At 72.3% G+C, this 57,671-nt stretch carries 49 protein-coding genes and 2 tRNA genes (1 of these 51 running past the window's edge); 10 read left to right on the top strand and 41 right to left on the bottom strand.

The window, feature by feature from the left end:
* The 4 genes from ACWEK3_RS23965 to era form a co-directional block, all read left to right on the top strand.
* Positions 1-1,303, top strand: partial view of a hemolysin family protein gene (locus ACWEK3_RS23965; protein WP_384430040.1) — the 3' portion only. The gene continues 8 nt to the left of window position 1, outside the view; only the last 1,303 of its 1,311 coding nucleotides appear in the window; the start codon falls outside the window, past its left edge; the stop codon is at positions 1,301-1,303.
* The gene (locus tag ACWEK3_RS23960; protein WP_453250557.1) at positions 1,300-1,659 is read left to right on the top strand and encodes an MmcQ/YjbR family DNA-binding protein; all 360 of its coding nucleotides are present in this window, start codon (positions 1,300-1,302) and stop codon (positions 1,657-1,659) included. Before ACWEK3_RS23965 ends, ACWEK3_RS23960 begins: the two co-directional genes overlap by 4 nt.
* A 66-nt stretch (positions 1,660-1,725) precedes the next feature.
* Entirely contained in the window at positions 1,726-2,088 is a 363-nt protein-coding gene (locus ACWEK3_RS23955; protein WP_390723974.1) for a cytidine deaminase, read from the top strand.
* Between the two features lie 104 nt (positions 2,089-2,192).
* Positions 2,193-3,146 (top strand): GTPase Era, encoded by a 954-nt coding sequence (era, locus tag ACWEK3_RS23950; RefSeq protein ID WP_450543003.1) that lies wholly within the window; start codon positions 2,193-2,195, stop codon positions 3,144-3,146.
* Positions 3,147-3,252: 106 nt separating this feature from the next.
* Here era and ACWEK3_RS23945 read toward each other — a convergent pair whose 3' ends face one another.
* The 13 genes from ACWEK3_RS23945 to hrcA form a co-directional block, all read right to left on the bottom strand.
* Entirely contained in the window at positions 3,253-5,358 is a 2,106-nt protein-coding gene (locus tag ACWEK3_RS23945) for a glycoside hydrolase family 31 protein (RefSeq protein WP_450543001.1), read from the bottom strand.
* Between the two features lie 208 nt (positions 5,359-5,566).
* Positions 5,567-6,688 carry a carbohydrate kinase family protein gene (locus ACWEK3_RS23940; protein WP_450543022.1) on the bottom strand — a complete coding sequence of 374 codons (1,122 nt, stop codon included), beginning with the start codon at positions 6,686-6,688 and terminating at the stop codon, positions 5,567-5,569.
* 178 nt (positions 6,689-6,866) lie between these two features.
* Positions 6,867-8,156 carry a glucarate dehydratase family protein gene (locus ACWEK3_RS23935; RefSeq protein ID WP_450542999.1) on the bottom strand — a complete coding sequence of 430 codons (1,290 nt, stop codon included), beginning with the start codon at positions 8,154-8,156 and terminating at the stop codon, positions 6,867-6,869.
* Positions 8,153-9,118 carry a 5-dehydro-4-deoxyglucarate dehydratase gene (locus tag ACWEK3_RS23930; RefSeq protein WP_450542997.1) on the bottom strand — a complete coding sequence of 322 codons (966 nt, stop codon included), beginning with the start codon at positions 9,116-9,118 and terminating at the stop codon, positions 8,153-8,155. The genes ACWEK3_RS23935 and ACWEK3_RS23930 overlap by 4 nt, the downstream gene beginning before the upstream one ends.
* A 177-nt stretch (positions 9,119-9,295) precedes the next feature.
* Positions 9,296-10,288: an adenosine deaminase gene (locus tag ACWEK3_RS23925; protein WP_450542995.1), complete on the bottom strand. Its 993-nt coding sequence runs from the start codon at positions 10,286-10,288 to the stop codon at positions 9,296-9,298.
* Between the two features lie 20 nt (positions 10,289-10,308).
* On the bottom strand, positions 10,309-11,217 hold the full coding sequence (locus ACWEK3_RS23920) for a ribonuclease Z (RefSeq protein ID WP_453250556.1): 909 nt from the start codon (positions 11,215-11,217) through the stop codon (positions 10,309-10,311).
* A 6-nt stretch (positions 11,218-11,223) separates the two neighbouring features.
* A complete protein-coding gene (locus ACWEK3_RS23915; RefSeq protein WP_361408630.1) occupies positions 11,224-11,577 on the bottom strand; it encodes a histidine triad nucleotide-binding protein in 354 nt (117 codons plus the stop codon).
* Positions 11,578-11,671: 94 nt separating this feature from the next.
* Positions 11,672-14,875: a S41 family peptidase gene (locus ACWEK3_RS23910; protein WP_453250571.1), complete on the bottom strand. Its 3,204-nt coding sequence runs from the start codon at positions 14,873-14,875 to the stop codon at positions 11,672-11,674.
* A 111-nt stretch (positions 14,876-14,986) separates the two neighbouring features.
* Positions 14,987-15,517, bottom strand: coding sequence for a hypothetical protein (locus ACWEK3_RS23905; RefSeq protein ID WP_453250555.1), 531 nt, complete (start codon positions 15,515-15,517; stop codon positions 14,987-14,989).
* A 146-nt stretch (positions 15,518-15,663) separates the two neighbouring features.
* The gene (locus ACWEK3_RS23900) at positions 15,664-16,404 is read right to left on the bottom strand and encodes a 16S rRNA (uracil(1498)-N(3))-methyltransferase (protein ID WP_450542989.1); all 741 of its coding nucleotides are present in this window, start codon (positions 16,402-16,404) and stop codon (positions 15,664-15,666) included.
* Positions 16,401-17,489, bottom strand: a complete 1,089-nt coding sequence (locus tag ACWEK3_RS23895; RefSeq protein WP_453250554.1) for a nitronate monooxygenase — start codon at positions 17,487-17,489, stop codon at positions 16,401-16,403. The genes ACWEK3_RS23900 and ACWEK3_RS23895 overlap by 4 nt, the downstream gene beginning before the upstream one ends.
* A gap of 155 nt (positions 17,490-17,644) precedes the next feature.
* Entirely contained in the window at positions 17,645-18,781 is a 1,137-nt protein-coding gene (dnaJ, locus tag ACWEK3_RS23890; RefSeq protein WP_453250553.1) for a molecular chaperone DnaJ, read from the bottom strand.
* Positions 18,782-19,798, bottom strand: a complete 1,017-nt coding sequence (gene hrcA / locus ACWEK3_RS23885) for a heat-inducible transcriptional repressor HrcA (protein ID WP_384173293.1) — start codon at positions 19,796-19,798, stop codon at positions 18,782-18,784.
* 318 nt (positions 19,799-20,116) lie between these two features.
* On the opposite strand from hrcA, the gene ACWEK3_RS23880 reads away from it, so the two are divergent.
* Both ACWEK3_RS23880 and ACWEK3_RS23875 read left to right on the top strand, forming a co-directional pair.
* Positions 20,117-20,773 (top strand): MBL fold metallo-hydrolase, encoded by a 657-nt coding sequence (locus tag ACWEK3_RS23880; protein WP_450542985.1) that lies wholly within the window; start codon positions 20,117-20,119, stop codon positions 20,771-20,773.
* Between the two features lie 32 nt (positions 20,774-20,805).
* A complete protein-coding gene (locus ACWEK3_RS23875) occupies positions 20,806-21,612 on the top strand; it encodes a DUF3097 domain-containing protein (protein WP_383056973.1) in 807 nt (268 codons plus the stop codon).
* 34 nt (positions 21,613-21,646) lie between these two features.
* On the opposite strand, the gene hemW is transcribed toward ACWEK3_RS23875, so the two are convergent.
* The 4 genes from hemW to lepA form a co-directional block, all read right to left on the bottom strand.
* Positions 21,647-22,879 (bottom strand): radical SAM family heme chaperone HemW, encoded by a 1,233-nt coding sequence (gene hemW / locus ACWEK3_RS23870; RefSeq protein ID WP_450542984.1) that lies wholly within the window; start codon positions 22,877-22,879, stop codon positions 21,647-21,649.
* Positions 22,880-22,960: 81 nt separating this feature from the next.
* Positions 22,961-24,907, bottom strand: coding sequence for a SpoIIE family protein phosphatase (locus ACWEK3_RS23865; RefSeq protein WP_453250552.1), 1,947 nt, complete (start codon positions 24,905-24,907; stop codon positions 22,961-22,963).
* Between the two features lie 229 nt (positions 24,908-25,136).
* Positions 25,137-27,011 carry an AMP-dependent synthetase/ligase gene (locus ACWEK3_RS23860; RefSeq protein WP_450542981.1) on the bottom strand — a complete coding sequence of 625 codons (1,875 nt, stop codon included), beginning with the start codon at positions 27,009-27,011 and terminating at the stop codon, positions 25,137-25,139.
* Between the two features lie 270 nt (positions 27,012-27,281).
* On the bottom strand, positions 27,282-29,150 hold the full coding sequence (lepA, locus tag ACWEK3_RS23855; protein WP_390723959.1) for a translation elongation factor 4: 1,869 nt from the start codon (positions 29,148-29,150) through the stop codon (positions 27,282-27,284).
* Positions 29,151-29,370: 220 nt separating this feature from the next.
* Here lepA and rpsT point away from each other — a divergent pair, with 220 nt between their 5' ends.
* Complete coding sequence (rpsT, locus tag ACWEK3_RS23850) at positions 29,371-29,637, top strand: 30S ribosomal protein S20 (RefSeq protein ID WP_141361020.1); 267 nt, start codon at positions 29,371-29,373, stop codon at positions 29,635-29,637.
* Between the two features lie 259 nt (positions 29,638-29,896).
* Here rpsT and holA read toward each other — a convergent pair whose 3' ends face one another.
* The 8 genes from holA to leuS form a co-directional block, all read right to left on the bottom strand.
* Entirely contained in the window at positions 29,897-30,886 is a 990-nt protein-coding gene (gene holA / locus ACWEK3_RS23845; protein ID WP_450542979.1) for a DNA polymerase III subunit delta, read from the bottom strand.
* A gap of 108 nt (positions 30,887-30,994) precedes the next feature.
* A complete protein-coding gene (locus ACWEK3_RS23840; protein ID WP_450542977.1) occupies positions 30,995-31,240 on the bottom strand; it encodes a hypothetical protein in 246 nt (81 codons plus the stop codon).
* A 68-nt stretch (positions 31,241-31,308) separates the two neighbouring features.
* Positions 31,309-32,190 carry a YceI family protein gene (locus ACWEK3_RS23835; protein WP_453250551.1) on the bottom strand — a complete coding sequence of 294 codons (882 nt, stop codon included), beginning with the start codon at positions 32,188-32,190 and terminating at the stop codon, positions 31,309-31,311.
* 207 nt (positions 32,191-32,397) lie between these two features.
* Entirely contained in the window at positions 32,398-34,992 is a 2,595-nt protein-coding gene (locus ACWEK3_RS23830) for a ComEC/Rec2 family competence protein (RefSeq protein WP_453250570.1), read from the bottom strand.
* 110 nt (positions 34,993-35,102) lie between these two features.
* The gene (locus tag ACWEK3_RS23825; protein ID WP_450542973.1) at positions 35,103-35,978 is read right to left on the bottom strand and encodes a helix-hairpin-helix domain-containing protein; all 876 of its coding nucleotides are present in this window, start codon (positions 35,976-35,978) and stop codon (positions 35,103-35,105) included.
* A gap of 1,173 nt (positions 35,979-37,151) precedes the next feature.
* A complete protein-coding gene (locus ACWEK3_RS23820; protein ID WP_390723955.1) occupies positions 37,152-37,997 on the bottom strand; it encodes a DegV family protein in 846 nt (281 codons plus the stop codon).
* Between the two features lie 82 nt (positions 37,998-38,079).
* Positions 38,080-38,823, bottom strand: coding sequence for a hypothetical protein (locus ACWEK3_RS23815; RefSeq protein ID WP_450542971.1), 744 nt, complete (start codon positions 38,821-38,823; stop codon positions 38,080-38,082).
* Positions 38,824-39,021: 198 nt separating this feature from the next.
* Positions 39,022-41,904 (bottom strand): leucine--tRNA ligase, encoded by a 2,883-nt coding sequence (gene leuS / locus ACWEK3_RS23810; RefSeq protein WP_450542970.1) that lies wholly within the window; start codon positions 41,902-41,904, stop codon positions 39,022-39,024.
* Positions 41,905-42,350: 446 nt separating this feature from the next.
* On the opposite strand from leuS, the gene ACWEK3_RS23805 reads away from it, so the two are divergent.
* Complete coding sequence (locus tag ACWEK3_RS23805) at positions 42,351-43,676, top strand: cytochrome b/b6 domain-containing protein (protein WP_453250550.1); 1,326 nt, start codon at positions 42,351-42,353, stop codon at positions 43,674-43,676.
* Positions 43,673-45,283, top strand: a complete 1,611-nt coding sequence (locus tag ACWEK3_RS23800; protein ID WP_365422287.1) for an NADH-ubiquinone oxidoreductase-F iron-sulfur binding region domain-containing protein — start codon at positions 43,673-43,675, stop codon at positions 45,281-45,283. Before ACWEK3_RS23805 ends, ACWEK3_RS23800 begins: the two co-directional genes overlap by 4 nt.
* Positions 45,284-45,415: 132 nt before the next feature.
* Here ACWEK3_RS23800 and ACWEK3_RS23795 read toward each other — a convergent pair.
* The 10 genes from ACWEK3_RS23795 to ACWEK3_RS23750 all read right to left on the bottom strand — a co-directional run bounded on the left by ACWEK3_RS23795 (position 45,416) and on the right by ACWEK3_RS23750 (position 50,741).
* Positions 45,416-45,488, bottom strand: a tRNA-Ala gene (locus tag ACWEK3_RS23795).
* 140 nt (positions 45,489-45,628) lie between these two features.
* Positions 45,629-45,862 (bottom strand): hypothetical protein, encoded by a 234-nt coding sequence (locus ACWEK3_RS23790; protein WP_100566877.1) that lies wholly within the window; start codon positions 45,860-45,862, stop codon positions 45,629-45,631.
* A gap of 3 nt (positions 45,863-45,865) precedes the next feature.
* On the bottom strand, positions 45,866-46,039 hold the full coding sequence (locus tag ACWEK3_RS23785) for a hypothetical protein (protein WP_361408565.1): 174 nt from the start codon (positions 46,037-46,039) through the stop codon (positions 45,866-45,868).
* 281 nt (positions 46,040-46,320) lie between these two features.
* Positions 46,321-46,393: transfer RNA gene (locus ACWEK3_RS23780), tRNA-Ala, on the bottom strand.
* Between the two features lie 118 nt (positions 46,394-46,511).
* The gene (locus ACWEK3_RS23775) at positions 46,512-47,189 is read right to left on the bottom strand and encodes a histidine phosphatase family protein (RefSeq protein ID WP_453250549.1); all 678 of its coding nucleotides are present in this window, start codon (positions 47,187-47,189) and stop codon (positions 46,512-46,514) included.
* Positions 47,180-47,626, bottom strand: coding sequence for a ribosome silencing factor (gene rsfS / locus ACWEK3_RS23770; protein ID WP_361408559.1), 447 nt, complete (start codon positions 47,624-47,626; stop codon positions 47,180-47,182). The genes ACWEK3_RS23775 and rsfS overlap by 10 nt, the downstream gene beginning before the upstream one ends.
* A gap of 77 nt (positions 47,627-47,703) precedes the next feature.
* Entirely contained in the window at positions 47,704-49,473 is a 1,770-nt protein-coding gene (locus ACWEK3_RS23765) for an LCP family protein (protein WP_453250548.1), read from the bottom strand.
* A gap of 16 nt (positions 49,474-49,489) precedes the next feature.
* Positions 49,490-50,164 (bottom strand): nicotinate-nucleotide adenylyltransferase, encoded by a 675-nt coding sequence (gene nadD / locus ACWEK3_RS23760; protein ID WP_390723946.1) that lies wholly within the window; start codon positions 50,162-50,164, stop codon positions 49,490-49,492.
* A 70-nt stretch (positions 50,165-50,234) separates the two neighbouring features.
* Positions 50,235-50,390 (bottom strand): hypothetical protein, encoded by a 156-nt coding sequence (locus tag ACWEK3_RS23755; RefSeq protein WP_390723945.1) that lies wholly within the window; start codon positions 50,388-50,390, stop codon positions 50,235-50,237.
* Positions 50,391-50,576: 186 nt separating this feature from the next.
* A complete protein-coding gene (locus ACWEK3_RS23750) occupies positions 50,577-50,741 on the bottom strand; it encodes a hypothetical protein (protein ID WP_361408548.1) in 165 nt (54 codons plus the stop codon).
* Between the two features lie 89 nt (positions 50,742-50,830).
* On the opposite strand from ACWEK3_RS23750, the gene ACWEK3_RS23745 reads away from it, so the two are divergent.
* Complete coding sequence (locus ACWEK3_RS23745) at positions 50,831-51,952, top strand: M48 family metallopeptidase (RefSeq protein WP_390875988.1); 1,122 nt, start codon at positions 50,831-50,833, stop codon at positions 51,950-51,952.
* A 51-nt stretch (positions 51,953-52,003) separates the two neighbouring features.
* On the opposite strand, the gene ACWEK3_RS23740 is transcribed toward ACWEK3_RS23745, so the two are convergent.
* From ACWEK3_RS23740 to ACWEK3_RS23715, 6 genes are all read right to left on the bottom strand, one after another.
* Positions 52,004-53,074: an SCO2583 family membrane protein gene (locus tag ACWEK3_RS23740; protein ID WP_453250547.1), complete on the bottom strand. Its 1,071-nt coding sequence runs from the start codon at positions 53,072-53,074 to the stop codon at positions 52,004-52,006.
* A gap of 89 nt (positions 53,075-53,163) precedes the next feature.
* Positions 53,164-53,727 (bottom strand): SCO2584 family spore wall biosynthesis protein, encoded by a 564-nt coding sequence (locus ACWEK3_RS23735; protein WP_450547185.1) that lies wholly within the window; start codon positions 53,725-53,727, stop codon positions 53,164-53,166.
* A gap of 91 nt (positions 53,728-53,818) precedes the next feature.
* Complete coding sequence (locus ACWEK3_RS23730; RefSeq protein WP_361408536.1) at positions 53,819-55,105, bottom strand: glutamate-5-semialdehyde dehydrogenase; 1,287 nt, start codon at positions 55,103-55,105, stop codon at positions 53,819-53,821.
* A gap of 60 nt (positions 55,106-55,165) precedes the next feature.
* Entirely contained in the window at positions 55,166-55,585 is a 420-nt protein-coding gene (locus ACWEK3_RS23725) for a hypothetical protein (protein ID WP_376404612.1), read from the bottom strand.
* A gap of 183 nt (positions 55,586-55,768) precedes the next feature.
* Positions 55,769-56,947, bottom strand: coding sequence for a glutamate 5-kinase (proB, locus tag ACWEK3_RS23720; RefSeq protein WP_390875991.1), 1,179 nt, complete (start codon positions 56,945-56,947; stop codon positions 55,769-55,771).
* 114 nt (positions 56,948-57,061) lie between these two features.
* Positions 57,062-57,671: stealth conserved region 3 domain-containing protein (locus ACWEK3_RS23715; protein ID WP_450547187.1), on the bottom strand; the 610-nt coding region annotated here is incomplete at its 5' end.

Below are 57,671 nucleotides of genomic sequence, written 5' to 3'. Positions count from 1 at the left end.
TCAGATCGTCGTCGGCGCGATCGCGCTCGTCGTCGTCGCCTGGCTCGCCGCCTGCGCGGAGGCGGGCCTCGCACGGGTGTCCAGCTTCCGTGCCGAGGAGGCCGTGAAGTCGGGCCGCCGCGGCAGCGCCAAGCTGGCCCAGGTCGCCGCCGACCCGACCCGCTACCTCAACCTGGCCCTGCTGGTCCGCGTGACCTGCGAGATGGCGGCGGCGGCCCTGGTCACCTACGCGTGTCTGGAGGCGTTCTCCGGCACGGCCCAGGCACTGGTGGTCGCCATCGCGGTCATGGTGCTCGTCTCGTACGTGGCCGTCGGGGTCTCCCCGCGCACCATCGGCCGCCAGCACCCACTGAACACGGCGACCGTCGCGGCGTACGTGCTGGTGCCGCTCGCGCGGGTGCTGGGCCCGATCCCGTCGCTGCTGATCCTCATCGGCAACGCGCTGACCCCCGGCAAGGGGTTCCGGCGCGGCCCGTTCGCCTCCGAGGCGGAGCTGCGCGCCCTGGTCGACCTGGCCGAGCAGGAGTCGCTCATCGAGGACGAGGAGCGGCGCATGGTGCACTCGGTCTTCCAGTTGGGCGACACCCTCGTACGCGAGGTCATGGTGCCGCGCACCGACCTGGTGGTGATCGAGCGGTACAAGACCATCCGCCAGGCCCTCACGCTGGCGCTGCGCTCCGGCTTCTCGCGGATCCCGGTCACCGGCGAGAACGAGGACGACATCGTCGGGATCGTCTATCTGAAGGACCTGGCCCGCAAGACGCACATCAACCGGGACGCCGAGAGCGAACTGGTGTCGACGGCGATGCGTCCGGCCGTCTTCGTGCCGGACACGAAGAACGCCGACGACCTGCTGCGCGAGATGCAGAAGGAACGCAACCACGTCGCCGTCGTCATCGACGAGTACGGCGGCACGGCCGGCATCGTCACCATCGAGGACATCCTCGAGGAGATCGTCGGCGAGATCACCGACGAGTACGACCGCGAGCTGCCGCCGGTGGAGCCGCTCGGCGACGACCGCTACCGCGTCACCGCGCGCCTGGACATCACGGACCTGGGCGAGCTGTACGGCCTGGAGGAGTACGACGACGAGGACGTGGAGACGGTCGGCGGGCTGCTCGCCAAGGCCCTGGGCCGGGTTCCCATCGCGGGCGCGTCGTCGGTCGTGGAGCTGCCCGACGGCCGGGAGCTGCGGCTGACCGCGGAGGCCTCGGCCGGCCGCCGGAACAAGATCGTGACCGTGCTCGCGGAGCCGGTGGGCCCGGTGGCGCCCACCGGGGACGGGGAGGGGAAGCCGGAATGAGCCCGGAGGAGCTGCGTTCCTTCTGCCTGTCGTTCAACGCGGTGGTGGAGGACTTCCCCTTCAACCCGGAGACCTCGGTCTTCAAGGTCCAGGGCAAGCTGTTCGCGCTGTCGGCCCTGGACTCGCTGCCGCTGAAGGTCAACCTCAAGTGCGACCCGGAGGACGCGATCCGGCTGCGCGCCGAGTACGAGGGCCTGATCGTCCCCGGCTGGCACATGCACAAGCGCCACTGGAACACCGTCACGGTCGGCGCCGGGCTCCCGGACCGCCTGGTCCGCGAGCTCGTCGAGGACTCCTACGACCTGGTCGTGGCGGGGCTGCCGCGTGCGGACCGGCTCCGACTCGACCGGGCCTGAGCACCCGGACTCCGCGGCCGCCGGGGTGATCTCGGCGGCCGCCGGGGCGGCTCTTATGCTCGGGGCATGACCGAGACCAACGCGCTTGATCCCGAGGACCTCAAGATCGTCACCCTGGCCCGTTCGGCCCGGGCCCGCAACGGTGTGCCGGAGGGCGCGGCCGTACGGGACGAGACGGGGCGTACGTATGTCGCCGGATCGGTGCACCTCACCTCCCTGAAGCTGAGCGCCCTCCGGACGGCGGTGGCGATGGCCGTGGCGTCCGGGGCGACGTCCCTGGAGGCGGCGGCGGTGGTCAGCGAGGCGGACGAGATCGCCCCGGAGGACCGGGCCGCCGTACGGGACCTGGGCGGCGCCGGCACCCCGGTCCTGCTGGCCGGTCCGGACGGCACCGTGCGGCTCACCCTGCCGGCGGGCGAGGACGGCTGAGGCCCGCTGCGCCGGCAGGCGCCGCGTACGCCTCTCCGCCCGCCGGAGCCGCGCTCGCCCGTCCGTGTGCAGCCGGGGTTCGTGGATCAGGGACAATGGGCGCCATGAGCGTTCGCACCCAGTCATCCGAGCAGTCCGTCGAGGCTGCCCACCGGGCGGGCTTCGCCTGCTTCGTGGGCCGCCCCAACGCGGGCAAGTCCACCCTCACGAACGCTCTGGTCGGGCAGAAGGTGGCGATCACCTCGAACCGGCCGCAGACGACGCGGCACACCGTGCGGGGCATCGTCCACCGCCCGGACGCGCAGCTGATCCTGGTGGACACTCCGGGGCTGCACAAGCCGCGCACGCTGCTGGGGGAACGGCTGAACGACGTCGTACGGACCACCTGGGCCGAGGTCGACGTGATCGGCTTCTGCCTGCCGGCCGACGAGAGGATCGGTCCCGGTGACCGGTTCATCGCGAAGGAACTGGCCGGGATCAGGAAGACGCCCAAGGTCGCCATCGTCACGAAGACGGACCTGGTGGACTCCAAGACGCTCGCCGAGCAGCTGATCGCGATCGACCGGCTGGGCGAGGAGCTGGGAATCACCTGGGCCGAGATCGTGCCGGTGTCGGCGACGGCGAACAAGCAGGTGGACCTGCTGGCCGATCTGCTGGTCCCGCTGCTGCCCGAGGGTCCCGCGCTCTACCCCGAGGGCGACCTCACGGACGAGCCCGAGCAGGTCATGGTCGCCGAGCTGATCCGGGAGGCGGCGCTGGAGGGTGTGCGGGACGAACTGCCCCACTCCATCGCGGTGGTGGTGGAGGAGATGCTGCCCCGCGAGGACCGGCCGGCGGACAAGCCGCTGCTCGACATCCACGCCAACGTGTTCATCGAGCGGCCGAGCCAGAAGGGCATCATCATCGGGCCCAAGGGCAAGCGGCTGAAGGAGGTCGGGATCAAGTCCCGCAAGCACATCGAGGCGCTGCTGGGGACGCCGGTGTTCCTCGACCTTCATGTGAAGGTCGCCAAGGACTGGCAGCGCGACCCCAAGCAGCTCCGCCGCCTCGGCTTCTGAGAGCCCGGTGACCTGGGGCTCCCTCCCTGGGGCTCCGCCCCGGACCCCGGCAAGGAGCTCCGCCCCCTGCACCCCGCTTTCCCACCTCCCACCGACTCGTCGGGTGTCAGCGCAGGGCCTTTACGGCCTCCTTCGCTTCCTTTGCGTTCAGGTTGACGAAGACCGGGGCGGCGTTCAGCGGGGTCGTGTAGGCCGGGATGGTCCGGGGGCCGTGCAGGGTGCGGGCGTGGGTGACGTCGTACCAGGTGCCCGGGGGAAGGTGGACGGGACGGGCGGGCGCGTCGGTCAGTTGGGGGGCCGCCAGGATCGCGGGACCCAGCATCCACTCGTCGGTGATCGTGTACGCCTGCTCGTCGTGCGGGAAGTCGAAGAAGAGCGGGCGCATGATCGGGTCGCCGGTGCGCAGCGTGTGCCGGACCTGGTCGCGGATGTAGGGGGCGAGGCGGCCGTGGCGGGCGATGGCCTCGCGGTAGAGGACTGCGGTCCGCGCGTCGTACACCACCTTCCTGCCGGTCGTGACGTCGACGGTGTCGACGGGGGACGTGGAGGAGTACATGAGCGGCATCAACGACGCGGCCTGGGCCCAGCGGACCAGGACCTGCTGGGTGGGGGCGGGCTGACCGCTGGAGCCGCCGATCATGTCGGTGGTGACGAACGGGTAGCCGATGGTGGAGATGGCGAGGTTCTGCGTGACGGCGGCCCGCAGGGAGTTCCAGCCGGTGCCCTTGTCCAGCTGACGGGTGACGAACCCGGCCCGGTGGGCGGTGGTGTTCCAGTGGACGCGGATGCCGACGCCCTGGAGGTCGAACTCGTCGGCGAGTTGAGCGCCCAGGCGCTGGTAGTCGGTGGGTTCGTAGCCCGCGCGGGGAACGCACCTCTCGTCGAAGAAGCGGGTGTCGAACTTCAGCCCGTCGACGCCGTAGGTGCTCATCAGGCCGCGTAGCCGGCCCGCGTACCAGGCCCTGGCCTTCGGGTTGGCGAGGTCGACGATGCCGGCGGTGCCGTTCCACCAGGTGACCCGGCACGGCTCGGCGGGATCAGTGTTGGCGCCGAGGAGATAGCCGTGGTCGGCGGCGTACCGGTACTGGTCGGAGTCCAGGTTGATCCACAGCGTCACCCAGAGGCCGAAGTCGAAGCCGAGGTCGTGGATCCGGCGGGACATCGCCCCGGGGTCCGGGTAGGCCTTCGCGTCGAAGGTCATGTTCCCGTAGTCGGACTCCCACTTGTCGTCGAGCTGGAGCGTGTGCCCGGTGATCCCGTGGTCGTGCAGGTCCTGGGCGTACCCGACGAGCTTGGCCTGGTCGACGTGGGTGTAGAACTGCGCCCAGGAGTTCCACACCGGCTCGGCGTACTGCCGGTGGGTGGCGTCGCTCTTGTCCGGCTTGCCCACGACGCCGACGTAGTCGCGGTAGACCTCCAGCGGCGTGGACTCGACGAAGACCGTGGCCCGGTAGGGGTCGGCGGACTCGATGTCGAAGCGGCCGAGCCCGTCCTCGTCCTGGTTGACCGCCACGTTCATGACGTGCCCGGTGTCCACGTGCAGTCCGGCCGCCGAGGACGTGTACCAGAACGGGTCGACCATGTAGTAGGAGGCGGGCCCGAAGGCCGGGTCGGCGACCTGCCCGCTGTCGAGCGGCCAGGGCTGGTCGGTGGCGGGGCCGCCGTGCGGGGTCCGGGTCTCGCCGTGGCCGTACCAGTGGCCGGCGGACGGCAGGTCGTAGGCGAGGCCGAGGCGTTTCGGGGCGGTTCCCACGACCTGCCAGTCGAGCCGGTAGCGGTCGGCGGACGGAGTGACCAGGGCCCGTACGGTGGCACCGGGCGTCGTCGTGGCGGCGGTGAGGGTGAGCGTGCCGTTCCGCCAGGTCCAGTCGGTGACTCGGGTGGCGTGCTGCCATCTGCCGGCGGTCTGGAAGCGCAGCGCGCCGGTGTCGCCGCCCGCGGTGGCCAGAACCGTGCCGCCCGAACGGCTCGTCGTCAAAGAGAGTTGATTCTTCGTCACCCGTAATGCGTAACCGGGGGTGTTGCGGCCCGCCGGTACGGTCAGGGTGAGTTGACCCGCGGAGTCGGTGAACCGGGGCGCTTGGCCGTCGGGGACGGCCCCGGTCCGCGGCCGCGCCTGGGCCGGTTCCGGCGTGGTCAACGCGACGGGCAGCGCGAGGACGAGGGCGGAAACGGCGAGGAGCACTCCGGGTCTGCGTGATGGTCTGCGCACGACGCGTGTCCTTCGACGGAGGGAGTCAGGAGGCCGGAGGCTGCTTGCCTCATCGTGCTCGGTCGCGCCGATGATCGGACGGCGGACGCCACCTGTCAACGACGTTCCCGGCCTTGGAGTCGTGTCGGAAACCGCCGAATCCGCCGAATCCGCGGAACCCGCCGTCGCGGGCGGCCCGGCGCGCGGTCGCGGCGCCGCGCGGCACCGGTCACGCCGGCCGGCGGAACCCGATGGTCGGTACGGCCCGGCGCCGCGGCCACGGCTCGACGCTCGCCTCCGGAACCAGGTCCTCCAGGAACGCGTACCGCCGCAGGGCCGCCGGGTCCTGGCCCTCGACCGACTGCACCCGGCGCCACCAGGCGGCGATCTCGGACCAGCCGGGGGCCGACAGGGAGCCGCCGAACTCCTGCACGGACAGGGCGGCGGTGAGGCCGGCGAAGGCGAGGCGGTCGGCCAGCGGCCAGCCGGCCAGGGTGCCGGTGACGAAGCCGGCCACGAAGACGTCGCCCGCGCCGGTCGGGTCCAGCGCCTCCACCGCGATGGCGGGCACCTCGGCGCTCTCCCCCGTGCGCCGGTCGACCGCGTAGGCGCCCTCGGAGCCGAGGGTGACCACCGCGAGCGGGACGAACGCGGTGAGCGCGTGCGCGGCGGCGCGCGGGCAGTCGGTGCCCGTGTAGCGCATCGCCTCCTCGGCGTTGGGCAGGAACGCCTCGCAGTGCTCCAGGTCGGACAGGCCCGCCAGGTCCCAGGCGCCGGTGTCGTCCCAGCCGACGTCCCCGAAGATGCGCGTGCCCTCGGCCGCGGCCTGGGCGATCCACGGGGAGCGCCGGCCCGGCGTCAGGGAGGCCACGGCGGCACGCGCGCGGGGTCGGCACTCCGGGACGCCCTCCTGGAGGAACACGGCCTCCGGGGGCGGCTCGTGGCCGTGCGAGACCATGGTGCGCTCGCCCTCGTACGCCATCGAGACGGTGACCGGCGAGTGCCAGCCGGGCACGGTGCCGGACGGGGACAGGTCGATGCCCTCGCCCTGTTCCAGCGCGTCCCAGCAGTAGTCGCCGTAGTGGTCGTCGCCGAAGGCCGCCGCCAGGGACGTCCGCAGTCCCAGCCGGGCCAGCGCGGTCGCCATGTTGGCCACCCCGCCGGGGCTCGACCCCATCCCGCGCGCCCAGGACTCGGTCCCGCGCACCGGGGCGGAGCCGAGTCCGGTGAAGATGATGTCGAGGAAGACGGTGCCCGTGAGGTACACGTCCCAGGGCGGATCGTCCGCCGAGCGCAGCCCGGCCAGCGGGTCGACCTGGGCATCGGCGTGGGCGTGCGGTGCCCCGACGATGTACTCCCGGTCCTCCCGGTCCGCGAGGTCTTCCCGGTCCTCCGGGTACTCCGGTCCCGCTCCGGCGGACGTGTTGGACGCGGTCACGGTGCGCTCCCTGACGTGGTGCTGGTCCGGCCAGTGTGCACCAGAGCGCCGACGGCGCGTCGGCGCTCACGCCCGGGAGCGCGGGCCGCGTCTACCAGCGGGGGGTCGGCGGGGCGGTCCAGCCCGGCTCGGCGACGCGCATCGCCGCCGCGTCGTCCCGGTCCCGCAGGCGGCCGTCGTCCTCGGCCCAGCGGCGGTGCAGGAAGGCCAGCCTGTCCCGGTCGAGTTCGACGCCGAGACCGGGGCCGTCGGGGACGGCGACCCGGCCGCCGTCGAAGGTGAGCCGCTCGGTCAGGACGTCCTCCGACTGCCAGGGGTAGTGGGTGTCGCAGGCGTGGTGGAGGCCGGGCACGGTGGACGCCACATGGGTCATCGCGGCCAGGCTGATCCCCAGATGGGTGTTGGAGTGCATCGACACGCCCACACCGAAGGCGGCGCACAGGGCCGCCAGGTGCTGGGTGTTGCGCAGGCCGCCCCAGTAGTGGTGGTCGGAGAGCAGCACCTGGACCGCGTTCGAGGTGAACGCCTCCTTGATCTCGGCGAAGGTCGTCACGCACATGTTGGTGGCCAGCGGCACGCCGGTCCGGGCGGCCACCTCGGCCATGGCGGGCGTGCCGAGGGCGGGGTCCTCCAGGTACTCCAGGACGTCTCCGAGCTGCCGGGCCACCTCCACGGAGGTCTCCACCGACCAGGCCCCGTTGGGGTCCAGCCGCAGCGGGTGTCCCGGAAAGGCCTCGGCCAGGGCCCGTACGGCGGCGATCTCCTCCTGGGGCGGGAAGACGCCGCCCTTGAGCTTGAAGGAGGTGAAGCCGTGGCGCTCGGTGAACCGGCGCGCCTGCTCCACCACTCCCGCCGGGTCGAGGGCGGCGCCCCAGTCGTCCTTCTCGCAGTCGACGCCCTCCGGATGCCCGGCCCACTTGTAGAAGAGGTAGGCGCTGTACTCGACGGAGTCGCGCACCTTGCCGCCGAGCAGCGCGTGCACGGGCAGGCCGAGCGCCTTGCCGAGGGCGTCCAGGCAGGCGACCTCGAAGCCGGACAGGACGGACAGGCGCAGTTTGTCGGCGGTCTGGACGCCGCGCAGCCCGCCGACGTCGACGGCGTTCTCCACCCGGGAGGCGTCCACCGCGAGTTCGAGGCCGAACAGGCCGTTCAGGTCGGTGATCCGGCGCCCCGTCAGCCGGTCGGCGAGGGGGCGGGCCAGCTCCAGGTACTTGGTGTCGCCGTAGGTCTCGCCGTATCCGGTGATCCCGTCGGCCGTCACCACCTCCACGATCAGGCGGGGGGTGTACGGCTGGTGGACGCCCTGGGTGTTCAGCAGCGGCGGGTCGGCGATCAGGATCGGGGTCAGCCGTACCTCGGTGACGGTGAGGTCGCGGGTCACAGGGCGGCTCCCACCATGTCGAGTCCCGCGGCCAGCAGTTCCCTCAGGTCGGCCAGGTCGGCGGGCGAGGGGTCGGTGAGCGGGGCCCGTACGGGTCCGACCTGGCGCCCGCGCAGCCGGGCGGCCGCCTTCACCAGGGACACGGAGTATCCGGGCACCCGGTCGCGCAGTTCGACGAAGGGGACGTAGAAGTCGCGCAGCAGCTTGTCGGCGGAGCCGCCGTCGCCGGACCGCAGCGCGGCGAAGAAGGCGTTCGCGATCTCCGGGGCGAAGGCGTGCACGGCGGAGGAGTAGGCGGGGACGCCGACGGCGGCGTAGGCGCGGGCCTGCATCTCGGCGGTGGGGGCTCCGTTGAAGAACAGGAACCCTTCGGGGGCGGCGAGGGTGAGCCGCTGGAGGCCGTCGAGGTCGCTGCGGCCGTCCTTGAGGCCGATGACCGAGGGGATCCGCGCGATGCGCCGGAACGCCTCCAGGCCGTAGACCGCCTGGCCGCGCTGGTAGGCGATGAGCGGGAGCCGGGTGCGGGCCGCGAGCTGTTCGAGCTGGGCGGCCAGTCCGTCCTGCGGGGCGGCGACGAGGTAGTGCGGCAGGACGAGGAGCGCGTCGGCGCCGGCCTCCTCGGCGACGCGCGCGAACCGTGCGGCCTGCGCCCAGCCGTATCCGGCGCCCGCCACCACGGGCACCCGGCCCGCCGCCTCCTCGACGGCGATCGAGACGACCTGGCGGTACTCGTCCTCGTCCAGGGAGAAGAACTCGCCGGTGCCGCAGGCCGGGAAGACGGCGCCGGGCGCGGTGGCGAGCTGGGCGGCCAGGTACGCGCGGCAGCCGTCGGGGTCGAGCGAGCCGTCGTCGTGGAACGCCGTCAGCGGGAAGGACAGCACACCGCCCGCCATCCCGTCCCGCAGTCTGCGCACCACACCGGACGGAATCGCGGTGTTCGTCTCCGGACTCACCCTGGCCATCTCCCCACACGGACGTCATCCACGTATGAGAACGGAGTTTAGAAACGCGAACATGCTCCGTCAACGGGCCTGCGGGGCTTGCGTCGTCGGCCGCCCGAAACCCGTAGACGTCCGAAAACCCGCATGCGCCGGGCGCACAGGGCGCCCGGCGCATGCGGGAAGCGGGTTCGGCGGGGCTTACGGGAACTCGTACGCCTCGACCTCGGCGAGGTACCGCCGGCGCAGTTCCTCGTCGTGCTCCAGGAAGGAGGCGAGGAAGGAGTTGCGGGCCAGTTCGCGCAGCCGGTCCTTGCCCAGGCCCAGGGTGTCGCGCACGGCGTGGAAGTTGTCGCCCACGTAGCCGCCGAAGTAGGCCGGGTCGTCGGAGTTGAGCGTGCACAGGAGGCCGGCGTCCAGCATGGCGGGCAGCGGGTGGTCGGCCAGCGTGTCGACCGCGCGGAGGCGGACGTTCGACAGGGGGCACAGGGTCAGCGGGATCCGGTCGCGCACCAGGCGGGCGACCAGCTCCGGGTCCTCCATGCAGCGCAGCCCGTGGTCGACGCGCTCGACGCCGAGCACGTCGAGTGCCTGCGTGATGTACTCCGGCGGGCCCTCCTCGCCGGCGTGCGCCACGCGCCGCAGCCCGAGGGCGGCGGCGGCCTCGTACACCTCGCGGAACTTCGCCGGCGGGTGGCCCGCCTCGGCCGAGTCCAGTCCGATCCCCGCGATCCGGTCGAGGTACGGCTTGGCGGCCTCCAGCGTCTCCATGGCCGACTCGGCGGACTCGTCGCGCAGGAAGCACATGATCAGCCGGGTCGAGACGCCGTGCTTCTCCTGGCTGCGGCCCAGCGCCCGCCAGAGCCCGTCGACGACCGTGCCCATGCCGACGCCCCGGGCGAGGTGGGCCTGCGGGTCGAAGAAGATCTCCGCGTGCCGCACGCCCTGCGCGGCGGCCCGCGCGAGATAGGCGTCGGCCAGGTCCTCGAAGTCCCGCTCGGTGCGCAGGACGGCCATGAGCTCGTAGTACAGGTTCAGGAAGGTCTGGAGGTCCTCGAACCGGTAGGCCTCGCGGAGCGCGTCGGTGTCCGCGTACGGCAGCTCGACGTCGTTGCGCGCGGCCAGCTCGAAAGCGAGCTCGGGCTCCAGGGTGCCTTCGATGTGCAGATGCAGTTCGGCTTTCGGCAGCGGCATCGGAACATCGTACGGCCTGGTCAGCGACGTTTCGGAACCGCCACCCTGAGCAGGTCGCGCGCCACGGTCAGCTCGCCGTCGAACCCGGCCGCCCGCGCCTGCCGCTCGAACTCTCCTGCGAGGTCGGTGTACCGCTGGCTGAAGTGGGTGAGGACCAGATGCCGCACGCCGGCGTCCCGCGCCACCCGTGCGGCCTGACTTGCCGTCAGGTGGCCGTACTCGACGGCCAGTTGCTCGTCCTCGTCGAGGAAGGTCGCTTCGATGACCAGCATGTCGCAGCCCTCGGCGAGCGCGTGCACGCCCTCGCACAGCCTGGTGTCCATGACGAACGCGAACCGCTGTCCGCGCCGCACCTCGCTGACGGCCTCCAGCGGCACCCCGTCCAGGGAGCCCTCACGCTGGACGCGGCCCACGTCCGGGCCCTTGATCCCGTGCGCGGCGAGCCGCTCGGGCAGCATGCGGCGCCCGTCCGGCTCGACGAGCCGGTAGCCGAAGGACTCCACCGGGTGGGAGAGCCGACGGGCTTCGAGGGTGTACGCCGGGGTCGTCGCGAGGACGCCGTCGGCGTCGACCGGGGCCTCGGTCAGCTCGACCGTCTCGCGGTAGGCGGTGGCGTAGCGCAGGCGCTCGAAGAAGCGCCGGCCCGAACGCGGGTAGTGGGCGGTGATCTCGCGCGGCACCCGGTCGAGGTTGATCCGCTGGATCACCCCGGCCAGGCCGAGGCTGTGGTCACCGTGGAAGTGGGTGACGCAGATCCGGTTCAGGTCGTGCGCGGCGACCCCGGCGCGCAGCATCTGGCGCTGGGTGCCCTCGCCGGGGTCGAACAGGATGCCCTCGCCGTCCCAGCGCAGCAGATAGCCGTTGTGGTTGCGGTGCCGGGTGGGCACCTGGCTGGCGGTGCCGAGGACGACCAGTTCGCGTACGGACACGACGGCCTACCCGGGGGGCCACTCGAGGCCGCGGCCGCCGAGGACGTGCGCGTGGGCGTGCCAGACGGTCTGGCCGGCGCCGGAACCGGTGTTGAACACGATGCGGTAGCTGTCCAGCTTGTCCTCGTCGGCGATCGCCTGCGTCTCGCGCAGGATGTCCGCGGCGAGTTGCGGGGCCTCGGTGGCGAGGACCGCGGCGTCCTTGTAGTGCGCCTTGGGGATCACCAGGACGTGGGTGGGCGCCTGGGGGTTGATGTCCCGGAAGGCGACGGTCGTCTCCGTCTCACGGACGATCGTGGCCGGGACCTGTCCCGCGACGATCTTGCAGAACAGGCAGTCGCCCTGGGGTTCCCCTGCCATGCGGTGCTCCTCACGCCGGGTTGATCGGGTACGGGGGCATGGTATCCAGGGCGCGCGGATCCGGCCGGGTCCGGGGGCCGCGGCCCCCGGACGGTCACGGCAGGGACGGCGGCGTCTTCGCGGGCGTCTCCTGGAGCGCCTGGAGCGCGAGGCGGATCGCCTCGTCGAGTTGGACGTCGTGGCCCGCCGCGTGGTCCTGCGGGCGTTGCGCGACCTCGACGTCCGGATCCACCCCGTGGTTCTCCACGCCCCACTCGTAACCCTCCAGCCAGAAGGCGTACTTGGGCTGGGTGATCAGCGTGCCGTCGACCAGGCGGTAGCGGCTGTCGATGCCGATCACGCCGCCCCAGGTGCGGGTGCCGACGACCGGCCCGATGCCCAGCGCCTTGATCGCCGCGTTGACGATGTCGCCGTCGGAGCCGGAGAACTCGTTGGCGACGGCGACGACCGGGCCGCGGGGCGCGTCCAGCGGGTAGCTCTCCGGCCGCATGCCGCGCGGCAGGTCCCAGCCGACGATCCGCCGGGCCAGCTTCTCCACCACGAGTTGGGAGGTGTGGCCGCCGCGGTTCTCGCGGACGTCGACGACGAGTCCTTCGCGGGCGACCTCCACGCGCAGGTCGCGGTGGATCTGCGCCCAGCCGGGGGCCTGCATGTCCGGTACGTGCAGGTAGCCGAGGCGGCCGCCGGACCGCTCGTGGACGTAGGCCCGGCGGTCGGCCACCCACGCGTGGTAGCGCAGGGGCTCCTCGTCGGCGACGGGGACCACGACCGCGTGCCGCGGGTCGCCCCCGTCGGCCGGCAGGACGGTCAGTTCGACCGGCTTGTCCGCCGTGCCGACCAGCAGCGGGCCGGGGCCGGCCACCGGGTCGACCGGGCGGCCGCCGACCGCGACGATCGCGTCCCCGGCGCGCACCGCGACGCCGGGAGCGGCGAGCGGACTGCGCGCGTCCGGGTCGGAGGTCTCCGAGGGCAGGATCCGGTCGATCCGCCAACTCCCGTCCTCGTGCCGGGAGATGTCCGCGCCGAGCAGCCCCTGCCGGGTGCCGTGCCCGAAGCCGCCGGGCGGCATCACGTAGGCGTGCGAGGTGCCCAGCTCGCCGTGCACCTCCCAGAGCAGGTCGACCAGGTCGTCGTGGGTGGCGATCCGGTCCAGGACGGGCCGGTAGCGGTCGAGGACGCCGTCCCAGTCGACGCCGCCCATGTCCGGCCGCCAGAAGTGGTCCCGCATGATGCGGCCGGTCTCCTCGTACATCTGCCGCCACTCGGCGGCCGGGTCGACGGTCTGCCGGACCCGGCCGAGGTCGACGGTGATGTTGGAGTCGCTGTCCTCGTCGCCGGAGGCGCGCCGGTCGCTGGGCACGACCTTGAGCTTGCCGTCCGTCCACAGCAGGACCCGCTTGCCGTCGCCGCTGACCGCGAAGTGGTCGGCGTCGGCGGCGAGGTGCTCGATGCGCTGCTGGAGGAGGTCGTAGCGCTCCAGCTCGGTCTTCGGATCGGGGTCGTCGGCCGTGGCGCGGGAGGCGCCGAGAACACCGCGCACCGGGTGCCTGAGCCAGAGCACGCCGTCCTTGGCGGCGCGCAGGTTGGAGTAGCGGGCGGCCTCGACCGGGAACGGCACGATGCGGTCGGCCAGGCCCTCCAGGTCGATCCGGGTCGCCGGGATGCCCTCGCTGTCCGGGGTCTCCTCCTTGTCGGGCGCCTCGAAGGGCCGGCCGTGCCGCTGCGGGCCGAACGGCGAGGGGGTCGCCGCGGCGAGCGTGATCAGGTGCGGGCGGGAGCTCTCGACGAACGCCAGGTCGAAGACGTGCTCGTCGTAGACCGGGTCGAAGGAGCGGTGGGAGAGGAAGGCGAGGTGCTTGCCGTCGAGGGTGAACGCGGGCGCGTGGTCCCGGAAGCGCAGCGGGGTCGCCTCGGTGACCGACAGGTCGGTGGTGTTGGCGAGGCGGAGCTGGCTGAGAGGGCGCGGGCCGGGGTGCGACCAGGCCAGCCAGGCGGAGTCGGGCGAGAAGGCGAGGTCGCCGACGTCCCCGTGCTCGCTGCGGTCGACCTCGCGCACCTCGCCGCTCTCGCGTTCGACGAGCAGCAGCCGGCCGTCGTGCGAGGCGACGGCGACACGGCTGCCGTCGGGGGCGGTGGCGAGTTCCAGGACGCGGCCGAGCTGCCCGGCGCCCAGCCGGCGCGGGGTCGCGCCGGGCGCCAGGCCGGTGGCGGGCGCGAACTCCAGGGCGTCGTCGCCCTCGGCGTCCGTCACCCACACCACCCACTCCTCGCCCTCGGCGCGGAAGGTGCGCGGCAGCCGGGTGCGTACGCCGGGCTCGGCGGCGAGCGCGCGGGCGGGACCGGAGCGGTGGGTGACCCAGTGGACGGCGCCGCGTACGGCGACCGCGCTGCCGCGCGCGGTGTGGTCGGAGGCCGCCGAGCCGAACCAGTGGGAGGCGTTCACCGGATACGGCTGGAGGTCGACGCGCGGCCCGCCGAGCCGGACGTCGATCCGGCGCGGCTCGGCGCCGTCCAGGTCGTCGAGGAGCCACAGTTCACCGGCGCTGGAGTAGACGACCCGAGTGCCGTCGGTGGCGGCGTGCCGGGCGTAGAAGCCGTCCAACGGGGTGTGCCGGCGCAGGTCGGAGCCGTCGGCGAGAGAGGAGTACAGCGCGCCGGTGCCCTCGTGGTCGGAGAGGAACGCGATCCTCTCCCCCACCCACAGCGGGTATTCGAGGTTGCCGTCCAGGTCCTCGTGCAGCCGGACGAACTCCCCGGTGTCCTCACGGTCGATCCACAGCTTGCCCGCGGTGCCGCCCCGGTACCGCTTCCACCAGGCCGCCTCGCGGCCCATCGGCGCGGACAGCAGGACGGTGTGCGGGCCGTGGGCGACGTCGCCGACGGGCCCGTACGGCAGGGTGGTGGCCGGTCCGCCGTCGAGCGGGACGGCGCGCGCCCAGGTGCGGCGCAGGCTGGCCTGGCCCTGGGTGCTGATCGCGAGGACCTCGCCGGCCGGGGTCCAGCCGCGCACCTGGGTCTTCGAACTCCCCCAGTACGTCAGGCGCTTGGCGGGACCGCCGGCGACGGGGGCGATGTGCGCCTCGGGAGCGCCGTCACGGGTGGAGGTCCAGGCGACGAAGGTGCCGTCGGGCGAGATACGGGGGTGGTTCGCCGGCACGTTGTCGGCACTGACCCGCCAGGCCCTGCCGCCGTCCAGCGGCGCGAGCCACACGTCGTCCTCGGCAGTGAAGGCGACCAACTCGCCACGCAGATGCGGAAACCGGAGATACGCGGAGGAGGCGGACGATACGGACGACACGGGCGACGGAGACGATGCGGGCTGAGTCACGTGATCACCCTACGCAGGGGCGACGGCGACGGACAGGGGTCGGATGGCTCCCCCCGCACGCGAACCGGCGGCGGTGCGGCCTCACTTGCCCCGGACGGGCCAGCAGGTGGGATCACCCTGGCACCAGATAGTCCGTGTGACGGTCACCGTGACCCCCGGCTCCGGCTGACCGCGGGTCGGCCGGTAGGTGACGGGCGGCCGGTACGTCGGCGCGGTCGTGGCGCCGCAGTTGCCGAGGCCGCCCACGTGGAACAAGACCCTGCCGCCCACCTTGGCGGTCAGGTCCCCGCGCACACAGGCTCCGTCGACGGCCCGGGTGACCTTCCCGGTGACGGAGATCTTCCGGCCGTCCTTCGCCTCCCCCTGGCAGTCCACGGTGACCACGGTGGTCTCGGACGCCGACGGTGACTGGTTCCCCGGGTTTCCCGCCGTGCGCGTCCGTCCGCCGTCGTCGTCCCTGCCTATGCAGCTGAGCCAACTCACCGACGTGTGACGCCGGTTCAGCTCTGCCGTCGCCGTCACGTCGGTCGTGGACGCCGCCGACGCGGCGTTGAGCCCGCCGGGTACACATGCGACGGCCCCGCCCGCGGCGACCACCGCGAGCACCGCCACGGCCCTCACCCGCCGCCCGCGCGGCAGGTGCCGAATCCGCCTCAATGCCCCCATGTACGGCAGCCTGCCACCGCCACGCCCGGCGCGGTAGAGCGCATACGGCCACACGCGCGCCGCGCGCGCCCGCGCTCATGCGGCCCTTCCGGTCAGGACCAGCGGCCGGTACGGCCCAGCAGCAGGGCGGCGGCCGCCGTGCCGGCGGTGGAGGTGCGCAGCACGGTCGGGCCGAGCACGTACGCCTTCGCCCCCGCGTCCCGGAACTGCGCCAACTCCTCCGGCGACACCCCGCCTTCGGGGCCGACGACCAGCACGATGTCGCCCAGGGCGGGGAGTTCGACGGTGGCCAGGCGTTCCTCGCCGCTCTCGTGGAGCACGGCGGCGAAGTCCGCTTCGGCCAGAAGTGCGGCAACCTGTTTGGTCGTCGCCGCGTCCGCGACCTCCGGGAAGCGCACCCGTCGGGACTGCTTGCCGGCCTCGCGGGCGGTCGCGCGCCACTTGCCGAGCGCCTTCAGACCCCGGTCGCCCTTCCACTGCGTGATGCAGCGGGAGGCGGCCCACGGCACGATCGCGTCCACGCCGACCTCGGTCATGGTCTCCACGGCGAGTTCGCCGCGGTCGCCCTTGGGCAGGGCCTGGACGACGGTGATACGGGGGGACTCCGGCGGTTCCTCGACGAGGGACGCCAAGTCCGAGACCACCAGCCGGTCCTTGCCCTCGGCGGCCTTGACCACGCCCTCGATCCAGCGCCCGCGGCCGTCGGTGAGCACCACGTCCTCGCCCGGCCGCAGCCGCTTGACCGAGACCGCGTGCCGCCCCTCGGGGCCCTCCAGCACGAACTCCGATCCGATTGTCTTCAGTTCGTCCACGACGAACACCGGCGCGGTCATCGCGCGTCACCTCCTGCCGCAAAACCGGCCGCCAACGCCGCCCGTGCGGCGTTGAGTTCGGCGAGCAGCACCTCCACCAGCTGCCCGGCGGGCAGCTCGCGTGCCATCCGGTGGCCCTGGCCCGCCCACAGCGCCATGCCCTGCGCGTCCTTCGCCTTGGCGGCCGCCTTGCGCAGCGGCGCGGTGAGGTGGTGGACCTCCGGGTAGGCGGCGGGCGCGTACGGGCCGTGCTCCCGCATGAAGCGGTTGACCAGTCCGCGGGCCGGCCGCCCGGAGAACGCCCGGGTCAGCTCCGTACGCGGGAACACCGGGTCGGTGAGCGCCTGCTTGTGCAGGTCGTGCGCGCCGGACTCGGGGGTGACGAGGAAGGCCGTGCCGAGCTGGGCTGCGCGGGCGCCCGCCGCGAGCACGGCGGCGATCTGGCTGCCGCGCATGATGCCGCCCGTGGCGATGATCGGCAGCGCGACCGCCTCGCGGATCTGCGCGACGAGCGAGAGCACGCCGTTCCCGGCGCCGTTCTGTTCCGGCAGGTCGCGGTGGGTGCCCTGGTGGCCGCCCGCCTCCACGCCCTGGGCGATCACCGCGTCCGCGCCCGAGCGGTCCACGGCGAGCGCCTCCTCGGTGGTGGTTGCGGTGGCGAGGACGAAGGTGCCGACCCGGTGCAGGGAGTCCACGACCTCGGGGGCGGGCACGCCGAAGTGGAAGGAGACGACGGGCACCGGGTCTTCCAGGAGCACGGCGAGCTTGGCGTCGTAGCCGTCGTCGCGTCCGGACTCCGGGTCGCCGAGTTCGGTCTCGTACCAGCCGGGCTCGCCGGCGAGCTGGTGGGCGTAGAGGTCGACGGCGCCGGTCTCGGCGCTCTCCGGCTGCGGCATGAACACGTTGACGCCGAAGGGGCGGCCGGTCAGTCCGCGCAGCTGCTTGATCTCCTGGTACATGCCGTCGGCGGTCTTGTAACCGGCGGCGAGGAATCCCAGTCCGCCGGCATCGGAAACCGCCGCGGCGAGCGGCGGCACCGCGGGACCGCCCGCCATCGGCGCCTGCACGATCGGGTGCGGGAAGAGATCGGTCAGTGCGGAGGACATGACGGCATGTTGTCACGTCCCCCTGACGAGTCCGAATCCGGGCGACCTCTGGCATATGCCGGAGGAATCCCTTCCGGGCCAACCACCTTGCTGCCCCGGCTGGCTGTGCCTGCCGGGGGCAGCCCCCGGAACCCCCGGCCGCTCCAGCCCCCGCGTCAGCGACCGTTGAACGCGTCCTTCAACCGCGAGAACAAGCCCTGCTGCCCTGGCTGGAACTGCCCCTGCGGGCGTTCCTCGCCGCGCAGCTTGGAGAGCTCGCGCAGCAGGCGTTCCTGCTCGGGGTCGAGCTTGGTCGGGGTCTGGACCTCGACGTGGACGATGAGGTCGCCCCGGCCGCCGCCGCGCAGGTGCGTGACGCCGCGGCCGTGCAGCGGGATCGACTGGCCGGACTGGGTGCCCGGGCGGATGTCGACCTCCTCCAGGCCGTCCAGGGTCTCCAGCGGCACCTTGGTGCCGAGGGCCGCCGCGGTCATCGGGATGGTGACCGTGCAGTGCAGGTCGTCGCCGCGCCGCTGGAACGTCGAGTGCGGCAGCTCGTGGATCTCGACGTACAGGTCGCCGGCCGGACCGCCGCCGGGGCCGACCTCGCCCTCGCCCGCGAGCTGGATGCGCGTGCCGTTGTCGACCCCGGCCGGGATCTTCACGGTCAGGGTGCGGCGGGCGCGGATGCGGCCGTCGCCGGCGCACTCCGGGCACGGGGTGGGCACCACCGTGCCGAAGCCCTGGCACTGGGGGCACGGACGCGACGTCATGACCTGGCCCAGGAAGGACCGGGTGACCTGCGAGACCTCACCCCGGCCGCGGCACATGTCGCACGTCTGTGCGGTCGTGCCCGGAGCCGCGCCCTCGCCGCTGCACGTGCTGCAGACGACGGCCGTGTCGACCTGGATGTCCTTCGTGGTGCCGAAGGCCGCCTCGTCCAGCTCGACCTCGAGCCGGATCATCGCGTCCTGGCCCCGGCGCGTGCGCGAACGCGGTCCGCGCTGCGACGCCGTGCCGAAGAAGGCGTCCATGATGTCGGAGAAGTTCCCGAAGGAACCGGCCCCGAAGCCGCTCGCGCCGGCCGCGCCGGCCTGCGAGAGGGGGTCGCCGCCGAGATCGTAGACCTGCTTCTTCTGCGGGTCGGAGAGCACCTCGTAAGCGGCGTTGATCTCCTTGAACCGCTCCTGGGTCTTGGGATCCGGGTTGACGTCCGGGTGCAGCTCGCGCGCGAGCCGCCGGAAGGCCTTCTTGATCTCTTCCTGCGACGCGTCACGGCGCACGCCGAGAACGGCGTAGTAGTCCGTGGCCACCTACGACTCCGCCAGGATCTGTCCGACGTACCGTGCCACTGCGCGTACCGCTCCCATCGTTCCCGGGTAATCCATGCGGGTCGGTCCGACCACGCCGAGCTTGGCCACTGCCTCGCCGCCCGAACCGTAGCCGACCGACACGATGGACGTGGAGTTGAGTCCTTCGTGGGCGTTCTCGTGACCGATGCGCACGGTCATGCCCGGATTCTGCGTCTCACCGAGCAGCCTCAGCATCACGACCTGCTCCTCCAGCGCCTCCAGAACGGGCCGGATCGTGAGCGGGAAGTCGTGCGCGAAGCGGGTCAGGTTGGCGGTGCCGCCGATGACCAGCCGCTCCTCGTTCTCCTCGACGAGCGTCTCCAGGAGGGTGGAGAGCACGGTCGAGACGGTACCCCGGTCCTCGACGTCGAAGCCGTCGGGCAGGTCCTCCACGAGGTGTGGGACGTCCGTGAAACGGCGCCCCGCGACCCGGCTGTTCAGCCGCGCCCTCAGGTCGGCCAGGGAGGTCTCCCCGAAGGGCGCCGGGCAGTCCACCATCCGCTGCTCGACCCGGCCGGTGTCCGTGATCAGCACGAGCATCACCCGCGCGGGCGCGAGGGCCAGCAGCTCCACGTGCCGCACGGTCGAACGGGTCAGCGACGGGTACTGCACGACGGCGACCTGCCGGGTCAGCTGGGCGAGCAGCCGTACCGTGCGGGCCACCACGTCGTCGAGGTCGACGGCGCCGTCGAGGAAGTTCTGGATGGCGCGCCGCTCGGGCGCGGTCATCGGCTTGACCTCGGCCAGCTTGTCGACGAACAGGCGGTACCCCTTGTCGGTGGGGATACGGCCGGCACTGGTGTGCGGCTGGGCGATGTAGCCCTCGTCCTCCAGGGCCGCCATGTCGTTGCGGACCGTGGCCGGTGAGACGCCCAGGCTGTGCCGCTCGGTGAGGGCCTTGGAGCCCACCGGCTCCTCGGTGCCGACGTAGTCCTGGACGATGGCGCGCAGCACCTGAAGCCGCCGCTCGCTGAGCATCGCGCACACCTCCAGGGTCGTTCCTCGGCCACCCGCCTGGCACTCTGCGCATACGAGTGCCAGCTCTACCCGGCCCAGTGTACGGCCGCCGGGTACGCCCCCGGCAAGGCCGGGCCGCGACGGACTACGAGGTCGGGACCGGGATCACCCGGGATCGGCCAGGATGTCGTACCCGGCCGCGGTCGCGACTAGCGTCGCCGTATGACGGCTGGTCGGGAAGAACCTCGTAAAGAGCCTAGGGACGCACCTCGGGAAGAGCCTCGGGACGAACTGGAATGGGAACGGCTGGCGGACGGCGTCGGGCGGTGCCGCCTTCCGGTGTGGGACTGCACGGCCGGGCTCGTCGTCGGGGCGGACGCCGCGCTGATGGTCGACGCGGGGTCGAGCCGCGCGGAGGGCGCGCGGTTGTGCGCGCGGGCGCGGGAGCTCTCCGGTGGCCGTGTGACACTTCTCGCGCTCACCCACCCGCACTTCGACCACGTCTTCGGGGCCGCCGAGTTCACCGGCGCGGAGGTGTTCGCCGCCGCGGGCGCGGCCGCCGTGTTCACCGGCGGGCGCGAGGAACTGCGCGCGGACGCGATGCGCCACGGGCTGGACGCGGGGGCGGCACGCGAGGCGGCGGACGCGCTGGTACGCCCCGGCCGCGAGGTCGGCGACCGGCTGAGCCTGCGGCTCGGCGGCGGGCGGGAGGCGCTGCTGGTGAACGTGGGTCCGGGCCACACGGGGCACGACCTCGCCGTGGTGGTGCCGGGCGAGCAGCCGGTGGTGTTCTGCGGGGACCTGGTCGAGGAGTCCGGCGAGCCCCAGGCCGGCCCGGACGCCGTGCCGTCCCGGTGGCCAGCCGCCCTCGACCAACTGCTGGCGCTCGGCGGCGAGGACGCGCTGTACGTCCCCGGTCACGGAGCGGTGGTGGACGCCGCCTTCGTCCGCGCCCAGCGGGACGCCCTGGCCGCGCGCTTCGGCGTGTCGCCCTGATCGGACACGGGCCTGTCCATATCGTCACTCGAATGCGCCAGTACTCGCCCGACCTCACTCCTCCCTGGAAGAAGCCGCGGACCGTGCCGGAGGTTTCCGCCGAGCCGGGTCTGGTCGTGGAGGAGCCCGGGACGGGCTTCTGCGGGGCGGTGATCCGCTGCGAGGCGGGCACGGTGACGCTGGAGGACCGTTTCGGCAAGCACCGGGTGTTCCCGCTCGCACCCGGCGGCTTCCTGCTGGAGGGCCGGGTGGTCACCCTGGTGAAGCCGTCGTCCGGCCCGGTACGGCCCACCCGTACGGCATCCGGTTCGGTCGCCGTGCCCGAGGCACGCGCGCGCGTGGCCCGCGCCGGCCGCATCTACGTCGAGGGCCGGCACGACGCCGAACTGGTCGAGAAGGTGTGGGGCGACGACCTGCGCGTCGAGGGCGTGGTCGTGGAGTACCTGGAAGGCGTCGACGACCTGCCGGCGATCGTCGAGGCGTTCGCGCCCGGTCCGGACGCCCGCCTCGGCGTCCTCGTGGACCACCTGGTCCCCGGCAGCAAGGAGTGGCGCATCGCCGAGTCGGTGACCAGCGAGCACGCGCTGGTGGTCGGCCACCCGTACATCGACGTCTGGGAGGCCGTGAAGCCGTCCTCGCTCGGGATCGGGTCCTGGCCCCGCGTCCCGCGCGGCCAGGACTGGAAGACGGGCGTGTGCCGCGCCCTGGGCTGGCCGGAGAACACGGGCGCGGCCTGGAAGGGGATCCTGTCCCACGTGCGGTCCTACAAGGACCTGCAACCGGAGCTGCTGGGCCGGGTCGAGCAGCTGATCGACTTCGTCACCGTCCAGCCCGAGTAGCCGCTCGGGTCCGGCTCCGGGCGCTCCGGGCGCCTCAGTCCACCAGGTCCCGCACCACCGCGTCCGCCAGCAGCCGGCCCCGCAGGGTGAGCACGGCGCGCCCCGCCTCGTACGGCCCCTCCTGGAGCAGCCCGTCGGACAGCGCGCGCCGGGACGCGGCCAGTCCGTCCGGGCGCAGCAGGTCCAGCGGGACGCCCTCACGCAGCCGCAGTTCCAGCAGGATGCGCTCCACCCGGCGGTCCTCCTCCGTGAGGAGTTCCCTTCCGGCGCCCGGGGAGCGGCCGGCCGCCAGGGCTGCCGCGTACGTCCCCGGATGCTTCACGTTCCACCAGCGCACGCCCCCCACGTGGCTGTGCGCGCCGGGTCCGGCGCCCCACCAGTCGGCGCCGCGCCAGTACAGCTCGTTGTGCAGGCAACGGCCGGCTTCCGAGGTGGCCCAGTTGGACACCTCGTACCACTCGAAGCCCGCCGCGGTCAGCGTCTCCTCGGCGATCAGGTAGCGGTCGGCGTGCACGTCGTCGTCCGTCATCGGGATCTCCCCGCGCCGGATCCGGCGGGCGAGCTGGGTGCCCTCCTCCACGATCAGGGCGTACGCCGAGACATGGTCGGGGCCGGCGCCGAGGGCCGCGTCCAGCGAGGCCCGCCAGTCGTCGTCGGACTCGCCAGGGGTGCCGTAGATCAGGTCGAGGTTGACGTGCTCGAAGCCGGCGGCGCGGGCCTCGGCCACACAGGCCTCGGGGCGGCCGGGGGTGTGCGTGCGGTCGAGGATCTTCAGCACGTGCTGCCGGGCGCTCTGCATGCCGAAGGAGATCCGGTTGAAGCCGCCCTCGCGGAGCGTGGCCAGGTAGGCCGGGTCGACGGACTCCGGGTTGGCCTCCGTCGTGATCTCGGCGTCGGCCGCGAGGCCGAACTCGTCGCGGATCGCCCCCAGCATCCGCACCAGGTCGTCCGCGGCCAGCAGCGTGGGCGTGCCGCCGCCGACGAAGACCGTGCGGACCTCGCGCGGGTCGTCGCCGAGCACCTTGCGGGCGAGGCGGACCTCGTCGGTCAGCGTCCCGGCGTAGTTGTCACGGGACGCGAGCACCCCGCCGGTGCCGCGCAGTTCGGTGGCGGTGTACGTGTTGAAGTCGCAGTAGCCGCAGCGGGTCGCGCAGTAGGGGACGTGCAGATAGAACCCGAGAGGCCGGTCGGCCGCCCCGGCGAGCGCGCCCACAGGCAGCGCACCGTCATCGGGAACGGACTCACCATCGGGAAGTGCGGAAGGCATACCTCCCATTGTCCAGCACCCCGGGCGAAGCCCGGGGCCCGGCGGCTGGGGCGGGGCGGTTTCTTGGGCGCCGGTGTTCTGTCAGTCGCGTTCGGCCTGGAGTACCAGCAGGGCCAGGTCGTCCTCCGGTGGGCCCGTGCCGAAGTCGTGTACGAGGCGGCGGATGCGTTCGGCGATCGGTTCCGCGTCGAGTCCGGCGCAGCCGGCGAGGGCCGTGGCGAGGCCGTCCCCGTCGTCGAACTGGCGGGAGCCGGAGCGCCGCTCGGTGACGCCGTCGGTGACGCACAGCAGGGTGTCGCCGGGCCGCAGCTCGAAGGTCTCGCAGGCGTACGTCTCGTCCTCGATCACCCCGAGCAGCGCCTGCGGCCGGGCCGCCGTACGGACGCCGCCCTCGCGCCCGAGGACCAGCGGCAGCGGATGCCCGGCGGAGGCGAGGGTGCAGCGCACGCCCCCGTCGAAGGGGACCAGCTCGCCGTACAGCAGGGACAGGAACCGGGTCTGGGTGTCGCCGGGCACCGGGGTCCGTCCGCCGGCCGCCACCAGGACGCGCGCGGCGGCGTCGGCGGCCTCGGTGGCGTCGTCGAGGAGGAGCTGGTTGAGGCGGTCCAGGACGTCGGCGACGCCGTAGCCCTCGCGGGCCAGCAGCCGCAGCCAGGGGCGGGCGAGCCCGATGACCACGGCGGCCTCGGGGCCCTTGCCCTGCACGTCGCCGACGGCGAAGCACCAGCGGCCGTCGCCGGCCGGGAAGAGGTCGTAGAAGTCGCCGCTCGGACCGCCCTTGTCGCACGGCTCGTACACCAGCGCGCTGCGCAGACCGGGGATCTCGGCGACCGCGCCGGGAAGCAGGCCGCGCTGGAGCACGGCGCTGATGGTGGCCTGGCGGGCGTACTGCCGGGCCGCGCCGATGGCGAGGGCGACCCGGCGGCTGAGGTCCTCGACCAGCCCGGTGACCTCGTCGGGGAAGCGGAGCAGCCCGGTCCGCCCGATGACCAGCGTGCCCAGCGGACGGCCGCCCGCGATCAGGCGGTACGCCAGCGCCGCGCCGTGGGCCGCGTGCGGGCCGAGGGCCTCCCCGGGCCAGGGATAGGCGACGGGCCCTGACCGCAGGCCGTCGGTGGGGCGCGGCGGGTCCTTCTCCAGGGCACGGCGCAGTTCCTCGATCCGGCTCTCGCTGCCGTGCCAGACACGGGCGAGCCGCGGCCCGGCCGCGCCGGTCCCTCCGTTCCAGCCTCCGCCGCCCTCGCCCCAGCGCGAGGCCGCCCACCGACCGGTGGACTCGTCCTCCAGCCACACCGCGCACCAGTCGGCGAGCCGGGGCACGAGCAGCTGTCCGGTGAGCGAGGCGACCAGGTCCTCGTCGAGCTGTCCGGCGAGCAGGTCGGAGGCCTCCGCGAGGAAGGACAGCGCGCCGCGCCCCAGCCAGTCCCGGTCCCGCCCGGCGCGCTGCGGCTCGGGCGCGAGGACCTCGGCGATGCCGAGCCCGCGTTCCGCGCCGTACGCCGCCTGCTCGTCCTCCTCCGCCGGGCCGGCCTCAGCGGCCAGCCGCGCCCACACCGTCTTGGCGCCGGTCCGGTAGGTGACGCCCCACTCCTCGCAGAGCGTCGCGACCAGCCGCAGGCCGCGGCCGTACTCCGAGGTTTCGTGCGGTGTCCTGGAGCCGTGATCGTGGGGGGCGCGCGAGGGGTGGTGGTCGCACACCTCGACCACGCAGGCGCCGGTCTCCGGCTCCAGCCGGCAGGTCAGCTCGACGTCGGTGCCCGCGTGCACGACGGCGTTGGTGACCAGTTCGCTGACCACGACCAGGACGTCCTCGGCCAGTCGCTCCCCGATCTCGAACCCGAGGTCCTTCCACTCGGCCAGCGCGGAGCGCAGCACCGCGCGGGCGGAGCGGGGCGCGAGGGAGCCCCCGGGCAGTACCGCGTGGGTCCGCGGGCACGCCCCCGCGGCGTGCCCGGCCGCGCCGGACGCGTGCGCGGGTACCCCGGAGGCACAGGAAGCGGTCTCCCGCTGCGTGGGAATGGCCCCCATCTGCGGCTCCCCGGGCGGTCCGGACGAATCGGTTTCGGTCAACGCCGACAGGGTGACAGACCGACCGCGCCCATAAGCAAGGAGTTACCGAAGTGTGTCGCCTTGTATGAGGACTGCACTACCGGAGTGATCAAAGACGGACAGATCCGAATGCCCGTGAACGTATTCGTGATCGTTCCCCGCGCACCCGAGGCGCGCGGGGAGTTCACCGGCCGGGCCGGCTCAGCGATCACGCCTCCCGCGCGCCCGCGTACATCTCGTCGATCAGGTGCTGGTACTCCCGCTCCACCACGGGCCGCTTCAGCTTCAGGCTCGGGGTGATCTCGCCGTGCTCGACGTCGAGGTCGCGCGGCAGCAGGCGGAACTTCTTGATGGTCTGCCAGCGCTGCAGGCCCTCGTTGAGCTGCCTGACGTAGCCGTCGACCATCTCGACCGTCCGCGGCGCGGCGACGACCTCGGCGTACGGCCTGCCCTCCAGGCCGTTCTCCTTGGCCCACTCCATGATCGCGAGCTCGTCGAGGGCGATCAGCGCGGTGCAGAAGTTCCGGGCGGCGCCGTGCACGAGGATGTTGGAGACGTACGGGCACACCGCCTTGAACTGGCCCTCGACCTCGGCGGGCGCGATGTACTTGCCGCCGGAGGTCTTGATGAGGTCCTTCTTGCGGTCGGTGATGCGCAGATAGCCGTCCGGGGAGAGCTCGCCGATGTCGCCGGTGTGGAACCAGCCGTCGGCCTCCAGCACCTCGGCGGTCTGCTCGGGCAGCTTGTGATAGCCCTCCATGATGCCGGGGCCGCGCAGCAGGATCTCGCCGTCGTCCGCGATGCGCACCTCGGTGCCGGGCAGCGGCTTGCCGACCGTGCCGGTGCGGTAGGCCTCGCCGGGGTTGACGAAGGAGGCGGCGGAGGACTCGGTGAGGCCGTAGCCCTCCAGGATGTGGATGCCGGCGCCGGCGAAGAAGTAGCCGATCTCCGGGGCGAGGGCGGCGCTGCCCGAGACGCAGGCGCGCAGCCGGCCGCCGAAGGCCTCGCGGATCTTGGCGTAGACGAGCGCGTCGGCGACCTTGTGCTTGGCGGCCAGGGCGAAGGGCGCGGAGCGGGTGCCGGTGCGCTTGAAGTTGTCCTGGGTGACCTTGGCGTACTCGCGGGCGACCTCGGCGGCCCACTGGAAGATCTTGTACTTGGCCGGGCCGCCGGCGCGCGCCTTGGCGGCGACGCCGTTGTAGACCTTCTCGAAGATGCGCGGGACGGCCGCCATATAGGTCGGCTGGACGACCGGAAGATTCTCGATGATCTTGTCCACGCGGCCGTCCACGGCGGCGACGTGCCCGACCTCGATCTGGCCGGAGGTGAGGACCTTGCCGAAGACGTGCGCGAGCGGCAGCCACAGGTACTGCACGTCGTCGGCGCCGACCAGCCCGGTGGCGGCGATGGCCTTGGCCATGTACGACCAGTTGTCGTGCGGCAGCCGAACGCCCTTGGGGCGGCCGGTGGTGCCGGAGGTGTAGATGAGGGTGGCGAGCTGGTCCTTGGTGATCGCGCCGACCCGCTCCTTGATCAGCTCGGGGTGCTCGCCCAGGTACGCGGCGCCGCGCCGCTCCAGCTCGGCCAGGCTGAGCACCCGGTCGCCGGTCTCGACGCCGTCCGCGTCGATGACGACGACGTGGTGCAGCTCGGGCAGCTCGGCGCGCTTCCCCTCGGCCTTGGCGAGCTGCTCGGCGTTCTCCGCGATGAGCACCCTGCTCTGGGAGTCGGAGAGGATGAAGGCCGACTCGCCGGCGTTGGTCTGCGGGTAGACCGTGGTCGTGGCCGCGCCCGCGCACATGATGCCGAGGTCGGCCAGCAGCCACTCCACGCGGGTGGAGGAGGCGAGCGCGACCCGCTCCTCCGGCCGCACGCCCAGTTCGATGAGTCCGGCCGCGATCGCGTAGACCCGCTCGGCGGACTGCGCCCAGCTCAGCGACTTCCAGTCGTCCGGGCCCGCGCCGGATGCCGCGGGTACGGGGTAGCGGTAGGCCTCGGCGTCCGGTGTGGCCGCCACACGCTCCAGGAAGAGGGCCGCCACGGACGGCGGACGGTTCTCGATCAGGGTCTGTGCGTCGCTCACGACATCCTCCGGGGCCCGCGACAATGCGGCTGGCTCTTTGCGGCTGGGGTGACTCACGTGTGGTGGTTCGGGCTATTGCTTAACTCGCGAGTAACTAACGAGCAGGATCAGACTAAGGTGCGACCGGCCACCGCGTAAGAGGCAGCGCTCGGCGACTTCCCACAGAGAGCTACCGCGTGAATGCGCGGGGGCCCGCCGCGCTTTCGCACGACGGGCCCTTTTTCACCCGGTTCACCGGGTAACGGCCGCACGTTCCGAGCTACCGGGCGGTCACTTCTTGCCCTTGGCCGACCCCGCGCTGTCATCGCTGGAGAGCACCGCGATGAAGGCCTCCTGGGGAACCTCCACGGAACCCACCATCTTCATGCGCTTCTTGCCCTCCTTCTGCTTCTCCAGCAGCTTCCGCTTACGGGAGATGTCACCGCCGTAGCACTTGGCGAGGACGTCCTTGCGGATGGCGCGGATGGTCTCGCGGGCGATCACCCGGGAGCCGATGGCGGCCTGGACGGGCACCTCGAAGCTCTGCCGCGGGATCAGCTCCCTGAGCTTGGCGACGAGCCGGACGCCGTACGCGTACGCCTGGTCCTTGTGGGTGATCGCCGAGAAGGCGTCCACCTTGTCGCCGTGCAGCAGGATGTCGACCTTGACCAGGGAGCTGCTCTGCTCACCTGTGGGCTCGTAGTCGAGGGAGGCGTAGCCGCGGGTCTTGGACTTCAGCTGGTCGAAGAAGTCGAAGACGATCTCGGCGAGCGGGAGGGTGTAGCGGATCTCGACGCGGTCCTCGGAGAGGTAGTCCATGCCCAGCAGCGTGCCGCGGCGGGTCTGGCACAGTTCCATGATCGAGCCGATGAACTCGGTGGGCGCGAGGATCGTGGCCCGCACGACGGGCTCGTACACCTCGGCGAGCTTCCCCTCGGGGAACTCACTGGGGTTGGTGACCGTGTGCTCGGTGCCGTCCTCCATCAGCACGCGGTAGACCACGTTGGGGGCGGTGGCGATCAGGTCGAGCCCGAACTCGCGCTCCAGCCGCTCGCGGATCACGTCCAGGTGGAGCAGGCCGAGGAAGCCGACGCGGAAGCCGAACCCGAGGGCGGCGGAGGTCTCCGGCTCGTAGACCAGGGCGGCGTCGTTGAGCTGGAGCTTGTCCAGCGCCTCGCGCAGCTCGGGGTAGTCGGAGCCGTCCAGCGGATACAGGCCGGAGAAGACCATCGGCTTGGGGTCCTTGTAGCCGCCCAGGGCCTCCTCGGCGCCCTTGTGCTGGCTGGTGACGGTGTCACCGACCTTGGACTGGCGGACGTCCTTCACCCCGGTGATCAGGTAGCCCACCTCGCCGACGCCGAGGCCGTCGGCCGGCAGCATCTCCGGGGAGTTGGTGCCGATCTCCAGCAGCTCGTGGGTGGCGCCGGTGGACATCATCCGGATCCGCTCGCGCTTGTTGAGCTGACCGTCGACTACACGGACGTAGGTCACGACACCGCGATAGGAGTCGTAGACGGAGTCGAAGATCATCGCGCGGGCGGGGGCGTCGGCGACGCCGACCGGGGCCGGGATCTCCTTGACCACCCGGTCGAGCAGCGCGTCGACGCCGAGGCCGGTCTTGGCGGAGACCTTCAGCACGTCGTCGGGGTCGCAGCCGACGAGGTTGGCCAGCTCCTCGGCGAACTTCTCCGGCTGCGCGGCCGGCAGGTCGATCTTGTTGAGGACCGGGATGATCGTGAGGTCGTTCTCCATCGCCAGGTAGAGGTTGGCGAGGGTCTGGGCCTCGATGCCCTGGGCCGCGTCGACGAGCAGGACGGTCCCCTCGCAGGCGGCGAGCGACCGCGAGACCTCGTAGGTGAAGTCGACGTGCCCCGGGGTGTCGATCATGTTGAGGATATGCGTGTTGCCGGGGTCGTGGGTGGGGGCCCACGGCAGGCGCACCGCCTGGGACTTGATCGTGATGCCGCGCTCGCGCTCGATGTCCATGCGGTCGAGGTACTGAGCGCGCATCTGCCGCTGCTCGACCACCCCGGTCAGCTGGAGCATCCGGTCGGCGAGCGTGGACTTGCCGTGGTCGATGTGCGCGATGATGCAGAAGTTGCGGATCAGAGCCGGGGCGGTACGGCTCGGCTCGGGCACGTTGTCAGGGGTCGCGGGCACGCAGGGTCCTGTTTCTTGAGGCGCCTTATGCCTCGGGTCGGAACGATACGTAGCTTCCATGGTCCCACGGGTGGGGACCGGCGGCCGGTTTGGGCCGCCCAGCGGGCCGCTGGTAGCCTGGGCGACTGTGTCTCATGCCCTCTACGCGTGAGGCACAACTCAAGAAATCACCGGTGCGGGACCCGTGCGGCCCCGTACCAGAACCTGAAAAGGCTCATTCGTGGCGAACATCAAGTCCCAGATCAAGCGGAACAAGACCAACGAGAAGGCCCGGCTGCGCAACAAGGCCGTCAAGTCCTCTCTGAAGACCGCGATCCGCAAGGCCCGCGAGGCCGCTGCCGCGGGTGACGTCCAGAAGGCCACCGAGCTCCAGCGCGCTGCCGCGCGTCAGCTCGACAAGGCCGTCTCGAAGGGCGTCATCCACAAGAACGCGGCCGCCAACAAGAAGTCGGCGCTGGCCACCAAGGTCACGGCCCTCAAGGGCTGAGCCCCTTCCTTGATCTGAACGGATCCTCCGGGATCCGACTTGGCCGGAAGGACTGAGGGCGGGCCCTCTCTCATCCGCCCCCGACCGGCACCCCCGGATCCGCGCGCGGCCTGCGTTCGCCACGCGGGCGCGGAACCGAACGGCGTGAACCGAAGGCCCCGCCGCACTCCCTTTCCCCAGGGAGAGCGGCGGGGTCTTCGGCGTGTCGCGGAACGCGAAGGGAGGCCGGGGCCTTCGAGGTGGGGTGGCGCGGGCCGTCTCAGCCGCGCCCTCTGGAACGGGCCGCCCGGGCGATGATGACCACGGCCTTCTCCAGGGCGTACTCGGGGTCGTCTCCGCCGCCCTTGACGCCCGCGTCGGCCTCGGCCACCGCACGGAGGGCGACGGCCACGCCGTCCGGGGTCCAGCCGCGCATCTGCTGCCGGACGCGGTCGATCTTCCAGGGCGGCATGCCCAGTTCCCGCGCCAGGTCGGCCGGACGGCCGCCGCGCGCGGACGACAGCTTCCCGATCGCCCGCACGCCCTGGGCGAGCGCGCTGGTGATCATCACCGGTGCCACGCCGGTGGCCAGCGACCACCGCAGCGCCTCCAGCGCCTCCGCCGCCCGCCCCTCGACGGCCCGGTCGGCGACCGTGAAGCTGGACGCCTCGGCCCGCCCCGTGTAGTAGCGGCCGACGACGGCCTCGTCGATCGTCCCCTCGATGTCGGCGACCAACTGCGCCGCCGCCGACGCCAGCTCCCGCAGATCGCTGCCGATCGCGTCGACCAGCGCCTGGCACGCCTCCGGTGTGGCCGAACGCCCGAGCCCGCGGAACTCGCCCCGCACGAAGGCGAGCCGGTCGGCCGGCTTGGTCATCTTCGGGCAGGCCACCTCGCGCGCACCGGCCTTGCGCGCCGCGTCGAGCAGGCCCTTGCCCTTGGCACCGCCCGCGTGCAGCAGCACCAGCGTGATCTCCTCGGCGGGCGCCCCCAGATACGCCTTGACGTCCTTGACCGTGTCGGCCGACAGGTCCTGCGCGTTGCGTACGACCACGACCTTGCGCTCGGCGAAGAGCGACGGACTGGTCAGCTCGGCGAGCGTGCCGGGCTGCAACTGGTCCGGGGTGAGATCCCGTACGTCCGTGTCGGCGTCGGCGGCCCTGGCGGCGGCCACCACCTCCCGCACGGCACGGTCGAGCAGGAGGTCCTCCTGCCCCACGGCTAGCGTCACCGGGGCGAGAGGGTCGTCGTTCGCAGTCTTCCTGGCCATCGCGACAAGCATCCCACGGACCACTGACAACGCCCCCGGCACATGGCACCGGTCGCCTCGCCGCGTTGTCGTCGGTTGGCAGGGCTCCGCCCTGCCGCCCTCCTCCGCCTAGGGCTCCTCGCGCCAGCCCTCCCACTCCCCCGCGAACGCGTCCAGCTCTGCCGGATCGAGCCGTTCCGCCTCGTCCCGGAGGACGAGGAGCCACTGCGCGTCCTCGGCGTCGTCCTCACCGGCCAGCGCGTCGCGGACGATCCGCGGCTCCTCGTCGACCGCGAACCGCTCCGCCAGCGCCTGCGCCGCCTCCTCCGCGGCATCGCGGTCGGGCAGCACCAGCACGTGTCTCACATCGCTCACGGGGCCATTGTCCGGCACCCCGCCGTGGCGGCGGTCCGCGGCGCCTGACGGCCGTGCCCGGCCGGCCGTCAGGCCTTGGCGACGAGCTGCACGTCGAGGGCGACCTGGATGGTCGGTCCGACCACGGCGATCCCTCGCGCCAGCATCGTCTGCCAGCTGACCGTGTAGTCGTCACGGTGCAGCTCGGTGGTGGCCCGGCAGGCCGCCCGCACCTCGCCCTCTATGCCGTTGCCGAGCCCGAGGTACTCCATGTCGAGGGTGACCGTACGCGTCACCCCGTGCAGCGACAGCGCGCCGGTGACGGCCCATCGGCTGCCACCCCTGTGCACGCACCGCTCGCTGTAGAACTCGAGCGTCGGGAAGTTCGCCACGTCCAGGAAGTCCGCCGAGCGCAGATGGTCGTCGCGCATCCGCACGTTCGTGTCGATGGACGCCGCGTCGATCACCACGTGCATCGCGGACCGCTCCACGGGATCGGCGATCCGCACCACTCCCGCGAAGGAGTTGAACCGCCCGTGAATCCGGGCCAGCCCGATGTGCCGGGCGGTGAAGCCGATCGAGGAGTGCGTCGCCTCTATCTCCCAGTCGCCCGGCGCCGGCAGCTCCGGCGGCTGGGCGACCTGGAGGGTCACATCGCCCAACGGGGCCAGCGAGTTCTCGCTGACGAACACGGTCGCCCGGTGCGGTGTGTACCCCACCGCGGAGATGGCGAGCCGGTACTCCCCCGCCGGCACCGTCGCCAGGAACAACCCGTAGGGATCCGTGCCGCCGCCGACCACCGTGCGCCCCATGGCGTCGCTGACGGTGAACTCGGCATGCGCCACCGGATCGTTGACCGGATCGAGCACCCGGCAGCTCAACACCCCCGCGTCGGGCGGGGTCTGCACCGCCGCGAGCGGACTCGCCTGTTGCACCCGGTTCGTCCGGTTTCCCAGCCAGCGGCCGAACATCTACGCCACCCCATGCATGCCTCGACATCTCCATTGCCGAAGAAGTATTCGATCACCAACAGGGCATTCCAGGCAACACGAGCCCACATCGCGAGAATCCGGCACATGCCATGGGACTACGCACAAGGCGCATCAACTGGCCCTTCATTGATAGAAAATGAATATTTTCACCTCACTTCCCTCACAGTCGGCACACATCCCCGGTGTTCAGTCCCGCGCCACACGCACCCCCGCACCCGCCCCGGTCACCGCGAGCGCCCCGTCCCGGTCCGTGCGCAGCACCACCGCGCCCAACGCGCGCAGGGCCGCGACGGTGGGAGGAGCCGGGTGCCCGTAGGTGTTGTCCGCGCCGCAGGAGATCAGGGCCAGGCGCGGAGCCGCCACGCGTATCAGGTCCGGGCTCTGGTACGCCGAGCCGTGATGGGCGACCTTGAGCACGTCCACGCCCGCCAGTCGCGCGCTCATCGGCGAGTCCAACAGCGCCTGCTGGGCCGGGGGTTCGAGGTCGCCCAGGAGCAGCAGGCGCAGTCCGCCGGAGTGGACGAGCAGCGTGACGCTGGCGTCGTTGGGTCCGTCCGGGTCCGGTGCGGGGGACGGAGGCGGCCACAGCACCTCCCAGGTCAGGTCACCGGTACCGCGCTGCTCCCCGGCACCGGCGCGGGTGAGCGGGATGCCGCGGCGAGCCGCCTCCTTCCGTACGAACTCGGCCTGCTGCGCGGGTTCTTCGTACCCGGTCGTCTCGATCGCGCCCACCGCGCGTCCGCGCAGTACGCCCGGCAGGCCGGCCACGTGGTCGGCGTGGAAGTGGGTCAGTACGACCAGCGGGACCCTGGTGACGCCGAGTTTGCGCAGGCAGTGGTCCACCAGTGCCGGGTCGGGTCCGGCGTCCACGACCACACCGGCGCCGCGGCCCGCCGCGAGCACCGTCGCGTCACCCTGGCCCACGTCGCACATCGCGAACCGCCAGCCGGGCGGCGGCCAGCCGGTGATCACCCGGGTCAGCGGCGGCGGCTGCACGATCACCAGCAGGAGCAGCGCCCCGCAGACTCCGCAGAGCCAGGGGTGTCTCAGCAGCCACCGGCCCACGAGCACGGCCGCCACCGTGACGAGGGCCAGCAGCAGCGCCCCGGTCCAGTTGTCCGGCCAGTCCACTCCCCCGCCGGGCTGGGCCGCCCCGGTCCGGGCCACGTCCGCAATCCACCCGGCGGGCCAACTCGCGCACCAGGCGAGCGCCTTCGCCACTGGCATCGCCAACGGTGCCGTCGCCAGCGCCGCGAAACCCAGCACGGTGGCGGGCGCGACGGCGGCCTCCGCGAGCAGGTTGCACGGCACCGCCACCAGACTCACCCGGGCCGACAACACGGCGACGACGGGCGCGCACAGCGCCTGCGCCGCGGCCGCCGCGGCCAGCGCCTCGGCCGCCCGGGCGGGGACCCGGCGCCGTTGCAGCGCCGCGCTCCAGCGGGGCGCGAGGGTGAGCAGGGCTCCGGTGGCCAGCACCGACAGCAGGAAGCCGTAACTGCGCGACAGCCACGGGTCGTAGAGCACCAGCAGCAGTACGGCCGTCGCCAGAGCCGGGAGCAGCGATCTGCGACGCCCGGTCGCGAGGGCGAGCAGCGCCACCGCTCCGCAGGCCGCGGCCCGCAGCACGCTCGGGTCGGGCCGGCACACGACCACGAACCCCAGGGTGAGCGCCGCCCCGAACAGCGCGGTGCCGCGCAGGGGAAGGCCGAGCCGCGGCGCCAGGCCGCGGCGCTCCACCCGCTGGGCCAGGCCCGGTGGCCCAAGGAGCAGGACGAGGAGGATGGTGAGGTTGCTCCCGGAGACGGCCAGGAGGTGTGTAAGGTCCGTCGCCTTGAACGCCTCGTCGAGTTCGGGGGTGATCCGCGAGGTGTCCCCGACGACCAGGCCCGGCAGCAGCGCCCGCGCGTCCGACGGCAGGCCGTCGGTCGCCGCCCGCAGCCCGGCGCGCAGCCGACCCGCCAGCCGCTGTGGCGCGGACGGCTCCGCCACCACCTCGGGCGGCGCCCGGTCCTGGACCCGGAGGACCGCCGCGATCCGGTCGCCGCCTGTGATCGGGGGCGCAAGCCGCGCGGTCACTTTCAGCCGCGTGGACGGCAGCAGCCCGAGCCAGGGCGAGAGCTGCGCCCCTTCCGCGGGGTGCGTGTCGTGCCCGTCCGTCGGGCGTCCCGGTCTTCCCGACGGGTCCCCGACACGGTCCGCCGTCTGCGAGCCGATGTTGACGAGGATCAGCACCGGAGTCCGGGTCACCACGGCCGCCGCCGAGCCGGGACGGTCGACGCGCAGCACCTCGGCGTCCATCCGTACGGAGGGAGGTGCCTGGCGGTCGCCGCGGATCCGGGGGCGGGTGAGGCGGGGGTCGGAGGTCAGCTCCACCTCGGCGGTCACCGTGGCGAACTGCCGTGCCAGAGCGGGCACCGGACCGCGCCTCACGTCCGCCCCGTGGAGCCCGGCGGACACGGCGGCCGCGGCGGCACCGAGCAGCGCGGCGGCAGCGGAGGTACGCGCCCAGGAGGCACGCGCCCGGGACCGCCCGGCGGTGGGGGCGGGCGGCTGTCCTGCCGTGGGGGTTCCACGGCTTCCGCGTCGTCGGCCTACCAGGAGTACGGCGGCAGCGGTGAGGCAGGCCGTCACGAAGCCGGTCACGCGGCCCGTGGAGGCGTCCAGCGCCACGGCCGCCGTAGCCCAGGCCGCGAGTGCCGGTGGGACGAGCCGGAGGTCTGCCGGGCCTTCCTGCCGGGGATGGGCGTCTCCCAGCCGCTTGCCGGAGGCGGCGTGCACCGCCGGGCGGAGGTGGGTCGGGGTGGATGGGGGCTCGGCGGGGGCGGGGCGGCCGGGAGGCGCGGGGCCTCGCTCGGCGTCGGTGCCGGTCTCCGTATCGGTATCGGGGTTCACGGGCTGACCAGGTCCCGCAGATCGGCGAAGCGGCGCGTGCCGATGCCGCTGACCTCGCGCAGTTGGTCCACCGAGCGGAAGCCGCCGTGCTGCGTGCGGTAGTCGATGATGCGCCGGGCCAGTACGGGACCGACGCCGGGCAGGGTCTGCAACTGGTCAGCGGTGGCCGTGTTGAGGGGGACCGGGGCCGTGGATGTGCCCGCGGCACCCGTACCGGCCGCGCCGGCGACGCCCGTCCCGGGCGCCTCGGGTACGGCGGCGGGGGCCGGGCCGCCGACGACGACCTGTTCGCCGTCCGCCAGGAAGCGGGCCCGGTTGAGGCCGTCGGTATTGGTGCCGGGACGCACCCCGCCGGCCGCCTGGATTGCGTCGGCTACCCGCGACCCGGCCGGCAGGCGCTGGATTCCGGGGCGCCGGACCTTGCCGCTGACGTCCACCACGATCTCCGCGCCGGGAGACGCCGGGGCGCCCCGCGCCGTGACCGGCGCTCCGGCCGTGGTGGCCTTGTCCTGCCCCTGGTTCTCGTGGGGAGCCACGGCACGCACCACCTCGGGTGCCTGGACCGTCTGCGTACGGCCGGTCCAGAAGTGCTGTACGGCGAGGAGTGCGGCGACGGCGAACAGCACGGTGAGCGCCACCACGTTCCTGCGCTCCAGCCCGCACCGCGTCTGCAACCACAACGGCATCCGCTCGCGCACCGCGGCCCCGGCCCGCTCCCGCCAGTCCGGCACCCCGGCAGGACCCACGAGCCCCGTCTCGGCGCCGCTGCCCGTCTCCACGGCGCCCCGCACAGCGGGATGGGCCGCGCCCCTCCGGCCCGGGGCCGTCGGGCCCGCCCCAACCGCCGCGGTCGAGCAGCTAACTTCGCTCATGGCAGCGGGGTTCGCACGGCCCGCGCCAGACGGACTCAGGTCCGCCAAGCCCCCGTCGACGACCGCAGCCGGGCCAACATCGAACACTGCGGCCGGGCCGCCACCGGCCATGCCAGTCGCCCCGCCGCCGACCACGGCCGCCGGGCCCACGCCCACCGCGGCAGCAGATGCTCCGGCTGCGACTGCCCGGCCCACGCCAACCAGCCCACCACCGACCACCGCGGCCGGGCCCACCTCCCGCACGGCGACAAAACCCCCGTCGCCCAGGGCAGTCGGCTCCGTGCCATCCACCGCAGGCGGACCCGCGGCCGCCACGCTCGGCTCACTCGTGACAGTGACGACGTCGGCCAGGACAGTCGGGCCCGTACCACCCACCGCAAGCGGGTCCACGGCCGCCGCGCCCGACTTCCCCACAACGCCAAGTCCCACATCGGCCACGCCGTTCGGGTCCGCGCCGCCCACCGCAAGCCAGCCCGCGGCCGCCACGCTCGGCTCACTCGTGACAGTGACGACGTCGGCCAGGACAGTCGGGGCCGTGCCACCCACCGCAAGCGGGCCCACGGCCGCCGCGCCCGACTTCCCCACAACGCCAAGTCCCACATCGGCCACGCCGTTCGGGTCCGCGCCGCCCACCGCAAGCCAGCCCGCGGCCGCCACGCTCGGCTCACTCGCGCCAACGCGCTCGAAGTCGGCCCCGGCCATCGCACCCTCACCACCCGCAGGAGCCGGCCCCGTGCCACCCGCCGCAGCCGCCCTCGCCGCGTCTGGTGGGCGGCCCGTCCGCTCCGGCGTCGCCGTGGCCCAGGACGGCCTGGGACGAGGGGGCCGAATCGGCGGCACCGGGTCAGGACCGGTCTTGTGCTTCCGCGCGACCTCCCGGGAGTCACCGCCCGGCTCCCCGGCCCGCGCCGCGCGTTCAGCGAACAGCGCCTGCGCGCGCCGGTGCAGGTCCTCCGCCGAGGCGTGGGAGCCCCGGCGGGCCGGTGGGCGGCGGTGCCGGGTGCGGCCGTCGGAGTCGGGGGCCCGGCCCGGGCCGCTGGTCGCCGCCGCTGTGCGTGAGCGTGATCGAAGTGCCATGCCAGGAGCATCCGGCAACCCGGCACACTCGCGATGATCTTGCTCAATTTCCGGGGACTACTGCCCAGTTGTGGACAACTCACTCACCCGTACGGGTCAGCGCGGCGAGACCACGACCCCCAGCAGCCCCGGACCGGTGTGCGCGCCGATGACCGCCCCGACCTCGCTGACGTGCAGGTCGGCCAGGCCGGACACCCGTGTGCGCAGCCGGTCCGCGAGGGCCGACGCCCGTTCGGGAGCCGCGAGATGGTGGACGGCGACATCGACGTCGGCACCGCCCGCGCGCTCGGCCACGATCTCCTCCAGGCGGGCGATCGCCTTCGAGGCGGTGCGCACCTTCTCCAGGAGTTCGATCCGGCCGTCCTGCAACTGGAGCAGTGGTTTCACGGCGAGCGCGGAACCCAGCAGCGCCTGCGCCGCGCCGATGCGGCCGCCCCGGCGCAGATAGTCGAGGGTGTCGACGTAGAAGAAGGCGGAGGTGCCCCCGGCACGTTTCTCGGCGGCCGCGACCGCCTCGTCCACCGTGCCGCCGGCCTCCGCGGTCTCGGCCGCGGCCAGGGCGCAGAAGCCGAGCGCCATCGCGACCATCCCCGTGTCCACCACCCGTACCGGCACCGGTGCCTCGCGCGCGGCGAGCACCGCGGCGTCGTACGTGCCGGAGAGCTCCGCGGACAGGTGCAGGGAGACGATGCCGCTCGCGCCGGACGCCGCGACCCTGCGGTAGGTCTCGGCGAACAGTTCGGGGCTGGGGCGCGAGGTGGTGACGGGCCGCCGCTTCTGCAGCGCCTGGGCGAGTGAACGCGTCGAGATCTCGGTGCCCTCTTCGAGTGCCTGGTCGCCGAGGACCACGGTCAGCGGAACCGCGGTGATGCCGTGGCGCTCCATCGTCCGCGGCGGCAGGTAGGCCGTTGAATCGGTGACGATCGCGACATGGCGGGACATGAACTGGAGGTTACCTGCCGTAGTGCCCCGATGGCAGCCCAGCCCCTCTCACCGGGTCACGTGTGGCCGGATCGGGCCGTGTTCAAGTCGTGCTCTCGGGCCGGGGCTTCTTCTGCCAGGGGTAGACGGGGCGACGGCCCGACGGGGTGATGGCGGGCCGGGCCGGCTCCTCGGCGGAGGCCTGCCGCGGGGCCCCGGGCCAGGTCCGCGAGTCCCCCGCGGCGGCCGGTGGCTCGGTCGCCGGCCCGCTCGGCGGCTCGGTCGTCGGCTCGGTCGGCTCGGTCTTGGTCCAGTGGCGCAGCGCGCCGGCCTCCACGTCGATCTGGGCGCTCAGCGTGTCCAGGTCGTCGTCGGCGAAGCGGCGGGCGCGGTCGCGGGCCGCCCAGCGCAGGGAGTCGGCCGATTCCGTGATGCGTTGGGTGCGTTCACGCAGGGCCGGGAGCCGCTCGGTGAGCGTCGCCCGGTCCGGCTCGGCCTCCAGTCGCTTGAGGTCGCCCTCGAGTTCGCGCCCGTGCACGCTGAGCCGCTCGAAAAGGGCGATGGACTCCTTGAGGGACTCGTCCTCGTGCACGCCCGCGTACAGGGCGTCCTGGGTGGCGCGCATCGAGGTGCGCAGGGTGAGCCGCAGCTGGGCCAGTTCGCCCGCCGGGCCGAGTTGGGTGAAGGACTTGGCCCGCAGTGTGTGGTCCTCGACCGTGCGGCGGGCCTGGGTGATGGTGCGGTCCACACTGCGCTTGGCGGCCCCGACCACCTTCACCGCGGCGTAGGCGCCGAGCACCACGAAGACCGCGAAGAGGAGGACGAGGACGGTGACGACTGTTTCCACGGCGCTCCTCCTCCGGCTCGCGCGGCACCGGTCGCGCCGCCCCTCCACGGTAAACGCAACGGGCAGGCCCCGGGTTCCAGACGAACCCCGAACCTGCCCGTAGGGGACTACCCCGAGGCACTCACGCCCCGGCCCTCACGCGCACACGTGCACACGCGCTCACGCCGAACGACAGCTCACACCCCGTCCCGCACGCACTCACGCCGGAACGATGTTCACCAGCTTCGGCGCCCGCACGATCACCTTGCGGATGCCCGCGCCCTCCAGCGCCGCGACGACCTTCTCGTCGGCCAGCGCCACCTTCTCCAGCTCCTCCTCGGAGATGGCCGGGGAGACCTCCAGGCGCGCCTTCACCTTGCCCTTGACCTGGACGACGCAGGTCACGGTCTCGTCGACGACATACGCCGGGTCGGCGACGGGGAAGTCCTGGTGGACGACCGAGCCGGAGTGGCCCAGCTTGTGCCACAGCTCCTCGGCGATGTGCGGGGCCAGCGGGGCGACCATCAGCACCAGCTGCCCGGCGACCGAGCGCGGCACGGACCGGCCCGTCTTGGTCAGGTGGTTGTTCAGCTCCGTCACCTTGGCGATGGCGGTGTTGAAGCGCAGGCCCTCCAGGTCCTGCCGGACGCCGTCGATCGCCTTGTGCATGGCACGCAGCGTCTCCTCGTCGATGTCGGCGTCCTCGGCGTCGACGACGGTGACCTCGCCGGTCGCCTCGTCGACGATGTTGCGCCACAGCCGCTGCAGCAGCCGGAACTGGCCCACCACCGCGCGCGTGTCCCACGGCCGGGACACGTCCAGCGGGCCCATCGCCATCTCGTACAGGCGCAGCGTGTCGGCCCCGTACTCGGCGCAGATCTCGTCCGGAGTGACCGCGTTCTTCAGGGACTTGCCCATCTTGCCCAGCAGCCGGGAGACCTTCTCGCCCTGGTAGTAGTACGCGCCGCCGCGCTCCTCCACCTCGGCGGCCGGCACCGCGATGCCACGGCTGTCGCGGTAGACGTAGGCCTGGATCATGCCCTGGTTGAACAGCTTGTGGAACGGCTCCGGCGAGGAGACGTGCCCCAGGTCGTACAGGACCTTGGACCAGAAGCGCGCGTACAGCAGGTGCAGCACGGCGTGCTCGGCGCCGCCGACGTACAGGTCGACGCCGCCGTGGGGCATGCCCTCGCGCGGGCCCATCCAGTAGCGCTCGATCTCCGGGTCGACCAGCTGCCGGTCGTTGTGCGGGTCCAGGTAGCGGAACTCGTACCAGCAGGAACCGGCCCAGTTGGGCATGGTGTTGGTCTCGCGGCGGTACTTCCTCGGCCCGTCGCCCAGGTCCAGGGTGACGTTGACCCAGTCCTCATTGCGCGACAGCGGCGTCTCGGGCTGGGTGTCGGCGTCGTCCGGGTCGAAGGTGCGCGGCGAGTAGTCCTCGACCTCGGGCAGCTCCAGCGGCAGCATCGACTCGGGCAGCGCGTGGGCCACGCCGTCCTCGTCGTAGACGATCGGGAAGGGCTCGCCCCAGTAGCGCTGGCGGCTGAACAGCCAGTCGCGCAGGCGGAAGTTGACGGTGCCCTCGCCGATGCCCTTGCGCTCCAGCCACTCGGTGATGCGCGCCTTGGCGTCGACGACGCCCAGGCCGTCCAGCTTCACGTCGTCGCCGGCGGAGTTCACGATCTTCGCGTCGTACGAGGCGAAGGCGTCGTCCCAGGTCGAGGTGTCCGTGCCGCGGTCGTCGGCCGGCTCGACCACGCAGCGCATCGGCAGTTCGAAGGCGCGCGCGAAGGCGAAGTCGCGGCTGTCGTGGGCGGGGACGGCCATGATCGCACCGGTGCCGTAGCCCATCAGGACGTAGTCGGCGATGAAGACCGGGATCTTCTCGCCGTTGACCGGGTTGACGGCGAACGCGCCGGTGAAGACGCCGGTCTTGTCCTTGGCCTCCGCCTGGCGCTCCACGTCCGACTTCGAGGCGGCCTGGGCGCGGTAGGCGGCGACGGCCTCGGCCGGGGTGGCGTGGCCACCGGTCCACACCTCGTGGGTGCCCTCAGGCCAGGCGGCCGGGGTGAACTTCTCCACCAGCGGGTGCTCGGGCGCCAGCACCATGTAGGTGGCGCCGAACAGGGTGTCCTGGCGGGTGGTGAAGATCGTGATCCGCTCGCCGTCGATCGGGAAGTCGACGCGGGCGCCCTCGGAGCGGCCGATCCAGTTGCGCTGCTGGAGCTTGATGGCCTCGGGCCAGTCCAGCTCCTCCAGGTCGTCCAGCAGCCGGTCGGCGTAGGCGGTGATGCGCATGTTCCACTGGCGCAGCTTGGCCTTGAAGACCGGGAAGTTGCCGCGCTCGGAGCGGCCGTCGGCGGTGACCTCCTCGTTGGCCAGCACGGTGCCCAGGCCGGGGCACCAGTTGACGGGCGAGTCGGAGGCGTAGGCCAGGCGGAACTCGCCCAGGACCTCGGCGCGCTCGGCGGCGCTCAGCTCGGGCCACGCGCGCGTGTGCCCCGGCACGGCCCGCTCACCGGATTCGAACTGGGCGATCAGCTGCGAGATCGGACGGGCCTTCCCGGCCTCGTCGTCGTACCAGGAGTTGAAGATCTGCAGGAAGATCCACTGGGTCCACTTGTAGTAGTCCGGGTCGATCGTGGCGAACGACCGGCGCTTGTCGTGGCCCAGGCCCAGCCGGCGCAGCTGCGCCTTCATGTTCTCGATGTTGGCCTCGGTGGACACCCGCGGGTGGGTGCCGGTCTGCACGGCGTACTGCTCGGCGGGCAGGCCGAAGGCGTCGAAGCCCAGGGTGTGCAGGACGTTGTGGCCGGTCATCCGCTGGAAGCGGGCGTACACGTCGGTCGCGATGTACCCGAGCGGGTGACCGACGTGCAGGCCCGCACCGGAGGGGTACGGGAACATGTCCATGATGAACTTCTTGGGCCGGGCGACCAGCTCGGGGTCGCCCGCCAGGTCACCCTTGGGGTTCGGCGCCGCGTAGGTGCCGTCGGCGTCCCAGAAGTCCTGCCAGCGTGCCTCGATGTCGGCCGCCACGGCGGCCGTGTAGCGGTGCGGCGCTGCCACCTCGGAGGCGGCAGCGGGGTTCGTCTCGCTCATGATCCTCAAAGCTCCATCGATCGTCTCTGCCCACGGCTGCGACTTTCAGAAACGAAAAATCCCCTCGCACAGGAGGGGACGCCGCGCCGATGCCGACCATCCGATTGGTCCGGCGGTCGGGACTGATCAGCGCGGCTCGCTAAGCAGAAGGCGTACGGCACGCATGGCGTCAGGGTACCGCAGCCGTCGAGTGCGGGGCGACGAGCGTCCGCGGGGCGGGACGCGGACCCCGGCGAGCCGTGAGGACCGGCGGTCCGTTTGTGAAGATTCAGAAAAGCTGAACATAGTTCAAATTTAACCCGGCGTAATGGATCCTATGGGGACAACACGAGCCCCGGCAGCGCCGTTGATAACAACGCAATAACTCAAACGGCGTACTGCTCGGTTTGGAGCCACTTAGAGTTCGTGCCCGGGACCGCTTTCCCGAACCGCTCGGAGTCGCCCCCATGAACCCTCGTCGCAGTAACAGCTCCCTCCCCAAACCCGGCCGCTCGGCCTATGGGGTGGCATCGGCTGTCGTCCTGCTCCTCATACCCGTGGTCGTACTGGCCGGAGGCAGCCAGTTCCGCGAGTTCCTGAACTTCGGCGCGGGCGTGCTCTCGCTCGTCTCGCTCAGCTGCTCGGTGATCTGGGGCCTGGTCGCCCAGGACCGGATCATCCTCAACACACGCCAGCGGATCGTGGGCCAGGCGGTGCACCGGACCACGGCGGTCGCCTCGATCGCGTTCCTGCTGGTGCACATCACCACCAAGATCGTGCTGGGGCACACCCAGCTGATCGCCGCGCTGATCCCGTTCTCGCTCGGCCTCACCGGGATCGAGGGCCTGGTCGGCCTCGGCTCCCTGGCCGGCCTGCTGATGATCTTCGTGGGCATCACCGGGGCGCTGCGCAGCAACTTCGCCACCCCCGCCCCGGTCGCGGCCCGCTGGCGGGCGATGCACATGCTGGCGTACCCGGCCTGGTGCGCGGCGCTGGTGCACGGCCTGTACGCGGGCCGGGAGGCCAAGCCGATCTTCTTCATCCTCTACGGCCTGTCCCTGGTGGGCGTCATGGCGGCCCTGGCCGTGCGCGCGGCGCCGCGCCCGTTCAAGCGCAGGCTCGCCGACCGGCTCGTGTCGGTGCTGGGCGGCGGCGAGCGGCCGGAGCTGGACGACCTGGACGCGAGCCGGGCCAGGGCCGCGGAGTCGGCGCTGCCGGGCTACGAGAACGCACGCGGCGCGACGCCCCCCCGCGCCGACGCGACGAGGCCGGCGCAGCGCGGTCCGCGGCGCTCCTCCCCGCTGTACGACACCCCGGCGCCCGCCGCCGAGCCCGAGCCCGCCCCCGGCTTCGCCGCCGCCTACCGGGCCGTCGCGACGCCGCCGCGCGACCGGCAGCCCTTCGCGGCCGACCAGACCGCGCGCATGAACATGCCGTTCGACCCGCAGGCCACCGGCGCGACGCCGCGCGTGGACGGCCCCGGCAGCACCTCGGGCAGCTGGCCGATCCCCTCGCCGCCGCCGGTCGGCGAGGCGCCCCCGTCCGCCTACGACCCGCTGAACGACACGGGGTACAACATCCCGGCCTACAACAATCCGGGCGCGGCCGCGGGCACCACCGGCCACGGCGGACGTGATGTGTACGACACCGGTGAGACGAACGCCCCCTACGGCACGTACAACCCGAACGACACGTACAACAGCGGTCCCGCCACTGAAACACCGCCCGGCGCCTCCTACGACGCGCCGGGTTCGGGCGAACCTTGGAACACGCCTTCCGGAGGCTACAGGTGAACGAGGCCCTGCCCGACGTCCCCGAAGTCCGCGTGGTCGGGCTTCCCCAGCTCACGTCGGGCTTCGACCTTGTCGAAAGACTCGATCTGCCCATGCACCTGAAGGTGCACGGGCCGCTCGAACCGATGGGCGGCGAGCAGCTCGCGCAGCTCTCCGAGGCCATCAATCTGAAGGGCCGCGGCGGCGCGGGCTTCCCCTTCCACAGGAAGCTGCGCTCGGTCGCCGAGTCGGCGATCAAACGCGGCGTACGGCCGGTCGTCGTCGTCAACGGCAGCGAGGACGAGCCGGCCTGCCGCAAGGACACGGTCCTGATCAACCGTGCCCCGCACCTCATCCTGGACGGGGCCCTGCTGTGCGCGGAGGCCCTCGGTGCCCGCACCCTCGTGGTCGGGGTCACCCGGGAGTCCACCCAGCGCTCCATGGAGGCGGCGCTCGCCGAACGCGGGCTGAGCAACAGCCGCAGGTCGGCTCTGCGCGCGAGCGTGCAGCGCAACCCGGTGCGCATGGTCACGGGCGCGGCCGCGTCGCTGATCCGCTCCATCGACGGCGGCCCCGCGATCCCACCGGGCCGCAAGACCAGCGCCTCGCAGAACGGCGTGGGCGGGGCCCCCACCCTGCTGTCCAACGCGGAGACCTTCGCCCAGCTGGCGATCGCCGCCCGCATCGGCCCGGAGCGCTACGGCAACACCGGCCTGTACGACGAGCCGGGCACCGTGATGCTGACCATCTCCGGCGCCGTCGCCCGCCCCATGGTGGTCGAGGCGCCCACCGGGGTGCCGCTGCGCTACGTCCTCCAGCTCGCCGGCGCCCCGCCGGTGCCGCAGGGCGTGCTGACCGGCGGCTACCACGGCAAGTGGATCGACGCGGCGACCGTCAACGAGGCGATCGTCTCGCGCAACTCCCTGGACGCGGTGGGCGGTTCACTCGGCGCCGGGGCGATTCTGCCGATCAGTCAGGAGACCTGCCCGCTGGGCGAGTCGCTCCAGGTGGCGAAGTGGCTGGCGGAGGAGAGCGCGGGCCAGTGCGGTCCCTGCTACCTCGGCCTGCCGGCCGCCGCGCGCGGCTTGGAGGACATCCTGAACGGCGGCGGCCCGGCCGCCCTGGAGGCCCTCAAGCAGGTCGCCAAGAACGTCAAGCGGCGCGGCGCCTGCTCGCACCCCGACGGCTCGGCGATGTTCCTGGAATCGACCATCAAGGCGTTCACCGACGACCTGGCCGCGCACGTCCTCGGCAACGGCTGCGGACGCCCCGTCGAGGGCGTCCTGCCGCTCTTCGAGGGCGGCAGGGCTCCCACCGGCGTCCCCGGCGGCGGCGAGGCCGAGGAGTCCGGCTCCAGCCGTCAGAAGATCTACGTCGACTGGACGCTGTGCCGGGGACACGGCCTGTGCGCGGACATCCTCCCGGAGGTCTTCGAACTGGGCGCCGACGGCTTTCCGACCGTCGCCCAGGCGAAGGTTCCGCGCTACGCGGAGGACAAGGCCCTGCGCGCCGTGCGCCGCTGCCCGGCGCTGGCCCTGCGCCTCGAGGAGGACACCCGCTCGCAGGCGCCGTCGCGCAACCTGCCGGTCCTCTCCCAGGGCCGCGGCCGCCGCGCTCTGGGCCGCTGAACGCACGCGACGGCGGGTCGCCCTCCCAGGGGGCGACCCGCCGTCGCATTGCCGCTCCCGATGCCGCCGCGTACGCGTCCGGGCATACGTCGAGGGCGGGTCATCCGATGGATGACCCGCCCTCACTTCCTGTGGAGCTAAGGAGAATTGAACTCCTGACCTCCTGCATGCCATGCAGGCGCTCTACCAACTGAGCTATAGCCCCTCGTGGCCACGCGGCTGAGCCGCGTATTCGACCGTGTCGCCCGGTTTCCCCGGCGGCGACGCCAACATTACACGGTCCAGGGGGTGGAACACCAAATCGGTTTCGCTCTGCCCGGCACGCCCCTGAGCGCAGGGCCGGCGTCACGCCGTCACGAACGAATAGAACCGCTTCAGAGTGCAGTGCTCCTCCAGGAGCCGGCCGTAGATCGGCTCTCCCTCGAGTTCGCGGTAGGTCTCGATCGGGTCGCCTTTTATGATCAGCGCCCGCGCGCACTCCTCGCACCAGTACTGGTAGTCGGGGTTGATCGGCTCCATGTCGCGGACGATCGGGGTGCCGCCGCCGCACCAGTCGCACTTCCGCCTGTGTGCACCCATAGGTCAGCTCCAGCTGTGGCCGCAGGCCGTGCACACGTACGAGATCCCCCCGTTGTCGCCGAGGACTTGGGCCACATGGAGGGAGCCGCAGGAGGGGCAGACGAGGCGGGTGACCGTGTCTCGTATCAACGCCGCACCGAGGAGGTGATCGACCTCCTCGAGGATGCAGGCAGGCATCGCTACTCCCTCCCGTCGGGCCGCGCCCCCTTCCGGCCGTTTGATTCTGCCACGGCCGGGCCGACACGGTCAGCGACGCCTTGGTACCAGTACGGCCACGGCCTGCACCGCGGACGTCCGGGCCGGCGCGTCCAGACACTCCGGGAGCGCGCTCGCAGAGGTATACGCCCCCCGAGCCCCAAGTGACTCAAGCCGGTTCACAGGAATACAGAAAATCCCGCCCCTGAACGGGACGGGATCCTGACGAACGATCTTCGGCGACTCAACCGAGTGCCGGTCCGTGGAGCTAAGGAGAATTGAACTCCTGACCTCCTGCATGCCATGCAGGCGCTCTACCAACTGAGCTATAGCCCCTTGCCTCCACGCGAACCAACCGCGTGGTGTTTCGCCCCGCTCGGCGGGGCGAACAAGAAGAACTTTAGCCTGCGACCTGCCGGAAAGTGAAATCCGGGTCCCGTGGGCCGCGGGCGGCTCAGTCGTCGTCGCCGAGGACGGGCTCGGGCAGGGTGCCGGCGTTGTGCTCCAGCAGCCGCCAGCCGCGGGCGCCCTCGCCGAGGACCGACCAGCAGCAGTTGGACAGGCCGCCCAGGCTCTCCCAGTGGTGGGGTTCGAGGCCGATGAGGCGACCGAGGGTGGTGCGGATGGTGCCGCCGTGGCTGACCACGACGAGCGTGCCGTCCTCGGGCACCTTCTCCACGTGCCGCAGCACGACGGGGGCGGCGCGGTCGGCGACCTCGGTCTCCAGTTCGCCGCCGCCGCGGCGCACCGGCTCGCCGCGCTTCCACGCGGCGTACTGCTCGCCGTACCGGTCGATGATCTCCTCGTGCGTCAGGCCCTGCCAGACGCCCGCGTAGGTCTCGCGCAGGGCCTCGTCGCGGGTGACCTCAAGGCCGGTGAGCGCGGCCAGCTCGGCGGCCGTGCGGGTGGCCCGCAGGAGGTCGGAGGAGACGATCGCGTCGGGCCGCAGGGAGGCCAGCAGTCGGGCGGCACGGCGGGCCTGGCCGACGCCGGTCTCGGTCAGCTCGACGTCGGTGCTGCCCTGGAAGCGCCGTTCCACGTTCCAGGGAGTCTGGCCGTGGCGCCACAGGATGATGCGGCGGCCACGGCCCGGCGCCCCTCCGGGCCCCTCGGCGGCGCCGCTCACCGCCACTCACCGCCCGGCTCCGCCGTCTCCTCGGCGGCCTGCTGCTTGGCGTGTTCCTCGGCCCTGCCCCGGGTGGCCTTGGCGTCGGCGGGCAGTTCGAGCTCGGGGCAGTCCTTCCACAACCGCTCCAGGGCGTAGAAGACGCGCTCCTCGCTGTGCTGGACGTGCACGACGATGTCCACGTAGTCGAGCAGGACCCAGCGGGCCTCGCGGTCGCCTTCGCGGCGCACCGGCTTGGCGCCGAGGTCCTTCAGCAGCCGTTCCTCGATCTCGTCGACGATCGACTTGACCTGGCGGTCACTGGGCGCGGACGCCAGCAGGAAGGCGTCCGTGATCGACAGCACGTCGCTGACGTCATACGCGATGATGTCGTGCGCGAGTTTGTCGGCGGCCGCCTGGGCGGCGGTGTTGATGAGGTCGAGAGAGTGGTCGGTCGCGGTCACTACAGGGCTTTCCTTCGGCGGTCACTTGACACCAAGGGTCTCACGGACCGCCGAGGACACCCCACGCAATTGAGGGATCACTGCTCCGAGGAGCCCCGGTAGTCCTGACCGAGGACGACCGAGACGTCGGCGTTCGAGGTGACCGTGCCCTTCGTCACCGCGGTGTCGGGCAGCCCCAGGGTCTTGGCGACCTCCGTGGCCTTCTCCTTGCCCGCGGCGTCGGCGTAGACGACCTGGGACGCCGAGCGGACCTCGGACGCGGTGCCGCCCTCCAGGAAGGTGAAGCCGCCGCCCAGGAGGACGATCCGGGCCTTCTCGGTGTTGCCCTTGGTGCCGGTGGCGTTCCGCACGGATACCCGGACGGCGGACGACTGATCGGGGCTCTTCGCGGTGCCGCCCAGGACGTCCTTGACCACGCTCTCGCTGGTCTGCGCGCTCAGCGTGCCGTCCGTCTGCACCGGCAGCAGCGCCGTCTTGTAGTCGCCGCCCTTGGCGAAATCGGCCAGCTTGGCGAGGAAGGTGCCGAGGTCCTCGTCAGTGAGCGAGGGGTCGAGGATCTGCTGGAGCGTCTGCACCGTCGTCGTCGCGCCCGTGGCGTCGGAGGGGACCTTGCGCAGCACGCTCTGCAGCACCTGGCCGAACCGTTCGAGCTGGGCGTTCTCCCCCTCACCCGAGGCGTGGTAGGTGGCGTAGGCGACGGCCATCTTGCCGCTGAGGGTCTGCGCCTTGCCCTTGCGGATCAGGGGCGCGGTGCCCTTCTTCTTGGCGTCCGGGTCGGGCACCTCGGCGTTGGTGTCGACGTCGATGTTGCCGACCAGGTCGACGAGGTTCTGGAGGTAGGGGGTGTCCAGGCGCCAGGTGCCCTCGATGTCGGTGCCGAGGACCGTGTCGAGCTGGTCGCGGGTACCCGAGGAGCCGTCGCCCTTGACCGACTTGGCGAGGGACGTGACGGTGCCGTCGTCGCCCGTCAGGGCGAGGGAGTTGGGCAGCAGGACGGTGGTGCCCTGCTTGGTGGTGGTGTTGCCGACGAGCAGCGCCGTGGACGTGCCGCCCCGTTCGGTGTCGTGCAGGTGGACGACGATCACGTCGCGCTTCTGGGCGCCGGACGCGGTCGTGGTGCCGGTCTCGGAGCCGGGCGACGACAGTCCGGGCAGCTTCCCGGCGTACCAGAGGTAGCCGACGCCGCCCACCGCGACCAGGGCCAGCACGACTGTCAGGGCGATGACGCGGCTGCGGGCGCGGCGGCGGGCCTCCTCGCGGCGCTCGGTGCGGTTCTCGGTGAACTTCAGCCAGTCGATGACGTCCTCGGAGTCGTCGCTGGGCTCCTCGACGAAGGCGAACTGCTCGGTGCGGTAGTCGGGTCCGTCCGCACCGCCCCGGTCCGGTCCCTGCGCCGCCCGGTCGGCGTCCGCCGGGCCGGTCTGCTGCGGGATGTGCGCGGTCTGCTCGGCGACCCGGGGCTGCTGCCCGCTGGTCGCGGCCCGGCCGTACGGGTCGTACGGCGCCGCCGTCGCGCCGGAACCGTACGGGTCGTAGGAGCCGTGGACGCCATGGGCTCCGTGGCCGGGGCCGGAGGGGTCGGCCGCCTGCCGGCCGCCGTCGTAGCCGGTTCCGTAGCCGCCCTGATAGGCGCCGTCGTGACCGCCCTGATAGGCCGAGGGATCGAGCTGCTGCTGGCCGCCGGTCGCGTACGGATCGTAGCCGTATCCCTGCTGTCCGTAGGCGTCGTAGGCCTGCTGCGGTGTCTGCTGGACGGGGACCTGCCGGTACACAGGCCGGCCGTACTCGTCGTAGCCGACGAGTTCGTACTGGTCGCCTCCGTGACCAGCGTCGTATCGGTCGTTCACCGGTGCCCCTCTCGGCTCACTCGCCTCGGTACAACTGGCGTTTGGCGATGTAGCGCACGACTCCGTCAGGCACCAGATACCAGACCGGGTCACCCTTGGCGACTCTCGCCCGGCAGTCGGTGGAGGAGATGGCGAGGGCGGGGACCTCGACGAGCGAGACGCCGCCTTCCGGCAGGCCGGGATCGGTCAGATGGTGGCCGGGCCGGGTGACGCCGATGAAGTGCGCGAGGGAGAACAGTTCCTCGGAGTCCCGCCAGGTGAGGATCTGGCCGAGCGCATCGGCGCCGGTGATGAAGAACAGGTCGGTGTCGGGGTTGAGCGCGCGCAGGTCGCGCAGGGTGTCCACGGTGTAGGTGGGACCGCCGCGGTCGATGTCGATGCGGCTCACGGAGAACTGCGGGTTCTCGGCGGTCGCGATGACCGTCATCAGATAGCGGTCCTCCGCCGGGGAGACAAGGCGGTGGGACTTCTGCCAGGGCTGCCCGGTGGGCACGAACACCACCTCGTCCAGGTGGAACTGCGCGGCGACCTCGCTGGCCGCCACGAGGTGCCCGTGGTGGATCGGGTCGAACGTTCCGCCCATGACGCCGAGGCGCCGCTTGCCCGACGCCGAAGGCCCGCCGCCGGGCCCGTGTTCGAGGGGGTTCACCGTGTCACTCGCCGGACCGGTAGGCATGTCCTGCTCTCCCATGCGTGCAGACCCTACCGGCCCGGCCTGAGGACTCCGTGAACCAGATCCCGGGGACGGGCCGGGCAGGGCTTCAGCGGTCGCGGTTGAAACGCGTGGTGATCCACAGCAGGAGCAGCAGGATGAACAGCGCGCCACCGCCGGTGAGGAGGGGGCTGAGGCTCTCGTGGTTGCCCCCCTCGGCCTCGGCGAGGTTGACCAACTGGGCAGCGGTGCTGGGGAAGCTCATCTTTGGCAGGACCTATCCGGGAGTGAGCGGGACAAGGATGTCGGCCCATCGTAAGCAACCCCCGGCGCACCGCTCACCCCGACTCCACCGTTGGCTCCGCGAGCGCTTGCGCCCCACCCGAGCCCGCGCAGGTCCTCCAGTGCGGGCGCGACGGCCGCGGGAGCCCTCGGGAACCTTTCCGCCGCGTCAGTCGTCGTCCCGCTTGTAGCCGCGGAGGAGGAACCAGCCGGTGAGGACGCAGCCCAGGACCATCACGATCAGGACGACCCGGAGCAGGTAGCCCGTCCCCTGGTGCTGGGCTGCGGCGCCGGCGGCCTCGGTCAGCCAGGCGGCTGCGGGGTGGTGCTCCATGGTGTGGACTCCTTCGTTGCACTGCCCGTCCACGGTATCTCCGCCTAGGCTGGGTCCTGCCTCGGGGGCGCATTGGGACACTGACACACATGGGGGACCACATGTCCGACGACGGCCGCGAACAAGACGGGCAGGAGCACGTGCCGAGCCGGCAGCGCAGGCGCTTCCCGGAGATCTCCTCGCGCGCGTACGAGCACCCTGCCGACCGCTCCGCCCTGGTCGCGCTGCGCAAGCTGAGCGGCTTCGACACGGTGTTCAAGGCCCTCAGCGGCCTGCTGCCCGAGCGCAGTCTCCGGCTGCTGTTCCTGTCCGACTCCGTCCGCGTCTCCGACCAGCAGTTCGCACACCTGAACGACATGCTGCGGGACGCCTGCTACATCCTGGACCTGGAGAAGGTCCCGCCGATGTACGTGAACCAGGATCCCCAGCCCAACGCGATGTGCATCGGCCTGGACGAGCCGATCATCGTCGTCACCACGGGCCTGGTCGAGCTGCTCGACGAGGAGGAGATGCGGGCGGTCGTCGGCCACGAGGTGGGCCACGCCCTGTCCGGGCACGCCGTGTACCGCACGATCCTGCTGTTCCTGACGAGCCTGGCCGTCCGGGTCGCCTGGATCCCGCTGGGCAACCTCGCGATCATGGCGATCGTCACCGGACTGCGCGAGTGGTTCCGCAAGTCGGAGCTGTCGGCGGACCGGGCCGGTCTGCTCGTCGGCCAGGACCCGAAGGCCTCCATGCGGGGTCTGATGAAGATCGCGGGCGGCAACCACCTGCACCAGATGAACGTGGACGCGTTCCTCCAGCAGGCCGAGGAGTACGAGGCCGGGGGCGACCTGCGCGACTCCGTGCTGAAGATCCTCAACGTGCTGCCGCGTTCGCATCCCTTCACCACCGTGCGGGCCGCCGAGCTGAAGAAGTGGGCCGAGTCCCGCGACTACCAGCGGATCATGGACGGCCACTACCCGCGCCGCACCGAGGACAAGGACACCTCGGTCACCGACTCCTTCCGCGAGTCGGCGGCCCACTACGCCGACCACGTCAAGAGCTCGAAGGACCCACTGATGAAGCTGGTCAGCGATCTGGCGGGCGGCGCCGGCGACCTGGGCGACCGGGTGCGGCGCGGCTTCGGCGGCTTCACGGGATCGGCCCCGCCCCAGGACCGGGGCAAGGACCAGCGGTCCACCGACACCCCGCCCCGCGACGAGGACTGACCTTCCGAGCGAGCGCGGGCCGGTCCCGCGCGGCCACCGCCCGCGGCGGCGTCACACCTTCGGCTCGGCGCTGTGCGCCAGGGAGCCGCACAGGGCCGCCGCGGTGTCCGTGGCGTACGGGTCCGTGCCGGGCGGGCTGCCCGCCTTGGCCGTCTGGCCGGACAGCAGCGGCTCGAAACGCCCCGCGGCGTCCCCGGCGCAGGAGAGCGGGCCGGCCTGCACATAGGAGACGACGATCTGGACCTGGTGCAGCCGCAGGTCGTCCTGGGTAAAGCGGAACTGCAGCTCGCGCCGGACGGTGAAGAGCGACGCCGGCGCGTGCGCCGCGGAGCCGGCCGGCTTCAGCGCGTAGACGAAGGTGTGGTCCGCGCTGACCTCCAGGGTGGAGGAGTCGGTCTCGACGGCCTGGAGGCTGCCCTGCACCCGGATCTCGCGGTCGGCCAGCTCGGCCCGGGCCGGGTCGAAGCGGACGAGCCAGCCGGTGGGCGCGTGCCGGCCGTCGGCGGCGGGGCGGACGAAGCTCTGGTCGAACTGGTCGAGCTGACCGGGGTCGAGCAGCGCCCGCACCGGGCGGGTCTGGCCGCCGGTGAGCACCTCCGGGTAGAGGGAGGACGCGACGATGTACTCCTTCGCCACGGTCAGCGCGGCGAGGACCTGGCTGTCGGCGAAGTGCGCGGTGCGCCGGACGACGGGCATCGGTACGCCCTCCGCGCCGATGGCGAACTGGGCGGCCGGGCTGTGCGTGTAGAGGTATTCGGGGTCGGCCGCGCCGGGCACCTTGCCCTGCGGAGCGAGCGGGATGACGGTCATCCGCAGCGGCTCCACGGGCCGCTGGGCCTGCGCGCTCTGGTAGGGGTGCCGTACTCCCATGTAGATCGCGGTGCCGAAGGCGACGATGATCAGCAGGACCAGCAGCAGCGCCTGCCGGGGCACCCCTCGGCGCAGCGGCGGGCGGCGGCGCACGGCCGGGGTGTGGTCGGTGATCCGCTCACGCGCGGAGTACTCCTGGAGGTGGGCAGCCCGGACGAACGACTCGTCGAAGACGACGGATCGGTACTCGTCCTCCGCACCTCCCGGGACGCCCTCGGGTGTCCCCTCAGGTGGCTCGCCAGGCCCTCCCATATCTTCAGGGTAGGTCTCCGGAAGCCCTGGTAAACGCCCTGATGTGCGACAAGTTCTGACAGGTTCTCACCAAAACTGCCGCCTCGCCGTCAGGGCGTGCGCGGGACCGCGGGGACGGGTGGCTGGGAGTAGTCGGCGGAGGCTGAGGGCGCTGCGGCGCTGCCCTGCTCCAGGCCGGTCGAGGCGGGCGGCGGGACCTGCTCCCGGCTGCCCGAGGAGCCGCCCCGGTAGACCGCCGCGAAGGCCAGGGCGACCATGCCGATGCCCATGACGAGGGCGAGCACCCAGGCGACGGGGCGGTGCCAGCGGACGTGCTTGCCGAAGGTGCCCGGGGCGCCGTGGCGGCCCTCGAGGACGTCGGGGTCGTCCAGGTCGCCGTAGGGGTGGTCGGGGCCGAGGCCGGGGCCGTACCCGTCCTCGTGGCGCTCGCCTCTCGCGTGGGCGCGGCGGGCCTCCGCCTCGGAGGCCTCGGCTCTGGCCTGCGCGGCGGCCAGGAGGCGTTCGACGGCGGTCGGCTCGTGGATCACGGCCGAGCGTACGAAGGCCTCGTCGAAGACCACGGAGGCGAACTCTTCGTCCGACACCCCGTGGTCGTGGTCGTCGTCGGGCTCCCAGCCGTCAGGGAACGGCGTGCCCCCCACATCCTCCGGCACGGATCCAGAGTAGACCTGAGGGGTCAATTTGGGCAGACGGTATGGAAATTCATCCAACTGCTGAGACGGCCCCGCTACGGGCCGGGCGGCGTCAGCGGCGGGTGTGGCCGTCCCCTGTGAGGATGTACTTCGTGCTGGTCAGCTCGGGCAGCCCCATCGGGCCGCGGGCGTGCAGCTTCTGGGTGGAGATGCCGATCTCGGCGCCGAAGCCGAACTGGCCACCGTCGGTGAAGCGCGTGGAGGCGTTGACGGCGACGGTCGTGGAGTCGACCAGCTGGGTGAAGCGGCGGGCGGCCTGCTGCGAGGTGGTGACGATCGCCTCGGTGTGCCCGGAGCTCCACAGCCGGATGTGCGCGACGGCCCGGTCCAGGGAGTCGACCACGGCGGCGGCGATGTCGTACGACAGGTACTCGGTCTCCCAGTCCTCCGGGGTGGCCTCGACGACCGTGGCCCGGGAGTCCTTGGCGTGGGCCATGACCCGCTCGTCGGCATGCACGGTGACCCCGGCCTCGGCGAGCGCGTCCAGGGCACGCGGCAGGAACTCGGCGGCGATGTCCTGGTGGACCAGCAGCGTCTCGGCGGCGTTGCAGACGCTGGGCCGCTGCGCCTTGGAGTTGATCAGGATGTCCACGGCCGTGTCGACGTCGGCCTGCGCGTCGACGTAGACGTGGCAGTTGCCGGTGCCGGTCTCGATCACCGGGACCGTGGACTCGTTCACCACCGTCCGGATCAGCGAGGCGCCGCCGCGCGGGATCAGCACGTCGACCAGGCCGCGGGCGCGCATCAGCTCGCGCACGCTCTCGCGGCTCTCGCCGGGGACCAGTTGCACGGCGTCGGCGGGCAGTCCCGCCCCGCCCACGGCGTCGCGGACGACTCGGACCAGGGCGGTGTTCGACTCGTAGGCGGAGGCCGAGCCGCGCAGCAGCACCGCGTTGCCCGACTTCAGGCAGAGGGCGGCGGCGTCCACGGTGACGTTCGGGCGGGCCTCGTAGATGATGCCGACCACGCCGAGCGGGACGCGGACCTGCCGCAGGTCGAGCCCGTTCGGCAGCGTGTTGCCGCGGACGACCTCGCCGACCGGGTCGGGCAGCGCCGCCACGTCCCGCACGTCGGCGGCGATGGCGCGCACCCGCTCGGGGGTGAGGGTGAGCCGGTCGACGATGGCCTCGCTGGTGCCGGCCTCGCGGGCCTTGGCGACGTCCTTGGCGTTGGCCTCGAGGATCTCGCCGGTACGGACCTCCAGGGCGTCCGCGACGGCCAGCAGGGCGTCGTCCTTCGCCACCCGCGGCAGCGGCGCGAGGTCGGCGGCGGCAGCCTTGGCGCGGTACGCGGCCTGGGTGACCGGGGACATCGAGTCGTACGGCGAGAGCGTGGTCATGAGGGAAGGGTAGTGCGCCACGAGGGGCGGACACCGGTCATCCCACACCGCGAGACGGGGTCAAAAGGGGTGTACTCCGACCGGTGTCGCCGGCGGCGCTCCGTACCCCTCGGCGAGGCGCTGGTGGTAGGTCTCGCGGTCGATGACCTCGAGGCCGACGATCTCCCAGGGCGGCAGTCGGGCGCTCTGCCGGTGCTCACCCCACAGGCGCAGAGCGACTGCGGCCGCGTCGTGGAGGTCGCGGGCCTCCTCCCAGTAGCGGATCTCGGCGTGGTCGCCCGCGTACCGGCTGGTCAGCAGGAAGGGGTGGTCGTGAGCGAGCTGCTCGAGGCCGCGCCGCACCTCCTTCAGCGGGGCCTGGGCGCCGGAGACGCTGAGCGTGACGTGCCACAGCCGGGGCAGGTCCTGCGGCTCCTCGTAGCCCGCTCCGGCCGCCACGCTCGTCAGGCCACCGCGGGACGCCGCCGCCCCAGGGCGCACTCGTCTCACGACGTCCTCCTTCACGCAGCGCTCGCTCGCATCGCTGGCATCGCTCGTATCGCTGGTCCCGCTCATGCGGAATGCGTCCCTGCCTCAAAGTGGAGCAGGCCGCACAGCTCCATGGGGCGGTTTTACGGAACGTCCCCCACCTTCGGCACCCGGGTGGCCGGACGTTTCGGCGTATTACGGCTCCAGGAGCACCAGGTCGTCCCTGTGTACGACCTCGCGTTCGTACGCCGGTCCCAGCTCGCGGGCGAGTTCGCGGGTGGAGTGGCCGATCAGCCGGGGGATCTCCCTGGCGTCGAAGTTGACGAGGCCGCGGGCCACCGCGCGCCCCGCGCCGTCGCGCAGCTCGACCGGGTCGCCGGCGGTGAACTCGCCCTCCACGGCGGCGATCCCGGCGGGCAGCAGCGACTTGCGGCCCTCGACGACCGCGCGGACCGCACCGTCGTCGAGGGTGAGCGAGCCCTGCGGGGTGGAGGCGTGCTGCAACCACAGCAGCCGGTCGGCGGAGCGCTTGCCGGTGGGGTGGAAATAGGTGCCGGTGTCGCGGCCGGACAGGGCGTCGGCGGCGTGGACGGCGCTGGTGAGCACCACGGGGATGCCGGCGGCGGCCGCGATCCGGGCTGCCTCCACCTTGGTGACCATGCCGCCGGTCCCGACGCCGGCCTTGCCCGCGCTGCCGATCTCGATGCCCTCCAGATCGCCGGGGCCCCGGACCTCCGCCAGCCGGGACGTGCCCGGCCTGCTGGGGTCGCCGTCGTAGAGGCCGTCCACGTCGGACAGCAGCACCAGCAGGTCGGCGCGGACCAGGTGGGCGACGAGCGCGGCGAGCCGGTCGTTGTCGCCGAAGCGGATCTCGTCCGTGGCGACGGTGTCGTTCTCGTTGACCACCGGGAGGGCGCCCATCGCGAGCAGCTTGTCGAGGGTGCGCGAGGCGTTGCGGTGGTGGGCGCGGCGGCTGGTGTCGTCGCCGGTCAGCAGGACCTGGCCGACGCGGATGCCGTAACGGGCGAAGGAGGCGGTGTAGCGGGCCACGAGCAGGCCCTGGCCGACGCTGGCCGCGGCCTGCTGGCGGGCGAGGTCGCGGGGGCGGCGGCGCAGGCCCAGCGGGGCGAGGCCGGCGGCGATGGCACCGGAGGAGACGAGGACGATCTCCTTCTGTCCGCCGCCCGCGCGTCCCTCGCCGCCCTCGGCCGGGCCCGTTCGGGCACCGCCCTCCTTGAGGCTCTTGCCGAGGACGTCCACGAGCGCGTCCACGCGGTCGGCGTCCAGGCCGCCCGACGCGGTGGTCAGTGACGAGGAACCCACCTTGACGACGATCCTGCGGGCCTCGCACACGGCTTGCCTTGCCCCAGTCACCTTGCCCTGTGCCCTCTCACGTCGACACGCGCCGATCCGGACGCTTGTCAGGCAATCTACGCGAAGCGCACGGCCCGCTGCGCCGCGGTCCAGGCTGCGGACAGGGTGGCTGCCTCAGGGGCGCTCGAAGCGACTCGGACAGGGGAAGTACCACTCCAGGAAGTCTCGGACGTAAGCACGCACGAACTCCCGTCGCGACGGTTCCATGTCCACGTCGTTCAGGCAGAAGAAGTCGTAGCCGCGCCGCTTCTTCAGGGCTTCGATCCGCTCCTCCAGGTGCGGTTTCCCCGTGTCGATGTAGCGGTACTTGAACTTGCCGGGAACGGCCCTTCCCGTCAGCAGCGCGTAGTGGTGGTGAAAGGAGGCCGCCGGCGCTATGTCGTCGATGGACCGGAATCTCGAACGCATCGTCTGCGACATGGCGTCCGCGTAGGTGCTCTCCAGCTCGTTCATGACGTCCCGCAGCTGCGGATGCGGGGTGTGGAGGAACTTGTGGGTGATGGACCGCCCGAACGTGCCGCGAAGGTGCCGGCGCACGTTCCTGGCGGCGGAGTTGGGTGCCGCCGCCAGGGGGTGCGGGGCACCCGCCCCTATCTGGTAGGACGAGAAGGGCAGGCGAGCGACGCCGCTTCCGTAAAAGAAGTGCCCCGGGGTGACCTTCCGCCCGACGAACACGTCGTCGTTGAAGTAGAGATAGTGGTCCGACAGACCCGGAATGTGGTGC

The sequence above is a fragment of the Streptomyces sp. NPDC004721 genome, assembly GCF_053601495.1.
The sequence above is the reverse complement of the archived record's forward strand: the minus strand, read 5'-3'. Positions and strand labels throughout refer to the sequence as shown.

What these genes read in the sequence shown, in the direction of transcription:
- ACWEK3_RS23960 (WP_453250557.1), top strand. Translation starts at nt 1,300, where the DNA reads ATGAGCCCGGAGGAGCTGCGTTCCTTCTGCCTGTCGTTCAACGCGGTG.
- ACWEK3_RS23955 (WP_390723974.1), top strand. Translation starts at nt 1,726, where the DNA reads ATGACCGAGACCAACGCGCTTGATCCCGAGGACCTCAAGATCGTCACC.
- era (WP_450543003.1), top strand. Translation starts at nt 2,193, where the DNA reads ATGAGCGTTCGCACCCAGTCATCCGAGCAGTCCGTCGAGGCTGCCCAC.
- ACWEK3_RS23930 (WP_450542997.1), bottom strand. Translation starts at nt 9,118, where the DNA reads ATGGCCAGGGTGAGTCCGGAGACGAACACCGCGATTCCGTCCGGTGTG.
- ACWEK3_RS23925 (WP_450542995.1), bottom strand. Translation starts at nt 10,288, where the DNA reads ATGCCGCTGCCGAAAGCCGAACTGCATCTGCACATCGAAGGCACCCTG.
- ACWEK3_RS23915 (WP_361408630.1), bottom strand. Translation starts at nt 11,577, where the DNA reads ATGGCAGGGGAACCCCAGGGCGACTGCCTGTTCTGCAAGATCGTCGCG.
- ACWEK3_RS23900 (WP_450542989.1), bottom strand. Translation starts at nt 16,404, where the DNA reads ATGACCGCGCCGGTGTTCGTCGTGGACGAACTGAAGACAATCGGATCG.
- ACWEK3_RS23895 (WP_453250554.1), bottom strand. Translation starts at nt 17,489, where the DNA reads ATGTCCTCCGCACTGACCGATCTCTTCCCGCACCCGATCGTGCAGGCG.
- hrcA (WP_384173293.1), bottom strand. Translation starts at nt 19,798, where the DNA reads ATGCTCAGCGAGCGGCGGCTTCAGGTGCTGCGCGCCATCGTCCAGGAC.
- ACWEK3_RS23875 (WP_383056973.1), top strand. Translation starts at nt 20,806, where the DNA reads ATGCGCCAGTACTCGCCCGACCTCACTCCTCCCTGGAAGAAGCCGCGG.
- hemW (WP_450542984.1), bottom strand. Translation starts at nt 22,879, where the DNA reads ATGCCTTCCGCACTTCCCGATGGTGAGTCCGTTCCCGATGACGGTGCG.
- ACWEK3_RS23865 (WP_453250552.1), bottom strand. Translation starts at nt 24,907, where the DNA reads ATGGGGGCCATTCCCACGCAGCGGGAGACCGCTTCCTGTGCCTCCGGG.
- holA (WP_450542979.1), bottom strand. Translation starts at nt 30,886, where the DNA reads ATGGCCAGGAAGACTGCGAACGACGACCCTCTCGCCCCGGTGACGCTA.
- ACWEK3_RS23835 (WP_453250551.1), bottom strand. Translation starts at nt 32,190, where the DNA reads ATGTTCGGCCGCTGGCTGGGAAACCGGACGAACCGGGTGCAACAGGCG.
- ACWEK3_RS23825 (WP_450542973.1), bottom strand. Translation starts at nt 35,978, where the DNA reads ATGAGCGAAGTTAGCTGCTCGACCGCGGCGGTTGGGGCGGGCCCGACG.
- ACWEK3_RS23820 (WP_390723955.1), bottom strand. Translation starts at nt 37,997, where the DNA reads ATGTCCCGCCATGTCGCGATCGTCACCGATTCAACGGCCTACCTGCCG.
- leuS (WP_450542970.1), bottom strand. Translation starts at nt 41,904, where the DNA reads ATGAGCGAGACGAACCCCGCTGCCGCCTCCGAGGTGGCAGCGCCGCAC.
- ACWEK3_RS23805 (WP_453250550.1), top strand. Translation starts at nt 42,351, where the DNA reads ATGAACCCTCGTCGCAGTAACAGCTCCCTCCCCAAACCCGGCCGCTCG.
- ACWEK3_RS23790 (WP_100566877.1), bottom strand. Translation starts at nt 45,862, where the DNA reads ATGGGTGCACACAGGCGGAAGTGCGACTGGTGCGGCGGCGGCACCCCG.
- ACWEK3_RS23785 (WP_361408565.1), bottom strand. Translation starts at nt 46,039, where the DNA reads ATGCCTGCCTGCATCCTCGAGGAGGTCGATCACCTCCTCGGTGCGGCG.
- nadD (WP_390723946.1), bottom strand. Translation starts at nt 50,164, where the DNA reads ATGGGAGAGCAGGACATGCCTACCGGTCCGGCGAGTGACACGGTGAAC.
- ACWEK3_RS23755 (WP_390723945.1), bottom strand. Translation starts at nt 50,390, where the DNA reads ATGAGCTTCCCCAGCACCGCTGCCCAGTTGGTCAACCTCGCCGAGGCC.
- ACWEK3_RS23750 (WP_361408548.1), bottom strand. Translation starts at nt 50,741, where the DNA reads ATGGAGCACCACCCCGCAGCCGCCTGGCTGACCGAGGCCGCCGGCGCC.
- ACWEK3_RS23745 (WP_390875988.1), top strand. Translation starts at nt 50,831, where the DNA reads ATGGGGGACCACATGTCCGACGACGGCCGCGAACAAGACGGGCAGGAG.
- ACWEK3_RS23740 (WP_453250547.1), bottom strand. Translation starts at nt 53,074, where the DNA reads ATGGGAGGGCCTGGCGAGCCACCTGAGGGGACACCCGAGGGCGTCCCG.
- ACWEK3_RS23730 (WP_361408536.1), bottom strand. Translation starts at nt 55,105, where the DNA reads ATGACCACGCTCTCGCCGTACGACTCGATGTCCCCGGTCACCCAGGCC.